Below are 43,783 nucleotides of genomic sequence, written 5' to 3'. Positions count from 1 at the left end.
TTACCAGTTCCTTTAAATTCTTCAAAGATCACCTCATCCATTTTTGAACCAGTCTCAATCAGTGCAGTGGCTATGATAGATAGCGAGCCACCATTTTCTACATTTCTGGCTGCTCCGAAGAAACGCTTAGGCTTGTGCAATGCGTTGGCATCTACACCACCGGAAAGAATTTTTCCTGAAGAAGGCACCACAGTATTGTAAGCACGAGCCAGGCGGGTAATGGAGTCGAGTAGAATAACTACATCATGTCCACACTCTACCATACGCTTAGCCTTTTCCAGTACTATGTTCGACACCTTCACGTGTCTCTCGGCCTGCTCATCGAAAGTAGAAGATATTACCTCTGCTTTCACGCTTCTGGCCATATCTGTTACTTCTTCCGGACGCTCATCAATAAGCAAAATAATGAGGTAGCACTCCGGGTGATTTTCTGCTATAGCATTGGCTATCTCCTTCAGCAATACGGTTTTACCCGTTTTGGGCTGAGCCACAATCATTCCCCTTTGTCCTTTACCAATTGGAGCAAACATGTCCAAAATACGGGTAGACATAAGGCTTGGCTTGGTGCTCAACTTAAGCTGTTCCTCAGGGAAAAGTGGAGTCAGGTATTCAAACGGTACTCTGTCTCTGATTTCCTCTGTGGTTTTTCCGTTTACAGACTCAACACGCAGTAAGGCAAAATACTTTTCACCTTCTTTTGGTGGTCTAATCTGTCCTTTCACCGTATCACCGGTTTTCAGGCCAAACAGCTTAATTTGGGAAGGAGAAACATAAATATCATCCGGGCTGGCCAGGTAGTTATAATCTGAAGACCTGAGGAAACCGTAGCCATCCTGCATCATTTCGAGTACACCTTCATTTTCAATCAGGCCATCAAAATCTTTAATGTTTTGATTGTACTCTTGCTTTTTGCGCTTGTTTTCTTTTTTCTCCGAACGTTCCGTTTTTTCGTTCTGCTCGGTTTTCTCTGCTTTTTCAGGCTGGTTTTCAGCACTCTTCTCTTTCGAAGCCTCTTTCTTTTCCTCGGTAGGAGCTTCCTCTTTCGAGTTGCTGGCTGCGGCAGTATCCGTCACATTTTCTCTGCGTGGCCTTCTGCCAGACTTGTTGTCCGACTTGGGTCGCCTTTCGCGCGGCTCTGGTTTAGATTCCTTTTCTTGTGTGGTTTTCTCATCTTTAGGGGAGTCGGCTCCGGTGTCGGAGTCTGCCTTCTTGGGCAGTTTTTCGTCTGGTGTAATCGCCTGCTGATCGAGGATAGCGTAGATGAGATCTTGCTTGTTCAGCTTTTTGAAGTTCTTTACACCAAGATTTTCAGCAATTTCTTTCAGCTCTGAAAGAAGTCTGAGCTTCAGTTCTTCGATGTTATACATAAATGAATTTATTGGGAACCCTCGAATCTGAGGATTTTAAAAATGATTTCGGTTAAATGATTTGTAGTTAGAGATGATTGTTGGAAAGCATCCGATCATCTAAGGACAACGCAATATTAGACCAAACATTTAAACTCTCAAAATTTAGCCATTGTTTTTATTCGTTTTGCAGCTTTTATGGCCGTTTTTGGGCTTTTTATTCAGGCGAAATAGATAATTTAGCGCCCAAATTCAAAAAACTAATGCTTCAGGTAAATAACATTCTTGCTGAAAAAGAGAAATATGTGGTCGGCCTTAAGAAAAGGAACATCAATAACGCCACAGCCTTGTTGAACGAAGTGATTCAGTTAGACGAATCGCGCAAAAAGACACAGCAGGAATTAGACTCCAATTTGGCCGAAGCCAATACCATAGCCAAACAAATTGGGGCGCTTATGAAGCAAGGCAGAAGAGAAGAAGCAGAACAAATAAAAACACGTACTGCAGAACTCAAGCAACTGAACAAGGAACTTGCCGATCGGCTGAATGAAATTCAGTCGGAACTCACTCATAAGTTGTACAACATTCCAAACGTACCGCACGAATCGGTTCCTGCCGGTACTTCGGCCGATGACAATGAGGAGATTAAAAAGGCAGGCGAAATTCCGCAATTGAACGGACAGGCAGTTCCCCATTGGGATCTCATTAAAAAATACGACATCATAGACTTTGACCTGGGGGTAAAAATTGCCGGTGCGGGTTTTCCTGTATACAAGGGCAAGGGTGCCCGTTTACAAAGAGCCCTGGTCAATTATTTTCTCGATGAAGCTGTAAAAGCAGGCTATGCCGAAGTGCAACCACCCATAGTGGTAAATGAAGCCAGCGGATACGGCACCGGCCAGTTGCCCGACAAAGAAGGACAGATGTATCATGTACAGGCCGAAAACCTATATCTGATTCCAACGGCAGAAGTGCCCATTACCAACCTTTACCGCGATGTGATTTTAAACGAAAGCGAATTACCGGTGAAGAACGTTGGTTTTACACCCTGCTTTAGGCGAGAAGCCGGTAGCTGGGGGGCACATGTAAGGGGCTTGAACCGGCTACACCAGTTCGACAAGGTAGAAATTGTTCAGATTAGAAAACCTGAGGAGTCTTATCAGGCGCTGAACGAAATGTGTGCACATGTAGAGCACCTACTGAATAGCCTCAACCTGCCATACCGAATTCTGAAACTTTGTGGAGGCGACATGGGCTTTACCTCTGCTCTAACATATGACTTTGAGGTATACTCAGCCGCTCAGGAAAAATGGTTGGAAGTTAGCTCTGTATCTAACTTTGAAACTTATCAGGCCAACCGTCTTAAACTGCGCTACAAAGACGAAAACAAAAAGTCGATTCTTTTGCACACCTTAAATGGTAGTGCCATGGCTCTGCCGAGAATTATGGCAGCCATTTTGGAAAATAACCAAGATGAAAATGGCATCGCCATTCCGGAGGTTCTGCATATGTACACCGGTTTCGAACGAATTTAATGACACCATAAAAACTCATGAAAAGCAGGTCTTTATATATAAGGACCTGCTTTTTTATAACCTCCCACTTGCAAAGCCTCGCCAACCCTAAAGAGTCGTTTGGCTAGGAGGCCTCAAACTCATGGCTTAACTTGCCTCTATGAAAATTCGAAAAGGTGTAAAATCAGACCTGCCGTCTGTACTTGAGCTCATAAAAGAACTAGCCGTTTATGAAAAGGCGCTTCATGAAGTAGAAATAACCCTTGAACAACTGGAAGAAGACGGTTTTGGAGAAGAGCCGGTTTTCCAATTTTTAGTGGCAACGGAAAATGAAGAAATTGTGGGCCTGGCACTTTACTACTTTCGTTATTCTACCTGGAAGGGCAAAGCTATATACCTGGAAGATCTGGTGGTTAAAGAATCGCACCGTGGAAGGGGCTATGGTCAAAAGCTTCTCGATGCCATTGTGGAAGAAGCTCGACAAACCGGATCGAAGCAAGTCAGGTGGCAAGTGCTGGACTGGAACGAACCAGCCATTAACTTCTACAAAAAGCTAGGCGCTCACTTAGACGATGAGTGGATTAACTGCACGCTCACTGCCAAACAAATAGCCAACTATTAAACCGTTTCGAGCAAGGTTCTAAAGGCCGCAAACTGATTAGGGAACTGTAAGTGATGCTTCTGCTGAAGTTCAGGGGCAAACATTGACAGATACATCTGTACGTTGTTCATATGCTCAGCAAAGTATTGAATACTGTAAGAAGAAGATTCCGGATCGTCCGTATTGAGCACCTTAAAGAACTTATGATCTAAAAACTGGTTGGTAGCCAGCACTTCCGGTATGTGAATGTCTTTCATCCATTTTACCCACTCCTTCTCCACTTTTTTATCGATCGCTACTGTAACGTTATATAGAATCATTTTTTGTCCTTTGGCCTCAAAATTAACCTTTATTTTTGAGCTAACATTTTTTAAGCCAACCGAGTTTCTCTCCCTATGCTTGCCAAGATAGACCAACTTCCTTTTGTCAATCAAAAAAATGCCTTGTGGCTTTTGGTGGCCATGCACCTGGCCGGTGCAGTCGGACTATACTTTCAAGGCACACAATCGCTTTTCCAGAGCCTTACCCCTTTCAATCTGCTGGCTACGGCTGCCATTGTGCTCCACTTCGAGGAACAAAAGAAAAGGGGCTACTTCCTGTTCATAATTCTCACCTTTGGAATTGGCTTTTTTGCCGAGGTTGTGGGCGTAAAAACGGGCCTATTATTCGGCCACTACACATACGGAAACACTCTGGGCTGGAAATTGCTGGACGTTCCCCTTGCCATTGGATTAAACTGGGTGGTGCTGGTATACTGTGCAGGCATGCTGGCCAAAAAGCTCACCAAGTCGCTGCATGTGGCGGCACTGCTCGGAGCCCTTATAATGACTCTGATAGACCTACTCATAGAACCTGTGGCCATTACCTACGACTTCTGGCAATGGAAAGGCAGCGAAATTCCAATGACCAACTACATGGGCTGGTTTGTGCTGAGCCTTGGGCTTCAATACCTCTTTAATTTTCTTGCTCCCCGGTCAAACAATCCTCTGGCTATTAAGCTTTTATTTATACTAGCCGGTTTCTTTGCTGTGCTCAATTTAATTTGAAGGGTTTAAAACAATTGATAATACATAGAGTTTGAAAAGCAAATGTGGAACGCAGTTCTATGGACATTAATGGGTTTTTGTTTGATGGAAGCCTTTTCATGGGTAATTCATAAATATTTGATGCACGGTGTACTTTGGAATATTCACAAAACTCACCACACCCATGGCAAAGGATTCTTTGAACTCAACGATGTGTTTACTTGCATCTTCGGAGGTACGGCCATTACGCTCATTCTTCTGGGAGTAGAACAGCTAGACTATCGTTTTTGGATTGGCTGCGGTATTAGTCTTTATGGAATGTCGTACTTTTTGCTTCACGATGTACTTATACATCGGAGGTTAAAATGGTTCGACAAACCCAAAAACAAATACCTCAAAGCTATAGCAGAAGCCCATAAGGCCCATCATCAAACACAGAAAGAAAATGCTGTGTCTTTCGGCTTATTTGTCGTGCCGAGAAGGTTTTTGAAGGAAGAAGGAAATAAAGAGTAGGGGATTGGCAAATTATTCGATTAAAGATTTAGAACACCTTTCGGGAATTAAAGCGCATACGCTCAGAATTTGGGAGCAACGATATGGGCTCATCAACCCGAAAAGAACAGATACAAATATCAGATTTTACGATCAGGACGATCTGAAATTGATATTGAACGTGTCTTTGTTGAAAGATAACGGATTCAAAATTTCCAAAATCGCTCAAATGAGCAAAGAGGAGATGCATGAAACCGTCTTGGAAATTGCCGACAAGGCCACCAGCTTTGCCGATCAGATTTATGGCCTCACTCTGGCCATGATAGACCTTGACGAACAACGGTTCGAAAAAATAATTTCATCCAATACACTTAAAATTGGTTTTGAGCGCACCATGCTCAATATAATCTATCCATTCCTCACCAAAATAGGAATCATGTGGATCACCGATTCCATCAACCCGGCTCAAGAGCACTTTATTTCTAATCTCATTCGGCAAAAAGTAATCGTAGCCATAGACGGCCAATACGAAACCTATGATGAAGAAGCCAAGAAGTATATGCTCTTTCTCCCGGAAGGCGAACTGCATGAACTAAGTCTTTTGTTTGCCAACTACCTTATTCGTGCTCGAGGCAATCGCGTGGTCTACCTGGGTCAAAATATGCCTTTCCAAGATTTACAAGTGGCCTTCAACGCCTATAAACCTGACTACCTTCTCACCATTATGACCACCAAAGACCGAAACATTTCTACGGAAGAATACCTGGCCAATCTGGCCGATAATTTTTCGGATACCCCCATATTGGTGGCCGGCAGCCAGGTAATTGGACAAGATTTGGAATTGAAAGAAAATATTGTTCAGATAGCCAACCCCAATCATTTGCTCGAATTCATAGAAGAGCAGCAGGGACACTCAGTTAGCCGATAGTTTCTCCAATATTTTTAGAGGGTTACCTAGTTAAATCGTATAACATACGTTTAGACATTATTTGTGTCTTCACAAACGGCTCTTATAAGACGCTCTTAAGTCAAAGCTTGTAACTCATGTTGTTGGTTTACTTCTATGAGATAGATACCACCCCTTTGGTAAAAGTTTTGAGTTACCTCAATCTTTAACATTTCCCTACACCGTATATAAACTGTGGCACTCAGGATGTAAAGTGCGGCTTACGGCATTCTAAAAATATTTATATGTACATACCCTTAAACACAAAGTGTTTAATGATTCATGGCAATACTGAACCAAATTTTAATCAAAACGAGTGTAACGTATTTTTTTGTTTAACGTTTGAAATAAATATTTCCACAAAATATACTTGACTTTTGTTTAACGTTTTACAATATTTGTTCAACATTAAAGCAAACACTATGACTGCTCTGGAATATAGTTACACCATTACGCAAATGACCAAGTCCTTAAAACCATTTGCACTAAAGCTCACAAAGGATTCTGAAGATGCGAACGACTTGCTTCAGGAAACACTCATGAAGGCCTACAAGAACAGGGAGAAATTTTCTGAAGGCACCAATCTGAAGGCATGGTTATATACCATCATGAAAAACACCTTTATTACCAATTACCAACGAATGGTAAGAAGAGGCACCTTTATAGACACTACCGACAATCTTCATTTTATTAACTCCAGCAATACTAAAATTGAAAATGGAGCCTACGGAAATTTTGCACTGAAAGACATTAACCATGCGATAGATTCGCTGGACGATGTGTATAAAACTCCTTTTATGATGTATTTCAGAGGGTTTAAGTATCATGAGATTGCCGATAGACTCGAAATTCCTATTGGTACGGTAAAGAATAGAATTCATATTGCCAGAAAGCAATTGAAAGAAAAACTTAGAACATATAGAGGCTAGTGCTAGTTTAGCCTAAATGAATCGGAAAAAGGCACTGGTTATAGGTTCTGGTTTTGCCGGACTGTCTGCCGCCATTAATCTGGCCGACAAAGGTTTTAATGTTACTATTCTAGAAAAAAATAACTCCATTGGAGGAAGAGCCCGACAATTTACCGAGTCGGGCTTTACTTTTGATATGGGCCCCAGTTGGTACTGGATGCCCGATGTGTTCGAGTCCTTCTTCAATCGGTTTGGCAAGTCAGTTTCCGATTATTACGAGCTGATAAGACTCGACCCTTCCTACCAGGTAATTTACGAAGGTGGTCAAGCCATGCCTATACCTGCAAAAATGGACACGCTTAAAAAATTGTTCGACTCTCTGGAAGAAGGTGCGGGAGGTCGGCTGGAAGCATTTCTGAGGCAGGCGGCCTATAAGTACGAAGTGGGAATTAACCAACTGGTATACAAACCGGGCCGATCGTTGAAAGAATTTGCCAGCTTGAAACTACTTTTTGATGTGGTAAGAATGGATGTGTTCCAGTCCATGGCCAGGCATGTCAGAAAATACTTTAAGCATCCAAAGTTGGTTCAGCTTATGGAGTTTCCGGTACTCTTCTTAGGTGCTTTACCGCAAAATACTCCAGCGCTCTACAGCCTGATGAACTATGCCGACATGGCCTTAGGCACATGGTACCCAAAAGGTGGTATGTATAAGATTGTGGAAGCCCTGGGCAGCTTAGCCTCCGAACTTGGTGTTGAAATAAAAACCGATCATGAGGTGACCTCCATTGTTAGTCACGGACAAAAAATAACTCATGTAGAAACCAACAAAGGTAATTTTCAGGCAGACGTGGTTGTTGCCGGGGCAGACTATCACCATGTAGATACTCAACTGCTCAACGATTCCACAAGAAATTACTCCGATAGGTACTGGGACAAGCGTGTTCTCGCTCCATCCTCTTTACTCTACTATGTTGGGCTCGACAAAAAGCTCGAAGGGCTTTTGCACCACAACCTTTTTTTCGATACGGATTTCGCTCCCCACGCCCATCACATATACACCAACCCACAGTGGCCAGAAAAACCACTGTTCTATGCTTCGGTTACTTCTAAAACCGATGAAACTGTTGCCCCGGAAGGCTGTGAAAACTTGTTTCTTCTTATTCCCGTAGCCCCCGGGCTGCAAGACACCGACACCATAAGGGAGCACTATTTTGAACTAATCCTGAAACGAATGGAAGACTACTGTGGCCAAACCTTAGCCGAGCACATCGTTTATAAGAGGAGCTTTGCCCATACCGACTTTGTAAACGACTACCACTCCTTCAAAGGCAATGCTTATGGACTGGCCAATACGTTGCGGCAGACGGCCATATTAAAACCGGCACTCAAAAATAAACACCTCAAGAATCTTTACTACACCGGTCAGCTAACAGTACCCGGTCCCGGAGTACCTCCCAGCCTGATTTCAGGAATTGTAGTAGCCAATGAGGTGGCCAAAGATTTTTCATAAACCTCTTACCTCATATTTAGTTATCTTTAATTATGGAGCTATTTGATCAAACCACACTGGAGTGCAGCAAGCTGATTACTCAGCGCTACAGCACTTCGTTTACCCTGGGCATTAGAACCCTGCACAAAAAGCTCCACTTTCCTATTTATGCCATTTATGGCTTTGTGAGGTATGCCGATGAAATAGTGGATACTTTTCACTCTAAAGATAAACTGGCCCTACTAGATAAATTCGAGCATGATACCTTTGAGGCCATTTCTGAAAAGATAAGTCTAAACCCTGTGTTACATGCCTTTCAGCTGGTTGTGAACCAATACCAAATAGACCATCAGCTCATTAAAGCCTTTTTGCATTCTATGCGCCTGGATCTTAGCGAAACAAGTTACAATCAGGAAGGCTACGAAGAATACATTTATGGTTCTGCCGAAGTAGTTGGACTCATGTGTCTGAAAGTATTTTGCAATGGCAACAATCACCTGTATGAGGAGTTGGTACCCCCCGCCAAAAAATTGGGAGCAGCATTTCAGAAGGTTAATTTTATTCGCGACATCAAAAGCGACTATGAAGAACGTGGTCGCGTTTACTTTCCGGGAGTCAACTTTAACGACTTTAGCCTATCGGCCAAAGAAGCCATAGAAGCAGACATTCAACATGATTTTGACGAAGCGCTGGCGGGAATCAGAAAGCTACCCGCAGAAGCAAGGCTTGGGGTTTACCTGGCCTATAGATATTACCTTAAACTCTTCAAGAAAATAAAAGCCTGTCCTCCGCAGCGCATTAAGGAAGAGCGAATTCGCATACCTGACACCCGCAAGCTTACCATGCTACTGGGCATATATTTCAGGCACCGCATTCACGCCATCTAGGCCCTACAAAAAAATCTTTCTTAAGCACCCCACATTTTCAAACATAAGAACCCCTTCTAAGTTTATGTATTATGTTCAACCTCAGCGTGGATATAGACATTAATTCCGGCTTCTGCTTTGGGGTAGTGTATGCCATAGAAATGGCCGAAGAAATTCTGGATGAAGAAGGTCAACTCTACTGTCTGGGCGACATTGTTCATAACGATGAAGAAGTAAAACGATTAGAGCAAAAGGGGCTTCAGATTATAAACCATACGCAGCTATTATCGTTGCGAAATGCCAAAGTACTTATCCGCGCTCACGGAGAACCCCCAAGCACTTACCAACTGGCCATGCAAAACAATCTTGAGCTCATCGATGCATCGTGCCCGGTAGTACTCAAACTTCAAAACCGAATTAAAACCAGCTACGACAAGGAGGAAAAAATTTATATCTACGGTAAGCATGGTCATGCTGAAGTAGTAGGGCTTCTAGGCCAGACCAACAACGAGGCAGTGGTTTTTCAAGACCTGGAAGAACTAGACTTAGCAGCACTCCCGAAGGAGATTACCCTCTATTCTCAGACCACTAAAAGTACCCATAAGTTTTACGAGATAAATCAGGTGCTTGAAACCAATGGTATAGCCGTGAAATCCAACGACACCATTTGCCGGCAGGTTTCTAACCGCGACAAAGAGCTACGGGAGTTTGCCAAAAAATTCGATGTAATTGTATTTGTGAGTGGCACCAAATCTTCCAACGGAAAGGTTTTGTATAAGATATGTGCCGAGCAAAACCAGCGTACCCACTTTGTATCGTCAATAAGCGATGTAAAAACCGAGTGGTTTGCTCAAAACGAGACTGTAGGAATTTGCGGAGCCACCTCTACCCCCATGTGGCTTATGGAAGAGGTTAAAAACCACTTAGAAAAGCTATAATTACTAACTTTAGGTTATGGTCACACCCAAAAGCAATAGGGGCATATACGTTGCGCTAATCATTATAGCGCTTTGGTTTGGTGTGCTGACCTGGGCTTTGCAACAACCGGTAAATTCACGTGCACTCATCACCTATTTGCTGATAGCCATTCTCACACATCTCTATACCGGCCTTTTTATTACAGCCCATGATGCCATGCACGGAACAGTGGCCAAAAACAGTAGAATAAATCACTTTATTGGTCACCTTAGCGCATTACTGTTTAGCTATAATTTCTACAACAGACTGTTTCCAAAACACCACTTACACCACCGACATGTAGCTACAGACCAAGACCCTGATTACCACAGGGGAGGTTTTCTTGCCTGGTACTTCAGCTTTTTGAGGCAGTACATTTCATGGCAACAGATTGTACTCATGGCTATTTCGTTCAATGTACTAAAGCTATGGATTCCTGCCGATAGGCTGATAGTATACTGGATGCTCCCGGCTGTGCTTTCCACCTTACAGCTTTTCTACTTTGGCACCTACCTGCCCCACCGGGGTGAACACGCTCCCGAAAACCCTCACAAATCGGGAAGTCAGCGACTAAACCATGTGTGGGCGTTTATTAGCTGTTATTTTTTTGGCTATCATTATGAGCACCATGCTTCACCCGGCACACCTTGGTGGATGCTCTGGAAGGTTAAAGAAAACTATGCGGCCAGGCAAAAATAAAAGGCTGTCTCAAAGCCTGCCTATGCTATATCTCTATGAGCCTTTGCATATAACAGCCTTTAAAACAGCCCCTTGAATTTAAGAAAAGCCTTTTAGTGTCTATCGTCTTTATCGATAGCTCCATCGACCAAATTGATGGTACGCTTGCCATAGGCGGCATTCTCTTTGGAGTGGGTCACCTGAACAATAGTCATTCCCTCCTGATTGAGCTTTTGAAAAAGCTTCATGATTTCTTCTGCCTGATCGGAATGTAAGTTTCCGGTGGGCTCATCGGCCAAAAGCAATTTAGGTTGCCCAATGAGGGCTCTTGCCACCCCTACCAACTGCTGCTGACCACCGGAAAGCTGCTCCGGAAAGAGGTCTTTCTTGGCAACCATTTGAAAGCGATCGAGCATTTCGGCCACCAAGCTTTTACGCTCCTTGCTCTTTACTCCTTTGTATAAGAGCGGGGTTTCAATGTTTTCGTAAACAGTGAGTTCGTCAATAAGGTGATAGGCCTGAAAGACAAATCCAATATGATGCTTATGTAAATCGCTACGCTTGCGCTCCTTCATGCGGTGAATAGGTTCATCGAAGAAGTAATACTCTCCCTGTGATGGCTCATCCAACATTCCAATAATGTTCATAAGAGTGGACTTACCCGCCCCAGAAGGGCCCATTATGGTTACAAATTCACCCTGTTCTATATCTAAATCTATGCCTTTAAGTATGAAGGTTCTCTGGTATTTTGAATCAACGAACTTGTCGATGTCGCGAAGTTTTATCATCTGATTAGTTTAAGTTTTGACCTAATGGGTTTAACAATTGATATGCCAATAGCGAATATATTGATTTTAGCCATTTGGCAGCTTCATCAGCTCTACAAAGTGTACAATATCGGCCACATTTGTTCATTATTGACACGCTATTCTGACCGAAGGGCCCGAACAGGATTTGAGCGCGCGGCCTGATAGGTTTTATAACTTACGGTGAGCAGAGCAATACACATAGCCACCAGACCTGCCAACAAAAAAGTAATTATCGAAGGCGTTATAGCAAAAGCGAAATTCTGCAACCACCAACCGGTTAGGTAGTATGCCGCAGGCGCAGCAATAACAAAAGCCACAACAATGAGCAATGCAAAATCGCGCGATAGCAGGTACAACACCTGTCCAACAGAGGCCCCTAACACTTTTCGTACACCAATCTCTTTTATGCGTTGTTCGGTGCTGTAGGAGGCCAAGCCAAACAACCCCAGGCAAGCTATTCCAATGGCTAGGGCGGCAAAGAAAATCACCAATTGCCCCAGCTCTTTCTCATTTTCATAGTACGTATTCAGGTCATCGGCCAGAAACGAATATTCGAAAGGTTGGGAAGGAGCCATGGATGACCAAACCGACCGAACGTGTTCGATTACCTGACCAGAGGCCTCTGGCCTGAGTTTTACAAAAACGTACTGAAAATTGGGAAAGAAATAAGCGTAAAAGCAAGACTCCGTACCTCTTTGCAAGGGTTCAAAATTAATATCATCGATTACTCCAATGATCTGTTTACGCTGCCACTGACCACCAAAATTTTGTACATCGATAAACCTTCCCACAGCATCATTCTCCATATTGAGCTCTCGCGAAGCTCTTTTGTTGATAATAATAGCCTCTGTTGAATCGGTTGGAATGGACGGGTCGAAATTGCGGCCTTCCAGAAGCTCTATCTCCATTACTTCAAGGTAGTTAAGGTCAATATTGATACCGGCCAGATTGAGTCCATCAACTTCTTCCGAAACCGTTTCTGATTTCACAAAAACTATAGGCCGAAGGCCACCGGGCTTAGAAAAAGTGGCCGTAACGGCCTCCACATCGGGACTTTTAATTAGTTCATTCTTAAATGCCTCAAGCTTTGGGGTAATAGCCTGGTTGGTATTGGAAACCATTAGCACATGTTCTTTCTGAAAACCCAAAGGTTTACTTGTAAGGAAGTTGAGTTGTTTGTAAACGATGGCCGTACCAATAATCATGACAATGGAAATAACAAACTGAAATACGACCAGTGCTTTTCTAAAAAAGCCGGAGCTGCCCATGCCCGGAACAAGCTTACCCTTGAGTACTACTACGGGCTTAAAAGCTGAGAGAAAAAGGGCCGGATAGCTCCCTGAACCCAGACCAATAATGAGCACTATGGCCACTAAAATTAACACTACCTCCGGTTGATAGAGCATATCCGTACTAACCGGCCTGTTAACCAAATTGGCAAACCAGCCCAGCAACAGCCCTACAATGAGCAGAGACAAGAGCGCGGAGATCACTGAAAGAACAAGCGACTCGCCCAAAAACTGAGCGATAAGCTGTTTTTTATAGGCTCCTAAAACTTTTCTTATACCCACCTCCTGAGCTCTTCGGGCCGACCGGGCCGTTGCCAGATTCATATAGTTGATTCCGGCAATGATGAGCACAAACAAGCCTACGGCCGAAAATATATAGACAAAATCCATGCTGCCATTCACAGCAATCTCATTGCGCAAGTTGGAGCTGAGATGAATATCTTCCAGAGCCGTAAAATCAGGGTTAAACATGTGCTGCCTGGCCTCCTCCACATTGGCTATCTTCAGCTCTTCTAGTTTATTAGAAACGATTGTTACGTCTTCTGGCCTGGCAAGTCTTATGTAAGAATAGAACCCATCATTGCCCCAACTATTGAGTATGTTGCCATTGTTCATTTGGCGAAGGGTAAGATTGGAAAACACCATATCCAACTGAATATGAGTATTGCCCGGAAGATTCTTTAGTATACCCGATACTTCATATTCTGTCTCATTTTGGCCTTTTACTTTCAGAGTTCTCCCTACAGCCTGAGTAGTGCCGAAATACTTTATGGCGGCCGCCTCCGTGAGTACCACTCGGTTGGGAGCATTGAGTACATCGGCCGGTCTTCCCTGTTGCAGCTCAAAATTGAAAAACTCCAGAAAGTTCGGGTCGGCAAAGAAGGAATCATCTTCCTTAAAAAGCTCAGTTCCTACTTCAATAACTAATTGCTGACCTCCTCCACTTAAACGTGTAAAATCCAACACTTCCGGCAACTGACTGGTAAGGGCAGGTGCTACGGCCGAAGGGCATGTAGGATACTTGTAGTTACCACTGCTTAGCCTTAATTCATTGTTTATTCGGTAAATGCTGTCGGAATGACTATGGAATTTATCAAAGCTAAGCTCAAACCGAACAATTAGGAGAATGAATAAGAAGGAGGAAATACCGAGAGTAAGTCCAAAAATATTGACCCCGGCATAACCCGGGTGCTTGCGTATGGTACGCAAGGCCACCAGAAAATAACTCTTTAACATGAACCTATTTAGCCAGTAAGTTCAAGAAAATCAAGCTAAAAGGTATAGAAGCCGGTTTGTTCTTGTGGAGGAAAGAGAAGCATGGCACATACAAAGGCTATGATTGAAATAACAAAGCCAATCATAAAAAAGGTATAGCATGCTCGTAGCAATTTGTACTTCTTACCCAGCACCACACCCAAAAAATAAATGTCTTTGATAAGGCTACCATAGAGGTAATCTCCATCCTTCATCATTTCGCGCATACCCCACTCGTATCGATCCAGATCCATCTTATGAAAGTTACCAAAGAAAAGAAGGTTAGTACGCTTGCTCAAAACCTCTGCATCGGTAAAAACACCGGAAGATACATTTGGCCGTGTAGCCAAAATAGCCAATACTATGGTGGTAAGACAAACCACAATAAGCACAATGGTAGGAATTACCAGGTTCGGATATTCATATAGTTTTCTGATGAGTACTGAAACCACCACCGACAGAATAATGGTATTGACTGAAATCATGATATTGGCCTTATTATCGGCCATAGCACTCAACTCCAAATGGTTTTTAGAGGTAGTCCTAAACATCGTTTCAATACCCCTATCCGGCTTTTGCTCGGCCTTCTTCTCCAGTTTAGCCAGCTTTTTTTCGAGCTTCTTCACATACTTACTGTCAGACTCTCCCTTTTTGGCTTTCTTTATCTGTTGCAGGTTTTCTTCTTTTATGGGTTGCAGGTGTTTTTTGGCAAATTCAGTAAAATACTCATGGTCTTTGAAGAAGTTGTAATTCATCTCGTTCCACAAAGAAGGGTCAATCTCTTTGCCTTTTACATGTTCAATCTCCCGGTGCATACGCTCCGACATCATTTCATAGTCAGTACAAGCCAAATGGTGCAAATCGGCATCACAAAGCACTTCTTCCATCAGGTTTTTAGGAGATTGAGGAATGCGTGTAGCCATTATACAGCCCTCAATAGCCTCTATTCTTGCAGCCTCTACCTTCTCTTTTTCCAAAAATGAACGAGCCAACTTGGCACTGGTGGCTTCGTGGTAATCGCAGCCATGCGTATACCCCACATCATGAAACCAGGCAGCAATGGTTACCGTCTCCAGCTCCTTCTCATTCAGCCCTGACTCACGCCCAATCATTCGGGCGGCATCTACCACTCGTTCGGTATGATTGTAGTTATGATAAACAAACTTTTCAGGAAGCTCTCTTTCGAGCAACTCCTTACAATACGATTGAACTTTAGCTATGAGCGATTCTGCCACTTTTTCGGATTATGAACTAAATATATGTGCTATGTCTGAATTTACCTGAAAATCAACACTTATTAGGAATGATCAAAAGCTTATTTTTGTTCCATCGTCATGCCAACTAAACTCTGCTTTGTCATTCTCCTTTTCCTAAGTTTGGGAACCTCCATTTGGGCTCAAAAACATCAAAAACCACCCTATTCCTTAGATTCTCCAACAGCCGTATACAGGCTCCCAGACTATTTGGAAGAGGTTTCCGGACTCACCTACTATGCCCCGGGTCAACTTGCTATGCACAACGATGAGAATGGCAGAATGTATGTGTTTGACCTGGAAAAAAGAAAAGTTGTACAACGTGTGCGTTTTGGGGGTGATGGCGATTTTGAAGGAATTGAGCGCATAGGAGATCACATTTATGTGATTAAAAGCAATGGCAAACTATACCGTTTTCATGTAGGCTTAGAAGGGGTTGTGGAAGAAATAAGCACTCCTTTTCATGTAGGCAATAATGTAGAAGGCTTGGGCTACGATGCCCAAAAACATTTGCTGCTCATTGCCTTAAAAGACGATGGCGATGTGGATAAAGTAAAAGTGAAAGGGAAGGCTATTTACGGCTTCGATCTAAAGGAGGAGAAGTTCATCAAGCTCCCTATTTATTCGGTGAGTCATAAGCAACTAGAACAGGTGGCAAAGACTTTAAGTTTCATCCTTCGGGCATAGCCATTCACCCACTCACCGGAGAGGCTTATGTACTCTCTGCACACAAAAGGGCTCTAATGGTCTTTGGCACAGATGGAAAACCCAAGAATCTAACGGAACTGAAAAGAAGTCTTTTCCCTCAACCGGAAGGAATTGCCTTTGCCCCCAATGGCGACTTGTTCATTTCCAATGAAGTTGAGGGCGATGGAGGCACGTTGCTTTGGTTTAAACTGAATAACGGCAATTAATGCAGGGCCTCTTTTGGCTGTAAAAGTTAATAAGACCTGTTTATCTTTAAATTAGCGCAGCCAATAGAACCTTTAGATGTACATTTCTGTTGCCACCAAAACAAAATTCATGTCGAGGCCACTGCTCATTCTATTTTTTTTGCTCGCTGGTTTTACCGCCAGTGCTTTTCAAAGTCAACCTCCACGATATTCCCTATTTCTAATTGGCGATGCCGGAGAACCATATGAAAACCCGGTACTCACCTTGCTCAGGCAAGAGCTAACGGCAGCAGGAGAAAATGCCGGAGTAGTTTTTCTGGGCGATAACATATACCCAAAGGGCATGCCTCCGGCCGACCATCCGCTTCGTGCCGAAGCGGAGAAGGCCATTGATGGACAAATTAACGCTGTAAAGGACTTTGCAGGCACAACCATCTTTATTCCCGGCAACCACGATTGGGCTCAGGGAAAAGATTACGGGCTGGAATGGCTTAAAATTCAGCAGCGCTATGTAGAAAAAGCGCTTAACAACACCAACATCTGGCTGCCTCCCAATGGTTGCCCCGGCCCTGTAGAGATTAATCTCTCCGAGGGCATTACACTTGTAGCCATAGACACTCAGTGGTTTCTTCATAAGGGCAAAAAGCCCGAAAACAGCAACGACTGTGGCGTATCGTCTTTGGCCGAGGCCGGAGAACAACTTCAGGATATTATTAGGAGAAATACTCACAAGAAGCTGGTGGTGGTCTCTCATCACCCTATGTATACCTATGGTATTCATGGAGGAGTGTTCAGCCTTAAAGACCACCTATTTCCGCTCACTGCCTCCAAACGACTCAAGAATTTTTACCTCCCCTTACCGGGGCTGGGCTCAATTTATCCGCTCTATCGCAAAGTGTTTGGCAATATTCAAGACAATACCCACCCCATTTACAAGCAGTTTCGCGATGGGCTGGTGCAACTCATGCAACAACACCCCGATGTTATACATGCGGCAGGCCATGAACACGCCCTTGAACACATTGCAAAAGAAGGAATGCACTTTGTAGTAAGCGGTTCAGGTGCCAAAAACAATGCTCATGTAAAACAGAAAGGCGATGCCTTGTTTGCCCAAAACACCATGGGGTTTGCACGAATAGACTACCTGCACAACGGCAAAGTCGTACTCCGGTTCATTACCCCTGAAAACGGTGAAGCAAAAACATTATATGAGGCCACTCTCTCCGAACGAGAATGGCAGCCCTCGCCCAAAGACTTATTGGCCGAGTTCGATACCGATCAATTCAAGGATAAAGACACTGTATTTGCCGCTAGCTTAAAATACCACAACCGTAGTGCTCTGCACGAAGCACTCTTTGGAGAAAACTACCGGCAGGAATGGGCCACACCAATTGAGTTGCCGGTTTTTGATATTGGCAGTGTGAAAGGAGGATTGAGAATATTAAAAAAGGGAGGCGGACACCAAACCACCTCTCTGAGACTGGAGGCTCAAGACGGCAAACAGTATGTCTTACGATCTATGGACAAAAACCCTGCTTTGACCTTGCCTCCCGAACTAAGGCGCACCTTCATAAAAAGTATTGTTCAAGATGGTATCTCCTCTTCTCACCCCTATGCACCATTTGTAATTCCGCCCCTGGCCGAAGCTGCAGGAATATTCCACGCCAATCCTAAGGTTTATTTTATACCGGACGATCCCCGTTTTGGCATATACCGCGAAGACTTTGCCAACACTATGGCCATTTTTGAAGAACGCGCCAATAAAGAACACATTGAAGAATCCTTTTTTGGAGCCGGAGACGATGTAGAGTCGAGCATAGACCTGTACGAAAAACTCAGAGACGACAATGATGAAAAGGTCGATCAGGTATTTGTGGTGCGAAACAGGCTCTTCGACATGTGGCTAGGCGATTGGGACAGGCACGATGACCAATGGAGATGGGTTGAATATGACCTGAAAGACGATAAGAAGCTGTATAAACCAATACCCCGCGATCGCGATGTGGTATTCTTTGCCGGTGAGGGTGTCTTTAAGAAACTGGCCGCTTCCAAATGGGCTCAGCCTGCACTAAGGGGTTTTCATGATGAAATAGACTATACCCCTGCCTACGGCTTTTATAGAATTCGGTGGTTCGACAGGTACTTTATGACGGAACCTTCTGAAGAAGACTGGGTGAATCAGGCCAAAGAACTACAAGCAGCCCTCACAGATGAAGTGATTGAACAGGCATTCAAAGTTTGGCCAAAGCAAATCTTCGACCTGCATGGCGAGGAGATTATACGAAAGCTCAAAAACCGCAGAGACCGGCTTCATGAATATGCCGCTGACTACTACAAATTTTTGTCGAAAACGGTGAACGTACTGGGCAGCGACAAGAGAGAGTGGTTTATAGTAAAACGCCTTAGCGATGAAGAAACCCAGGTAGAAGTGTATAAAATATCTGATAAGGGCAACCGGGATCAGTTGCTCTATCAACGTACATTTAAGACTTCAGAAACTGAAGAAATACGACTTTTTGGTTTCGACCAGGAAGATGAGTTTGAACTGTCGGGCAATGTAAACAAAAGTATAGTTGTACGAATCATTGGCGGAGATGGAGAAGATATGGTAGTAGACAAAAGCCGGGTTAAAGGACTAAAAAAACACACTGTGGTTTACGACAAGTCCCTCAATACAATCCTGGACCCCAGCAAAGAAACCAAAGACCTGACCAGCGATAAGGATCCGCTCATAAACCACTACAATATGGAGGAGTTCGACTTTGACGTGCTAATGCCACTTGTTGGATTCAACTATAACCCGGACGATGGTGTTTTTCTTGGAGGTGGGTTTATGTATAAGAGTGATGGTTTTCGCAAGGAGCCTTTTGCTGCAAAGCACACTTTGCTGGCCAGCTATGCGCTGGCCACCAGCTCATATAGCCTGGACTACAGCGGTGAATGGGTTGATGCTCTGGGCAAAGCCAACCTGTTGCTCGATATGGAAATAAAGGCCCCTAACTTTGTGAACAACTTCTTTGGTTTGGGCAATGAGTCGGCCTACGACAAAGACCAACCCCTAACCTACTACCGCACCCGCTACGAATCCTATTTTGTCAACCCGGTCCTAAGCTTTCAGGTAGGGTCAAAGGCTCATTTTAAGGTAGGCCTTAGGTTTTGGGACGTGGAGATTGAAAAGAATGACAACCGTTTTATCTCCAACTTTGCAGAAAATGGGCTTGATCCAAGTCTACTGGAAAATCACAGAACTTATTTAGGGGCTAACCTGGGCTTTTATCTGGATACCCGAGACGATGCCGTTTTTGCCAAGCGGGGCATCACTTTTAACACCGAACTGCTGTATGACAACGGGCTAAACGAACTATCTGCAAACAGTGCGCGCTGGCGCTCCGACCTTACATTTCGTTGGATTATGGATGGCTTCGGGCGCACCTCAATGGCTACCCGTGTAGGCTACCACAAATCTTTTGGCGATTTTGAGTTTTTCCAGGCCAGTTATCTCGATGGCTTCAATACCCTGAGAGGGTATAGAAGATACCGCTTTGCAGGTGAAAGCAGCTTCTACCATCAGCTAGACCTAAGAATAGATTTACTAGAGTGGAGGAATTACTTTCTGCCGGCCAGAGTTGGTCTTCTGTTTTTCAACGATTTGGGCAGGGTATGGGTAAGCGGAGAAAACTCCAACCAATGGCATCATGGCTATGGTGGAGGGGTATACCTTACTCCATTCGGCCGTTTTGCTGTAAACATTCTACTGGCGAAATCTGAAGAAACTCTTTTGCCTCTCTTCAGGCTCGGTTTTTACTTTTAACTAAACATTGGGAATGGCAATGGTAAAGGTAGTTCCTTTGTGTACTTCCGACTGAAAGGAAATGGTACCACCATGCATCTCAATAAATTGTTTGACTATTACCAGCCCCAAACCGGTGCCGTCAATATCGCCCACGTTGGAGGCTCTTGAGAACGACTCGAACAAGCTGGCCTGATCTTTCTTAGGAATTCCTATTCCGTAGTCTTTGACCTTTAGCTGTACCGAATCAGGTTCGTAAATGATAATAACTTCCGGATCTTTTCTATTCCCCGAATATTTAAGGGCGTTGTTAATGAGGTTGGATATGGCATGAGAAATGAGTTGGCTATCTAGTAATAGCTGTCTTTCCTGCCCCTCAATTTTCAATTGCACCTTGCGGTCTTTAAACTGCACCTGACACTCCAGTATTACCTGGCGAACAATTCCCGTTAGCGAAGTAATGTCTTTTTTCAGTTGGGTTTTTCCAACATCCAGCCTACCCAGGGTAAACACGTCCTTCAAGAGGGCGTTGAGGCGATCCAGTTCTGTACGAATTCGACTCACGTGTTTCACCAGACGGTTATCGTTTATTTCTGCCTTGTTTTCCAGATACATGCTTATGAGCTCGTTGCTGGACTGAATGGTGGTGAGGGGTGTTCTAAACTCGTGAGATGCCATGGAAATAAAGCTCGACTTAAGCTTGTTGAGCTGTCGCTCCTTTTCTATTACGTTCACAATTTCCGTAATGTCTCTTGTAGAGGTAAGTACAAATTGTGTTTCCTGATCGCTATTCAGGACCGCACTCATTGAAACTCCTGCCCAGAAATACTCTCCATTCTTTTTCTTGTAACGATACTGCGTAATGGTATTCTTGCGCTTGTTTTTTGCGGTTTCTTCGAACACCTCAATGGCTCGCTTATAATCATCAGGGTGAATAAGGTCTGCCAGGGTAAGCTCCATTTTTTCTTCTACGGAATAGCCCAACAGCCTTGAACAAGAGGGCGATACAAAAGTAAAAGTAGCATCGAGCTTATGTAAGCAAATAACATCGGCAGAATTTTCAGACACTAGCTTATACTGCTCTTCTTTCGCCTTTAGGCGCTCTTCTGTAAGCTTCTTGTCTGTGATGTCAATTTTATTGGCTCTAAAGTAGATGGGGTTCTGATGCTCATCCAGAATAATTCCGCCTGTGGCTTTCATCCATCGCCAGCTGCCATTCTTGTGCTTGTATCGGAAGATCATCGTTCTTTCCTTGATCTTCTTCTCAAGGGTTTCTAAAAAGCCTTTTTCAATATCGGGCAGGTCTTCCGGATGCACAAAGTTGCGTGTATTCTGACCAATTACCTCATCTACCTCCCAGCCCATTGCTTCCTTAATAGAAGGAGTAATAAACACGTAGTTACCTTCAACATCCATGAGCGTCACAATGTCGTTGGAGTTTTCGGTAATAAGCTTGTAGCGCTCCTCGCTTTCCTTTAGCTGTCGTTGAGCTTCTACCCTGTCCGTTACATTTCTTGTGCTTGTTTGTAAAAACATAGGCTCGCCCTGGTCGTCCAGAATAGCTCCTCCAACAGTTTCCAGCCATTCGAGGCTGCCATTTTTGTGCCTTGCCTGAAAAGTTATGGAAACGGTTTTTAGCTTACCTTGAATTACGCCCAGCATGGTGTCTGACACCTTATGTAAATATTCTTCGGTAATAATATCTCTTAGCCTCATACTAGCTAGTTCGCCCGGAGTGTAACCCAGGACGTCTTTCGATGAAGGCGACACAAAAACAAAGCGCCCATTGAGCTCCTGAAGGCATATACAGTCGCTCGAATTTTCTGAAATAAGCTTATACTTCGCTTCGCTTTCTCTCAGTTTGGTTTGAGCCTCCTTGAGGGAGGTAATGTTGGAAAGAGAACCCACAGCTCTAAGGGGAACTCCCTTGTCGCTGTAAATAATGCCAGCCTTAAAAAGGGCCCAGATTATTTTGTTTTCGGCTCCTGAAAGCCTGAACTCCAGGGTGAGTTTTTCCTTCTTCTCTTCCAGGTGCTGGTTGAGCACCACAATGAATTCCTTTCGGTCTACTTCGTGAAGGTATTTGGCTATCAGCTGATCATCCAGTGGGTTTTCTTCCGGAGGCAGCCCCATACCTTCCCAAAACTGAGGAGAAAGGTAAGACTTCTTGGTGTGGAAGTCATATTCCCAAATAGCATCATTGGTTCCTTCAACCGCCAACTGATATCGCTCATTACTCTCCTGAAGCTGTTTTTCAAGATTTTTACGATCGGTAATGTCTTGTAGAATGGTAATAAAGCACTCCTGATTCTGAAAATCGAGTGGCATGGTGGAAGCACTTACCCAAAACGATTCGCCCTTTTTGTTGCGCAACACAAGTTCATGCCCCTGAATATGGCCTTCGTTCTGTAATCGTTCTATATAAGACTTCCGACCCTCAAAGTTCTGGTAAAACTGAATTACCTTTTTGCCCAGAAAATCTATGGGAGACATCTCATAGACCTTAAAAAGCACTTCATTGGCAAAAATGACCTGACCATCTTCTTTTGTAGAAATAAAAACCGGGTCGGGCAGTGCATCTACAATTGCTTTTAATCGCTGCTGACTAAGCTCCAGATTGAGCCTGGAACGCCTTATATGGTCTATGTCTATGGTTATTCCATCAAGCCGAACAGGTTTCTCATTTTCATAAAGCACACTGATCCGGTCGCGGAAATAACGAAACTGATCCTTTTTACGAAGGGCCCTATAGGAGTAGCTCGCATTGCCTGAACTAAGCGCATTGACCACCTCTTCCAGCACTCGTTCCCGATCATCGGGATGTATACATTGCTGCCATTCTTCCATGGTTCGGGGTGGCGGATCCAGTTCATCAGGGTTACCAAATCGTTCGATTGGATTATTGTGATAGATGATTTCATAAGGCTCAGAAGTGAGGTCTATTGACCAAATTGCCTCAGTCAAATTATTGATAACAGACTGAAGCTCAACCGATCTGCTTTTTACATCTATTAATTCGTTCGTAACATCTTTTAAAATGTTTTCCATCACTTGAGCGCTTAAGAAGGGCGTATTTTGGATAATTTTAAGTTACTATTTTAGTAGTTTTCGACCAATTAACCTCGATATTTAAGATATTCACCTAACCAAATAACTGACATCATGGACAGCGATTACCAGAACAGTCCCAAAATATTGATCGTTGAGGACGAGCCATTCATTGCTGAAAATCTTCAAGAGATGCTAGGCATCTTTGGCTATGAGAATACAGAAATAGCCAATTCGGCCAATCAGGCCATTAAAGCGATTAAAAGTTCCCGACCTGATTTGATCTTGCTCGATGTTAAAATTAAGGGTGACCAAGATGGTATTGAACTAGGCGGTATTATTAAAGAGCAGTATAAAGTTCCTTTTGTTTATATCACTTCTTATTCTGACAAAGAAACCGTTAGTCGTGCAAAACAGACTCAGCCTTTAGGCTTCATTGTAAAACCTTTTACAAAAGACGATGTTTATGCCGCCATAGAAGTGGCCTTGTTCAACAAAAATCGCCTGGCGAGTATTCAGGGTGAGCGACTACCCGAAAACAACCCAACTACTTATAACAACGACTCCATCTTTATTAAGAAGAAAAGCTTGTTGGAGAAGGTGAAATATGAGGATTTGGAATGGATTGAAGCCGATGGAAACCACATTACGATTCATGCCAAAGACGGCAGAGATTTTACCATACGCAAGTCGCTAAAGGAAATTACCGACAGACTGCCAAAAGACCGGTTTTTGCGTGTACACAAATCGTTTGTGGTATTGGTAGACTCGGTTACGGCCATCGATACCAGCTATGTGTATCTGGGCAATAAGAAAATTCCAATTGGCAGGTCGTATTACAATGCCTTTACCGCAACACTGAACACCATTAGCGCCAGCTAGAGCAGCTCAATTTCTGTTATAACGAAACAAAACTACGGGTGAGGAACCGTTGGCTTCGCTAATGGTATAATAAGCATTGTGGCTGGAGTCCCAGGCAATAGCTTCTCCCTGGGGCTCTCTGGTATAGTTTAACCTAAGAGGGGTTTTGCTTAACATCTCCTGTATACTTTCTGTTGCTGATCGCTTCCAATAGTATACGTTTTCATAATTTTTGAGCAAGAGCTCAGTTCCATCGGCCGAAAGATCGGCTGCCGTAACAAAAGTGAAAGGAATGACCGCAACACGTTCAGCAACATTTTCTGAGCTAAGGCTTTGAGGGTAAGGCAGGCGATAGACAATTACACTGGGTTCTCGTTTGGTGACAATGTAAATATCTCGTGTGGCCGGATCCACAAACAAAGCTTCTGCGTCTCTGGCACCATCGGCATACCGATAGGTTATGGTTTCGTAATCTGTTGCATTTACTGTATAGGTAGCGGGTATATCGGCCACCGTAAGGTCCGGCTCAGGCACTCTGTAAATAACGCAATTGGCCCGAACCGCACGGTTATCGCCAATATCAGCGGCATATAAATAATTTACCTGATCTACAGGACCCGGGCCAATGGCCATATCTTCCCAATCAACATTTTGAGCCCCGTTAAGAATAAGCCGACTGGAATCGGCTCCTGTCTGAGTAAACAGAAAAAACTGAGGGTCTCCTCCGCTATCGTTGTGAGACCAAAAGTAAAACGGATTGGATCGGCTATTGACCAGCCCAGAAGCTTCGTCTAACTGAGGAATCTGAATCTGGGCTTGTTCCTGAGCCCGGCCAAAGGCATTGGACACTTCCTGATCGCTGAATTGCGGATTGGTATCATTTTCCGGACTTTTACATCCGTGAGCACAAAACAGCAATACAAACAAAAAAGCAGTCATACTTCTCATCCACTGATTCATTAAGCAAAAATGCACTACAGGTTTCAAAGTGTTAACTGCTTTCTCGACCGATTATTTTTCGGATACTTGCTTATTTGAGACTTGCTCTTACTTTGGCTACCTGCTCTTTAGTCACCATCTTCTCGGCTTTATTGCCCCACGAGTTCATCACGTAGTTCAATACATTGGCTATATCCTCATCGTCTAGGCCAGAGGCAGGCATTACCTGATTGTACTTTTTACCGTTTACGGTTATTTCTCCGCTCAAGCCCTGAATAAGGTTTTTAATGTTGCGGTCTACATCTTTCATCAGGTAGTCAGACTTGGCCAAAGGAGGAAAAACATTAGGAATTCCCTGGCCTTTGTCCATATGGCAGGCCAAACATACGGCATCGTATGTAGTCTTTCCGGCTGCCATACTTTTTTTCAGTGCATCGCTCTGGTCGACTGACTTAAATGAGAAAGAGGCTAACAAAAACCCTCCAAACAGGGCTAGTAAAGTCATTTTCTTAGTGTTCATAAGCGCGTTTCTTCTTGAATTTTCTAAACTAATGAAGTTTCGCAATTTTCACGTTGCAAAACGGGTAATTAATTGGCTTAGCAAGTCGAAAAACCGACTTCTGAAGCCCTGAAATTAGATATCTATCTCTACCTGATTTCGCAGAATATCATCGAAGGTTTCTCTTTGCCTAATCAGGTGGGCCTTGCCGTTATACACCAATACTTCGGCCGGTCTCAGGCGTGAATTATAGTTAGAAGCCATGCTAAAGCCATAGGCTCCGGCATTCTTAAAGGCCAGAATATCTCCTTCTTTTACTTCACTCAATTTTCTGTCCAAACCAAAAGTATCGGTCTCGCAAATGTAGCCAACCACAGTGTATACACGTTTTGTGCCAGAGGTGTTCGAAATGTTTACAATCTCATGGTAGGCATCGTACATCATGGGGCGGATGAGGTGGTTTAATCCTGAATCTACGCCCGCAAAAACTGTGGCAGGGGTTGTTTTAACCACATTGGTCCGCACCAGAAAAACACCGGCCTCGCTTACCAGAAATTTACCGGGTTCAAACCACATTTCGAGTTTTTTACCATAGGTCTCGCAAAACTGCACAAAAGCCGAAGACAGCTTTGCCCCCACTTCCTCTATGTCGGTTGTAATATCTCCTTCTTTGTAGGCTACTTTAAAACCGCTACCAAAGTCTATAAACCGAAGGGCATCGAAGTTTTTGGCCGCATCGAAAAGAATTTCGGCTCCTCTTAGAAACACCTCCGCGTCTAAAATATCGGAACCTGTATGCATGTGGAGCCCTACCACATCGATGTTGTAGGTAGAAACCACCTTGAGAATATGAGCTATTTGGTAGATAGATATACCGAATTTGGAATCGGCATGTCCCGTACTGATTTTCTTGTTGCCTCCGGCCATTATATGAGGATTGAGGCGAATGCAAACGGGAACCGTATTATGGTACTTGTTTCCGAATTGCTCAAGAAGCGAGATATTGTCGAGGTTTATCATCACCCCCAGTTCTACCGCTTGCTGGATCTCTTCAAACGAAACACAGTTTGGGGTATATAATATTTGCTCAGGGCTAAAACCTGCCTTTAAACCCAATTTTACTTCTTGAACCGATACACAGTCTAACTCAGAACCATAGCTCTTCAATAGCTTAAGTATGGAAATATTAGTAAGCGATTTACAGGCATATTTAATTCGGAGGTCTACCTGAGGAAAAGCTTCGGAAAGACGATCGAACTGCGATTTTATCTTGGCCGCATCATACACATATACGGGTGTGCCAAACTCTTCAGCAAGAGACTCTAAGTCAATCCCTTGAATATTGTATCGGCCATTCACTAATTCCATAATTTTCTAATTGAGCGCCAAATATAGAGCCATAAAATAAAAAGAGGAAGCTTGACCGGCTTCCTCTTCGAAATACTCAACTAAAACTAAAATTTACTCGATTACCACTCGCTTGGTAAGCGCTTTGTCGTTTTGAATCAATTTCATAACGTAAATGCCTTTGCCTTCGTGCGTTAGGTCTACGTTGAATTTATATTCTCCGGCCTGCGGACGGCCGACTCTGTTAAAGACTTCATTGCCATTGTCGTCTACAATTATCACCTGAATGGGGGAATCGGCTTTCGTTTTTAGTTCAACATCGAAGCGGCCATCGCTTGGATTGGGGTAGAAACTAATGTCCCTCAACTCCAGTGCTTCCATGTTTTCGGTTCCTACCACTTTTTTATCTTCTTCACTAGCCGACTTCACCATTACTTTGGCTCGTGTAATTACTCTTACGTCATCATCGTCATGGCTAAAGCCCCAAGCTCCAAAAGAATCATCTTCCCAATCGCCAAAATCGAAATCGAAATGAAAGTTTTTAAACTTGTCTTTCATAACCTCTTTTAGCGAGTCCATATCGGTAATTTCCTTCCCGTTGAAGAAAAACCGGCCATTGTCATTTTTAAAACTAAAGCGCTGCACCAATGAGTCCATATTCATGAAGTCATCATCATCGAACCCAAAAGCAAAACCTCTGTGGCCGAACTGCTCCATCATTTCTCTCATTCGCTCTTCCATTTCTCTAAAAGGAGCCATGGAGAAATCATCATCGTTCCAAAAACCCTGAGCCGGCCCATTGTGGAAAAAGAATTGAGGTTTGCCCATGCTTCCGGTAAAGCCTAATGCATTTTTATTAATGCCGTATTTTTCCAAATCGGGGTCGTTGTGCATGGCCTCATAAGAATCGTATGTCTTTTCAAAAGTAGTTTCATCATCGCCCCTCTTTTGCACTACTTTCAGCTTGATTTTTCCCTCTTCGGTAGTAGATATTGAAACAGACTGGCTCTCTTTTATCTGTTCATTCTGAGCCTGCACTGCCTGATTGCAGCCCACAACCAGCAACAGGGCAAACATACCCAGCAGTAACTTTAAATGGTGGAAAATTGACCTTTTCATAGTTTCTTGTTTTGACTATGCTAAATTACTGGGCAGAGCTGCAAAACGTTGTTAAAGGCCGGTTAAACGATGTTAATAATTGTTAAGCAGCACTTTAGGCCTGTTATTTAGCCGTAATTTAGTCGCGTGACTCAGAGAAAGATTCGTTGGTTGATTGGTTTGTTGAGTGTAGCACTGCTAGGGCTCATAGGGTTCCAGTTTTACTGGATCAATGAGGTAAGCGCAGTGAATAAGGAGCGTTTTACCAAAGCGGTTAACGATGCGCTCAACGAAGTGACCTACAAACTGGCCATACAAAACGACTATAATTTTCTGCAGCGCGATGCCAATCGCATAATGCCTATTCAGCAAAACCGATTGGAAGCTCTGAGAGACACCCTTAACAGATTTGCCAACAACAACGCCTATGAGCGGGCTGGCAATGCCCAGGTTCAAAACATAGAAGAGGTGTTTAACAGCATGTTACAGGTTGAGGTAAACGAACAAGCGGGGGAAATTCTTTTTTCTTTCAATTTTAATGCTTTTGTAAACCAACCTCCCATGGGCTATGGCCCCATGCCTCCTACTGATAATGGCCAGCGTTTGCTCATGGAACGCCAAATGAACCAGCGCATGGACATGCTCAAACAGAGTTGGCTGGAACATCTAATGGGAAGCAACAATCTTTTTGAGCGTGTAAACCCTGCCGACCTGGACACTCTGCTGCGCAGGGAACTAACCAACCGTGGTATTGACCTGGAGTATAACTATGGCATTATAGACCGCGCCAAAGACGAGCTTAAGCTCTTGAATGCCAATGTTAAAGAAGATGCCGAAAGCATAAAATCTTCTCCTTTAAAGGCCAATCTGTTCCCCATGGATCTGGAGGTGAAAGACTATTTTCTGGCCATTGATTTTCCTAACGAACGCAACTACCTTTTAAAACAGGCCCTCTTGCCGCTTTCGGCCTCAGGCCTACTCATGTTTATTGTGGTAGGCTGTTTTGCCTATGCCATTATGGTAATACTGCGGCAAAAGAAGCTTTCGGATATCAAGAACGACTTCATTAATAATATGACCCATGAGTTTAAAACTCCTATTGCAACAGTGTCTTTGGCCACAGAGGCTTTGCAAGATGATGATATTAAAAGCAACAAGGCCATTATTGACCGTTATGTACAGGTAATCCGAGATGAGAATAAGCGCCTGGGAATGCAGGTTGAAAAGGTACTTCAAATTGCCAGCCTGGATAAAAAAGACTTTAGGCTCAAATTTGAGCTTTCAGATGTTCACGACATTATAGAAAAGGCCTTGGTAAACATTACCATATTGGTAGAAAAAAGGGGAGGTACCATAACCAGCCAATTACTCGCTTCCAATTCAGTGATTGAAGCGGACAGGGTGCACCTCACCAACATAATTTATAACCTGTTGGACAACGCCAATAAGTACTCGCCCGATGCTCCGGAAATTCACATTCGCACAGAAAGTATTTCTACAGGAGTGATCATTAAAATATCTGACAAAGGAATTGGCATGTCTAAGGAGGCCACTCAGAAAATATTCGACAAGTTTTATCGTGTATCTACAGGAAACGTTCACGATGTAAAGGGCTTTGGGTTAGGCCTTTCGTATGTCAAAAACATTGTAGATATGCACCAGGGTTCAGTAAGTGTAAAGAGTGAACCCGGAAAAGGAAGCACATTCAAAGTATTTTTACCGTTTGCTCATGGCTAGTTTTAAAATTTTGCTGGTTGAAGACGACCCCAATCTGGGGCAGATTCTCAACGAATATCTTACCCTAAAAGGGTACGAAACCAAACTTTGCAGAGATGGAGAAGAAGGTCTCTCAACGTTTAAAAAAGAGGCCTTCGATTTGTGCCTTTTCGATATTATGCTGCCCAAAAAAGATGGCTTTTCTATGGCTAAGGAAATACGGAAAAATGATTCGGTAACCCCTATTATTTTTCTCACGGCCAAATCAATGAAAGAAGATACAATCGAAGGGTTCAAAATTGGGGCCGATGATTACATTACCAAGCCTTTCAGCATGGAAGAATTGCTATTGCGAATTCAGGCAATTTTGAGAAGAACAGCAGAAAAGAACCCTCAAATTTCTGATCAGAAGGAGTTTCACTTTGGCTCATTCCACTTCGACTATGATAAGCAGCTGCTCATGCATGGAAATGACCAAACCAAACTTACCTCTAAAGAATCGGAGCTTCTAAGACTACTTTGCCTTCACTTAAACCAGCCGTTGGACCGAAGTACGGCACTAAAAATAATATGGCGAGACGACTCCTACTTTAATGCCCGAAGCATGGACGTATATATTGCCAAATTGCGAAAGCACCTAAAGGCAGACCCTTCTGTACAGATCATGACACTGCACGGCTCTGGATTCAAACTCATTACCAATGCCCAATTAACCAACTGATTCATAGCATAAAGCTTGCAGGAAGCTGTATTTTTTACTAGTTTATTCAACCGGCTTTTAATAAATAATTAAAGTTGGGCTTCATTTTTCTGGTTAAAAAATTACTAGTTTTAGCCGCTTTTAAAGTGCTTAATAACCATGATTCAGATTATACCATCAATATCTATAATAAACGGAAAGCTTACCCGATTAAAGCAGGGCGATTATTCAAGAGAAACTGTGTATCAGGATAGCCCTGTAGATATTGCAAAACAATTTGAAGATTATGGCATCCAGAAAATTCATATTGTAGACCTTGATGGCGCACGCCAGGGCTCTCCTATTAACTACCACATACTGCAAATGATTGCGGGCTATACCGACCTGAAGGTAGATTTTAGTGGGGGTATAAGAACTGACGGTGACATTTCGAAAGCCTACGAACACGGAGCTACCTCAGTAACCGCCTCTTCAGTTGCTATAAACAAGCGAGAGTTGTTTTCTTCATGGCTTATGTCTTATGGCCGCGAGAAAATTACACTTGGAGCCGATGCCAAAGATGGTAAAATAACCATCAGGGGCTGGCAAACAGCAACCAATACCGATGTAGAAGAGCATATAGACTACTTCTACATGAGGGGTATTAAATACGTGAAGTGTTCTGACGTGAACAAAGACGGTATTGAAGAGGGGCCTAACTTTGACCTTTACAAACATCTGGTTAAAACCTTCCCTAACGTACACCTCTTAGCCAGTGGTGGGGTTCGCTCTGTAGATGACATCAAGAAACTGGAAGATATTGGAGTGAAAGGCGTTATTTTCGGAAGGGCATACTACGAGGGCAACCTGACGCTCAAAGACATTGAAAGCCTGCTGAAGTAGGCTTTTTCTTTTTGGTTCTAACTCAAAACTCGTAATTCAACCGCAGGGTAATGTTGCGCCCCATCTCAGCCGAATAGTACCTGAACCGGTTCAAATAATCTCTATATTCCACATTAAAAAGGTTGGTAACCGCCAGGTTGACGCGAAGCGCTGAATTTCTAAGCCTTTTCTCCAAACCTGCCTCCAGGTTTACAAGGGTATACGCTCCGGGTACATCCAGAATATCGAAAACCGATTGATCTGACGCAAACAAGTCCGAATCGCTTTCATTAGCCTCCAAAATTTCAGCAATTGAAACCACTCGGGGTGCATTTCTCTGTCTATCTGTAAAGGCCAGTTCAAAGCCTATATGAGAAGACTCAAAGCCCTTTAAATTAAGAGCGTACTCCAAAGCAGTTGATACGGAATTGGCCGGAATATTTATAAGTGGCGATCGCAGGCGCTGGTCTTGAGCATAAATAACGGAGAGTTTGCTTTTGTTCTCCAGCCGGTCACTAATTTTATAGCTAACATCTGCATCTATTCCGGTAAGAAGCGCATCGGTTTGCCTGTATCGAAACACAGGGAAAGCACCACGTATGGTCAGAGCCACATCTTCTGGCCTTAGATAAATATAGTCTGTAATCAGGTTGATATATCCTGAAAAATTAAAAGCGAGCTTCTCCGTATTCTTTTCCAGACTGGTTATCCATTTTACTGATTTTTCACTCTCAAGTTCCGGATTCCCTTCTTCTACAGCCGCGGCACCATGATGAAGCCCCTCGCTATATAGTTCGTTGACATGAGGTGCTCTCCAGGCTGTGCCAATGTTGGTTCTTAGCTGAAGATTATTGGAAAGGAAAAACAGTGCTCCCACCGAGCCTGTGAGGTTGCTAAAATCGAACTCCGGCTTTAACAGATTGTTGTTTCGATCGAACCGTTTGATGAGGTAATGTCTAAAGTCATACCTTGCCCCGGCTTCTAATTCGTAGTTGGTTTGAATGAACCGCGAGATTACATGTGCTCCGGCAGTCCAGTTTTCAAAATCCGGAATAAGTGGTCTAATCCCCGTTTCAGGATCATTTTCATTGTTCTGATACATAAAACTTGCTCCCACATCCCATTTCCAGCTTCCCTGAGGCAACATATCAAAGTCCAGGTCGATGGTATGCGTATATAAATCGAGTGCAAGGGCAGGAATTGTAGAACGCCCTGCCCTACGAATATCGAACTCCTCTCTTCTATTAATCTGTAACCCATATTGAGCTGATAGCTCACCAATATTCTCGAGGGTCATATGCCCATTGGCCTTAAGCAACTGATGATTTACTGCCTGATAAGGATTATTTATCGTATAACTGAAATCCTCCACAAAAAGAGGCCTATCTCGTCCTATGGCCCGCTCAAGATCGGTGAGATTGCCAATGTGGGCGCTCCTCAAAATGCCAATTTCAGCATCGAAACTGCTATAGAATAGCTCTGCCCCCAAAGCATCGGTATGATACCCTGCACCAAGCGAAAAATTTCTTTCAAGGGTTCCCGTATTAGTAAGTCTGTATTGAGGTGCGCTGGCATCGCCAGCCCGTTTGTAAGTGCCCTGAAAACGCCACCCAAAACCTCTGAGCCCTTTCAGCCCTCCTTCAACAAGCATAGAGCCAGCATACATTCCGTTATTGCTCGCACCAACCATACTTGCCTTTCCTGACAATCCTTCGCTTCGGGGCAGCTCGGCCGGATTAACAAGAATAACTCCTCCAATGGCATCGGAACCATATTTAACAGCCGCTGCTCCTTTTATCAACCTCAGGTTATTTGCCACAAACGGGTCGATTTCAGGAGCGTGTTCCTGCCCCCACTGCTGTCCCTCCTGGCGGATACCGTTGTTAAGAATTAGTATTCGGTTGCTGTGCAACCCATGAATTACCGGCTTGGCAATGGTGGGACCGAATTGCAACATATTCACTCCTGATAGGCCTGAAAGGCTTTTACCCAACGACTCTCCTCCTAATTTCTCAAGAGCCTTCGCGTTTACTTCCGCCCGGGCAATTGTAGCTACCTCTTCAACCCCCTCTTCTATCACCAGTACCTCTTCTAGTTCATGTACATTCTCCTGAAGCAATACTTCAATGGTATTACCTCCCGAACTTAGGGTCAATGTATCGGAGTAAGTCTGGAAACCAACGAATCGTACAGTAAGAATAACCTCTGAAGAACACAGGCCTGAAAAATTAAAGCTACCGTTGCTTGTAGATACTTGTGAGAGTTCTGTGTTGCCTTTGAGTATGACCGTAGCAAACGGTATAGTTTCATCGGTTATAGCGGCCTTTACTTTCCCCTTGAGTGAATAGGAGCAATTCTCCTGAGCCATAAGGGCCAATGCAGATAAAAAGAAGATCAGACTATAAAGCGACCGCTGAATCATGCGGCAAAGGTATACAGCATTGCAACACTATTGCAAAAACAAAGAAAGTAATTACTTGAATGGTTGGTAAAAGAAAAGAAGTCTAGTTATCGACCTGTTTGAACTTATAGATCAGGTAGTAGATGATGTTAAAGGAAACCTCTTGTTTATTTTCCTTTGGTTTTACCTGTCCCTCAGGGGTTGTTTTATCGCCAGTATTCACTTTATTCACGGGCTGGGGTTTCGTCTTTCTCAATTCGTTGGAAGGAATATTGAAAGGTGTAGTGACTGGCTCAGATACAGATTCTTGTTCTCCCCGTTCCATAGTGCTTAAAGAATCTACGGGAGACACTTGTACATTTTCGGTTTTATCTACTGAACCTCCCTCTTCCTGAGCCAAAGCAGTCTGGTTGAGGAAAGCAATTCCTAGTAAACAGAGAGTAAAAACTGATATCTTTTGAGCCATACTTTAAATACTGGACGCCTAAATTAATCAAAAATTGTAACTAGCTTAACGTTAGGCAAATAATTTTGTTTATCTAATTACACCAATTGTCAAACCTTTTTTGTTTGTAAGTCATATGAACCTTATTGAATGGCACGATTTTGAGAAAGTGGAAATACGTGTAGGTACTGTTATTTCGGCCGAAATAAACGATTCGGCTCGTAAAAAGGCCTATAAGCTGGTCGTAGATTTTGGAGAAGAAATCGGTCATAAAAAGACGAGCGCACAGATTACGGAACGATATACTCCAGAAGAATTAATTGGTCGACAAGTGCTGGCGGTGGTTAACTTTCCTCCCAAGCAAATTGGAAAAATGATCTCTGAAGTTTTAGTTACCGGCTTTCCTGACTCGGATGGAAATGTAGTACTTTGTGCTCCTGACGTACCTGTTCCGAACGGGGCAAAACTCTTTTAAACCTGTAGCCATTGGAAATAGATCAACTGGTAGCAATCACTGGTGGCAAGTTGTTGTCTAAAACCACAACCCCCACTTTCGAAACCATTTGTTTTGACAGTCGGCAGGCCACTTTTAGAGAGACCGAGCTATTTGCAGCCTTAAGAGGGCAGCATACCAACGGACATCAGTTTATTTCGAGTCTGGCAGCACAAGGCACCCGGCACTTTCTGGTCGATGAAGAAGTGGAACTGCCAGATCATGCCAATGTGGTACGGGTTGAATCTTGTCTCCGAGCCCTTCAACAACTCGCCATTTACCAAAGAAGTGCCTTTAAGCAAACGGTAATTGGTATAACAGGCAGCAACGGCAAAACCATTGTCAAAGAATGGCTTACCGCCATATTGGCACCAACCCAATATACACTGTCCAATCCTAAAAGTTATAACTCTCAGTTGGGCGTAGCACTCTCCGTGTGGCCACTCTCCAATCGGTTTGACCTGGGCATTTTTGAAGCAGGTATTTCTAAACCCGGAGAAATGGATAGCCTGGAACTCATGATAGCTCCTACCCTCGGTATTTTCACCAACATTGGGCCTGCTCATGAGGAGAATTTCAATTCTTTAGAAGAAAAAATTCGTGAAAAGCTCAAACTCTTTAAAAGGAGTAATGTATTGATCTATGAGGCTGATCAGCAAGAACTTGCTGCAGTAATCGACAAAGTGTTTGCCGGGCATAAACTGGCGTGGTCCAGAAAAGGTCGGGCCGAGATTGAAGTAAGTCATAGTCCGGGTCAATTGTCAGTTCAATGGAATGGACAGCGGCTAACCTTTAGCACGTCCATTACAGATGAAGCCTCAATGCAAAACCTTACACACTGTATAATTGCCGCGCTCTATTGCCAAACCCCCTTGCGTAAAATTCAGGAAGGGCTTGACAAGATAAAGCCCGTGAAAATGCGTCTGGAACTAAAACGCGGTGTAAGGGGCAATCAGATTATTGACGACACCTATAACAACGATCTGGCAGGCTTGGGTAAAGCCTTAAGCTTTATGGAGCAGCAACACATGTTCCACAAAAAGGCACTAATTCTTTCAGACTTCATACAGTCCAACATTGGGAAGGCCGACCTGGAAAGTCTCAATGAGCTTCTAATGGCCAAGGGAATTGAAAAACTGTTTGCCGTTGGCCCTCAGCTAAAGGAGGCACATAGAGCCTTTCATATGGAAGCAAGGTTTTACAACAACACTGAAGCACTTCTGGAGTCGGACGACCTGGAAGACCTGAAAGATCATCTCATCTTGATCAAGGGGGCTCGTCAGTTTGCATTAGAAAGAGTATCTCGAGTGCTCACAGAGAAAGTGCACCACACAGTTCTCGAAATTAATCTGGATGCCATTCGGCACAATCTTAACTTTTACCGTTCGCTACTAAAGCCTCGCACCAAAATCATGGCGGTAATTAAGGCATTTGCCTATGGGTCGGGCAGCAGTGAAGTGGCGCGTCTTCTGGAATACAATAAGGTAGACTACCTGGCGGTGGCTTATGCCGATGAGGGTATAGCTTTGCGCAAAGACGGCATCAAAAGTCCTATAATGGTAATGAATCCCAATGTGGACGATGCCTTCAATATGATAAGGTATAGGCTGGAACCTGAAATATATTCATTGTCCCTGCTTCGTGAGTTTCATGAGGCCTACAATGCTTTTCAAAAAGAACTAGAGGTTCACCTCATTCTAAACACCGGAATGAATCGCCTGGGCTTTAACCAAACCGACCTGGAAAGTCTGAAAGAATATCTGCGCTATAATCCGGGCATTCGGGTAAACAGCATATTCTCTCATTTGGCCGCCTCCGATGAAGATGAGCACAACCATTTTACCCTGACACAGATTGAAAGTTTCAAGCAAATGGCCTCTGAGCTGTCAGCGCTTTTGAACTACAAACCGCTTTGGCATATTCTCAACTCAGGGGGTATTACACGTTTTCCTGAGCATCAGCTCGATATGGTTCGACTTGGCATTGGATTACATGGGGTGGAGGTTAATCATAAATACCAAAACCACCTGCAACGCCCTGCAGTATTAAAAACTATAATCTCACAAATAAGAAAGGTGAAAGCCGGTGAAACCATAGGCTATAGCAGGCAAGGCAAAGCTGAAAAAGACATGGTTGTTGCAGTAATTGCCATAGGTTATGCTGATGGCTATTTGAGAGCCTTTAGCCAGGGCAAGGCTTTTGTTTGCATTAAGGGACAACCAGCCCCCACTATAGGCAATGTATGCATGGACATGACCATGATTGACGTGACGGCCATAGAAGCTAAAGAAGGAGACGAGGTGATTGTGTTTGGAAACGAACCTACCGTGAGCCAACTAGCCGAATGGGCACACACCATCCCTTACGAAATACTGACCAACGTGAGTAGCCGTGTAAAGCGTGTGTTCTATTCGGAATAACTAGCCCCCGCAGCCTATATTCTTTTTCAGATCCCTATCCTTAGGCAACCCACCAAAATCCAGAGAGTCATCATCGGCAGTATAGTGCTTTACCTTACTTTCCTTCTCTTTTTCTTTTAGCTTTTTGCTCAAAGCCTTCATTTTACTTTTAGCCATACCACTTTAACCTTAACTTGACTTCAATAATTCAACTTAGCATTGAACTGGCTAAAATCACAATTTGAACCTGTAGATAATTCACCGCTCATTCTATTCAGAATTTGTTTTGGAGCACTGGTCTTTTTGGAGTGCTTTGGAGCTACACTTACCGGATGGGTAAAGAGAGCCCTCATAGAGCCTGAATTTAATTTTACATTAATAGGCATGGAATGGCTGCAACCTCCTGACGGACCGTGGATGTACGTTTATTTTTATGCCATGTCCGTTTGTGGCCTGATGATTATGTTTGGCTACTACTATCGAATGGGGGTAGGACTCTTTACGATTCTTTGGACTTTGGTGTATTGGATGCAAAAATCGCATTACAACAACCACTATTACCTCCTTATACTCCTGAGCCTGTTCATGCTTATAGTGCCGGCTCATGCCTATGCTTCAAGAGATGCAAAACGGTGGAATTCGGTAGTATCTACCACATGCCCCAGGTGGTGCATTACCATTTTTGTTGTTCAATTGTGGATAGTCTTCACTTTTGCAGCTGCTCATAAGCTGTATCCTGGTTGGCTCAACGGAGACTTCATAGCCATGAATTTTCTTGGCAAAAGAAACCGCTGGTTAATTGGCCCCTGGCTTCAAAAAGACTGGCTTCAGCAATTGGTAATTTATGGTGGTATTTTGTTCGATGCCTGTATTGTTTACTTGTTGCTCTGGAAAAAGACCCGAAAAGCAGCATTTGTACTAGCCATCGTTTTTAACTTATTCAACTCCTTAGTGTTCCACATTGGCATTTTTCCCTACCTCATGATCGCCCTCATGGTCTTCTTCTTTGAGCCGGAAACCATAAGACGCATCTTCTTTAAAAAGAAGCCTATTATCACCACAGAGAAAAGCCTTCCATCGCTCACTCCCAGTTGCATTGGCCTGGTGGCCCTTTTTGTAGTCTACTTTGCGCATCAACTTTACCTACCTGTTAGACACCATCTGTACAAAGGCGATGTGTTCTACACTGAAGAAGGGCATCGGCTTGCCTGGCGCATGATGCTCCGTTATAAATCAGGCTATACCAACTATACTGTGTACTCTCCTCAGGCCGACTCGAGTTGGATAGTTAACCCTAAACAACACCTTACCACCCAGCAGTCGGCCTCTTTGCCCGGTCATCCGGACATGATATGGCAGTTTGCACGCTACTTGCATAAAAAATACGAGAAGGAGGGTTTTGGCGATGTTGAAATAAGAGCCGAAGCTTTTGTGAGCCTGAACAAAGAACCGCTCGTTCGGCTTATTGATCCTGAGGTAGATCTGGCCAAAATGCCCTGGCAACCACTTAAACATTCCGAATGGATTTTAAGCCCTGACAAATAGTATTAAAGGTTTTGTTAAACCGTTTTTCGCAGCTAACTTGCCGCTCTTTATAATTAATCTAAATAAAGTCTTGAGAAACGTTACCCATTTAAAACTTCATGAAAAAGCCGTTATCAAAGGTTTTACTGATGAGGTACTATCGGTAAAGCTGATGGAAATGGGCTGTTTGCCGGGCACTGAAATCTCGTTGGAACTAACTGCCCCCTGGGGTGGTCCAATAGCTATTGGTGTGGCCGGGTATCAACTTTCACTAAGACGAACAGAGGCCTCAAGTATATTGATTGAAGGCTAGCAAACATGGCAGCTAAGAAAGACCTGAAAATAGCGCTTGTTGGAAATCCAAACTCTGGAAAAACTACCCTTTTCAATTTGCTGACTGGTCTCAAGCAAAAAACAGGAAACTTCCCGGGCGTTACAGTAGACAAAAAATCGGGCATTCTCAAACTGCCTGATGGCAGAATTGCCGAACTCACCGACCTTCCCGGCACTTACAGTATTTACCCGAAAACACTTGATGAACAGATTGTTCAGGAGGTTCTACTCGATCAGGATCATCCACAGCATCCGGATGTCATCATTGTTGTGGCCGATGCCTCTAACTTAAAAAGGAACCTACTGCTCTTTACCCAAATCAGGGATCTGAATATTCCGTGTGTGCTGGTGTTAAACATGATGGACCTTGCCGAAAGACGCAAGCTCAAGTTTGACCTCCGCTCATTGGCCATTGATTTAGGGGTGAAAATAGTGCCTACCAATTCAAGATCGGGAGTGGGCATAGAAACACTCAAGAACGTACTCGTTCAAGAACTAAAAACACCCAAAAAACCCTTTTATCCCGTTAAAGACCTAGCCGAGCAAACCATTGAGGAAATTAAAAGTGTTTTTAATCTCAATGAAGACTACAGAGCCTACCAGTATGCTCAGCAAAATGTACGACTGAGCTTTCTTACCGAGGCACAACGCGAAGAAATTGAGGAAATTAAGCGCAATAATGGCTTTTATGACGTACCCACACAGTCGCAAGAGGTTCTTGGTCGTTATGCCCTCATATCAGAAATTGTAGATAGAAATATTAAAACTGAGCAGGCCAATGAACTTAGCCTAACTCAGCGTATCGATAAGATAGTTACACACAAGGTATTCGGTTACGCAATTTTCGCTGCCATTCTACTGCTCATTTTTCAGGCCATTTTTGCCTGGGCAGAGTGGCCTATGGCTCTTATTGAAACCTCCATGGCCGACTTGTCTACATGGGTAAAAGAAGCCCTGCCGGCCGGAGTTATTAACGACCTCATTACGGATGGAATTATTGCCGGGCTTGCCGGAGTAGTTGTGTTCATCCCTCAAATAGCCCTGTTGTTCGGGTTTATTTCGCTCTTAGAAGAGTCGGGCTATATGTCTCGGGCTGTATTTCTAATGGATCGGATAATGAGAAGCTTTGGCCTTAACGGAAAAAGTGTTGTTCCGTTGGTCTCCGGCATGGCCTGTGCTATTCCGGCCATTATGGCCACACGAAACATTGAAAGCTGGAAAGATCGGCTCATTACCATCTTTGTTACGCCCTTTATGAGTTGTTCGGCCAGACTGCCGGTATACACATTACTCATAGCCCTTGTAGTACCGCAAAAAGATGTTCTCGGGTTCATAAATTTGCAAGGACTTGTGCTCACCTCTCTGTACCTGCTTGGCTTGCTAGCCGCCATACTTTCGGCATGGGTTATGAAATTCATTCTGAAATCTAGAGAGCGCAGTTACTTTATTATGGAACTGCCGGGCTATAAGCTCCCTAAATGGAAAAACGTAGGCCTTACGATTTATGAAAAATCTACCACCTTTGTTTTTGAGGCCGGAAAGGTAATTGTGGCCATCTCAATCATTCTGTGGGTATTAGCATCGTACGGGCCAGGAGAACGATTTAATAATGCAGAAGAGTTTGTGCTTCGTGAACTTCCTGAATCGGCTACGGAAGAGGAGTTCGAAAACGCCCTGAGTGCCTATAAGCTTGAGCACTCTTATGCCGGAAGGTTCGGAAAACTGATAGAGCCTGCCATAAAACCTCTTGGCTATGACTGGAAGATTGGCATAGCGCTTATCACTTCTTTTGCCGCCAGAGAAGTCTTTGTAGGTACCATTTCAACTATTTACAGTATTGGAGCCGATGAGGAAGACGAGCTCACTATAAAAGAAAAACTCGCCAAAGAGATTAATCCCAGAACCGGTGAAAAAATGTACACTCCGGCACTTGGCTTTAGCCTAATGGTATTTTATGCCTTCGCCATGCAGTGCATGAGTACGCTGGCCGTGGTGTATAGAGAAACGAAAGGGTGGAAATGGCCACTTATTCAAACCATATACATGAGTGCGGTGGCCTACCTGGCTGCACTGGCCACTTACAATATATTCAGCTAGTTGATATTTAGGCTCTGCAAAGTACCTCATTAATAAATCAATGCGTTGGCTATAATTAGTCAGGCATCAATTAATTAGTAGGCATTCGCCATTAATTGGGGCGGTAGTTGAGCGGAAGCCAGTCAGAAAATGCTCCCCATCGCCACCAACCACCAAAAGTAACATCCCTTGGCCTCAAAAACTGACCGGGAAAGCCAATTGGAGTTTCATGATTATTGAAAAAGATAATGGACTTTTGAAAAAGCTCTACATCTTCCAGATCCATTCCAAATACCTGGTAACTGGTTAGGCTTTGTCCGTTCGAAAACTCAATAGAGGTGCGGGCTTTTTTGTCTGTGTACTTGTAGTTTCCGCTTTTACTGGAACTACGGTAGAGTTTTTTATACTCATCGTCTTCATATTCTCCGGTATAAGTCACTTCAATATCTTGCCGGGCCTTTAATGTGTATAGGTATTCTTTGTCTGTTTTTTCTACCTGAATAATCTCACTCACCGGAGCCGGATTAAGGGGGGTGGTATACTCTGAAGTGACAGAGTCGTAGTTTATGACATTGATCTTAAAACCTTCCTGGTCCAGCTTTCCCGTAATTAGGGCATTGAGGAAATGCTGCACAGAACCCTTATAGGCTTTCTCCCGGGCTTCTTCCCAGTTGCGATATTGCCTGCGCGACTTAGGCTCCAGCTCCTTAAACTGAGCTTTGCCAATGTTCATCTTCAAACCATTTTCAAACCTGAACTCTTCGAGCAAATAACTAACCCTAAACCCAAGGGCCCTATTTTCGACAAAAAGCATGTCTTCGGCAGTCACTCGGTAGTTATCCAAACTGTCGAGTATTTCAAACTCCAAAACTTCGGGATTAACAATCACACAACTTTTGGCGTTTTCAGACTTTCCCAAAAACTCTTCTTCGAATCGTTTGAAGAGTCTGCGCGCCTCACGGGTCTTTCGCCTTCGCGCTTTGCCTATTACCTGTATACTTTCCAGAGCAATTGGGTCTATCTTCATTTCAATAATGAACCTACGATCTTCAACCTCCTGCTTGTAATTAAAAGGAATAGATTTTGACTCATAGCCCACATAAGACACCACAAGGTTAAACCCGATATCAGGTATATTCTCAATCACAAAATTGCCATCTAAATCAGTAGCCACCCCTAGGGTACTGTTATCGATAAACACATTGGCAAAGGGCAATGGCTCCTGAGTTTCAACATCAACCACCTTTCCCTGAATTTTTCGTTCGCTATAAATGCGTTTGAGAATAATTATTGTGCCTTGTACTTCGCGGTAATACAAGTTCCCCTTTGAAAGCAAATCGTCTAACAAGAGCCTCAAAGAAACGTTCTCATACCTTTCTGTAATGCGGGTATCTCGCGGAATAATATTGCTGTTATAGGAAAAGCTGAGGCTTACCTCCCGGTTGAGTTGCCGTAGGGCATTGGGAAGTGACACATCATCGAACTCAATAGAAAGCTTGTGGTCAAGAACAGAATTCTGATTGTCTTGAGCAGTAATTTTAATAGCAACGAATAAAAGTAGGGAAACAATGATGTTTCGATGCATGTACCAATTTAATGAGTACAGCCAACACCATCTAATTTTATACGATTTTCTTTAACTCTGGAAATAGTCATAGAGGGGAAGGTGGCTTCTAGTATTTCAAGCGCTTCATCCAACGACTTATCTTTTACATTTTGAGAAATCCGGCAATCGCGAATATCTTCTGCCACTTCTATTTTCACCCAATAGGTTTTTTCAAGGTCTCTGGCCACTTCGCTCATGCGTGCGTTTTCAAAAATAAGCTCTCTTGTCCACCAGGCCGCGTAGTTTTTATTCCGCACCTTGTCCCGAACCATTTTTGTTCCATCGGCCGAAAGCACGGCTTTTTCTCCGGCTTCTAATACCTGCTCTTCTCCTTTGGCTTTCTTAGATCTAAAGCCCACTTTTCCGGAAGATACATTGACCTCTACCGCTTCTGCCTCATAGGCTCTAACTTCAAAGCTGGTACCCAAAACTTCTACCTCACTGTTTTCGGTAGAAATAACAAAAGGCAACGATTCATTCCTCACCACATCAAAATTAGCTGCACCGGTGAGAGAAATATTCCTGTTGGTTTTGCCAAAATCTTCATCGTATGTTACAGTAGAAAAAGCATTGAGCTTCACCGAGGTGCCATCGGGCAAGGTAAGCTCTTTAATTTCGCCCGATGAAGCCACTGTAGCCAATTGTTCGGCAGTGGTTTTTTGGGCAATGTTCTGCCAGCCTATATAGCCAAGAGCGGCAATAAACACTATGCTTGCGGCAATTTTTAAGAAAGAGAATCGGCCCTTTTCTGCAACCAACGATCGCTGCTTAGTGGTTTGCTGAGCCACTTTCTCCCAGGCCTGTCGGGTGTTTAAATTCAAGGAAGGTTGATTGGTACGACCAGAAATCTCCCAGGCAGCAATGGTTTTTTGCACCTCATTGCTGAGTTGTTCATCAAGAAGCAATTGCTCTTCAAATTTGCTTCTTTCTTCGGCTCCCATCTCATCAGCCAAGTATTTGGCTATCAACTCTTCCATTGTATTTTGTATCTACAATAATCTGACAATTTTAGGCACGCTTACCCCTACATTAAAGTTATAATTGGTAAAAAAAACATCAGGTAGTCACTTAAACTATCCCTCAGTATCCTTAGTGCCTTACCCATGTGCACTTCAACCGTTTTTTTCGAAATCCCTAATTCTTCTGCAATTTCGTGATATTTAAGCCCTTCTTCCCTGCTCATACGGAAAACCCGCTGACACTGTGGAGGAAGACTTTCCAGCGCATCGTCAATTCGCTTTTGCAATTCAAAATCGGGTTGATGGCTCACAAAGTTTCTTCTCACCTCCTCAATACGTTCTTGCTTACTGGCTACGTGCCGAGC

General features: G+C 43.6%; 38 protein-coding genes. 22 read left to right on the top strand and 16 right to left on the bottom strand.

The genetic code is table 11. The annotated features are described in order from the left end of the window. A partial coding sequence (gene rho / locus B3763_RS00535; RefSeq protein WP_286742494.1) for a transcription termination factor Rho occupies nucleotides 1-1,367 on the bottom strand: 1,367 nt, incomplete at its 3' end. 242 nt (nucleotides 1,368-1,609) lie between these two features. Between rho and serS the strand changes: the two genes are divergently transcribed. Both serS and B3763_RS00525 read left to right on the top strand, forming a co-directional pair. Then, nucleotides 1,610-2,881, top strand: a complete 1,272-nt coding sequence (gene serS, locus B3763_RS00530; RefSeq protein WP_286742491.1) for a serine--tRNA ligase — start codon at nucleotides 1,610-1,612, stop codon at nucleotides 2,879-2,881. 139 nt (nucleotides 2,882-3,020) lie between these two features. Then, on the top strand, nucleotides 3,021-3,482 hold the full coding sequence (locus tag B3763_RS00525; RefSeq protein WP_286742488.1) for a GNAT family N-acetyltransferase: 462 nt from the start codon (nucleotides 3,021-3,023) through the stop codon (nucleotides 3,480-3,482). On the opposite strand, the gene B3763_RS00520 is transcribed toward B3763_RS00525, so the two are convergent. Then, entirely contained in the window at nucleotides 3,479-3,781 is a 303-nt protein-coding gene (locus B3763_RS00520) for a DUF4286 family protein (RefSeq protein WP_189629215.1), read from the bottom strand. The two genes, B3763_RS00525 and B3763_RS00520, sit on opposite strands and share 4 nt — an antisense overlap. A 75-nt stretch (nucleotides 3,782-3,856) precedes the next feature. Here B3763_RS00520 and B3763_RS00515 point away from each other — a divergent pair, with 75 nt between their 5' ends. From B3763_RS00515 to B3763_RS00480, 8 genes are all read left to right on the top strand, one after another. Beyond that, nucleotides 3,857-4,507 carry a carotenoid biosynthesis protein gene (locus tag B3763_RS00515; RefSeq protein WP_286742484.1) on the top strand — a complete coding sequence of 217 codons (651 nt, stop codon included), beginning with the start codon at nucleotides 3,857-3,859 and terminating at the stop codon, nucleotides 4,505-4,507. Between the two features lie 42 nt (nucleotides 4,508-4,549). Beyond that, a complete protein-coding gene (locus B3763_RS00510) occupies nucleotides 4,550-4,999 on the top strand; it encodes a sterol desaturase family protein (RefSeq protein ID WP_286742482.1) in 450 nt (149 codons plus the stop codon). Between the two features lie 4 nt (nucleotides 5,000-5,003). Then, nucleotides 5,004-5,906, top strand: a complete 903-nt coding sequence (locus B3763_RS00505) for a MerR family transcriptional regulator (protein WP_189629212.1) — start codon at nucleotides 5,004-5,006, stop codon at nucleotides 5,904-5,906. Between the two features lie 440 nt (nucleotides 5,907-6,346). Continuing rightward, nucleotides 6,347-6,853, top strand: a complete 507-nt coding sequence (locus B3763_RS00500) for an RNA polymerase sigma factor (protein ID WP_189629211.1) — start codon at nucleotides 6,347-6,349, stop codon at nucleotides 6,851-6,853. A 16-nt stretch (nucleotides 6,854-6,869) separates the two neighbouring features. Beyond that, entirely contained in the window at nucleotides 6,870-8,345 is a 1,476-nt protein-coding gene (locus B3763_RS00495) for a phytoene desaturase family protein (RefSeq protein WP_286742478.1), read from the top strand. 32 nt (nucleotides 8,346-8,377) lie between these two features. Continuing rightward, the gene (locus B3763_RS00490) at nucleotides 8,378-9,211 is read left to right on the top strand and encodes a phytoene/squalene synthase family protein (RefSeq protein WP_189629209.1); all 834 of its coding nucleotides are present in this window, start codon (nucleotides 8,378-8,380) and stop codon (nucleotides 9,209-9,211) included. Nucleotides 9,212-9,282: 71 nt separating this feature from the next. After that, nucleotides 9,283-10,128 (top strand): 4-hydroxy-3-methylbut-2-enyl diphosphate reductase, encoded by an 846-nt coding sequence (locus tag B3763_RS00485; protein WP_286742476.1) that lies wholly within the window; start codon nucleotides 9,283-9,285, stop codon nucleotides 10,126-10,128. Nucleotides 10,129-10,144: 16 nt separating this feature from the next. Beyond that, nucleotides 10,145-10,846, top strand: coding sequence for a fatty acid desaturase (locus tag B3763_RS00480; RefSeq protein ID WP_189629207.1), 702 nt, complete (start codon nucleotides 10,145-10,147; stop codon nucleotides 10,844-10,846). A gap of 92 nt (nucleotides 10,847-10,938) precedes the next feature. Here the strand turns inward: B3763_RS00480 and B3763_RS00475 are convergent, their stop codons facing one another. From B3763_RS00475 to B3763_RS00465, 3 genes are all read right to left on the bottom strand, one after another. Further along, on the bottom strand, nucleotides 10,939-11,613 hold the full coding sequence (locus B3763_RS00475) for an ABC transporter ATP-binding protein (protein WP_189629206.1): 675 nt from the start codon (nucleotides 11,611-11,613) through the stop codon (nucleotides 10,939-10,941). 137 nt (nucleotides 11,614-11,750) lie between these two features. Then, nucleotides 11,751-14,159: an ABC transporter permease gene (locus tag B3763_RS00470; protein ID WP_286742471.1), complete on the bottom strand. Its 2,409-nt coding sequence runs from the start codon at nucleotides 14,157-14,159 to the stop codon at nucleotides 11,751-11,753. Between the two features lie 35 nt (nucleotides 14,160-14,194). Continuing rightward, a complete protein-coding gene (locus B3763_RS00465) occupies nucleotides 14,195-15,412 on the bottom strand; it encodes a Pycsar system effector family protein (RefSeq protein WP_189629204.1) in 1,218 nt (405 codons plus the stop codon). A 99-nt stretch (nucleotides 15,413-15,511) separates the two neighbouring features. Between B3763_RS00465 and B3763_RS00460 the strand changes: the two genes are divergently transcribed. The 3 genes from B3763_RS00460 to B3763_RS00450 all read left to right on the top strand — a co-directional run bounded on the left by B3763_RS00460 (nucleotide 15,512) and on the right by B3763_RS00450 (nucleotide 20,134). Next, nucleotides 15,512-16,117: a hypothetical protein gene (locus B3763_RS00460; RefSeq protein WP_286742467.1), complete on the top strand. Its 606-nt coding sequence runs from the start codon at nucleotides 15,512-15,514 to the stop codon at nucleotides 16,115-16,117. Beyond that, nucleotides 16,114-16,344: an SdiA-regulated domain-containing protein gene (locus tag B3763_RS00455; RefSeq protein ID WP_349676547.1), complete on the top strand. Its 231-nt coding sequence runs from the start codon at nucleotides 16,114-16,116 to the stop codon at nucleotides 16,342-16,344. Before B3763_RS00460 ends, B3763_RS00455 begins: the two co-directional genes overlap by 4 nt. A 109-nt stretch (nucleotides 16,345-16,453) precedes the next feature. Then, complete coding sequence (locus tag B3763_RS00450) at nucleotides 16,454-20,134, top strand: BamA/TamA family outer membrane protein (RefSeq protein ID WP_286742464.1); 3,681 nt, start codon at nucleotides 16,454-16,456, stop codon at nucleotides 20,132-20,134. Here B3763_RS00450 and B3763_RS00445 read toward each other — a convergent pair whose 3' ends face one another. Continuing rightward, a complete protein-coding gene (locus B3763_RS00445; protein WP_286742461.1) occupies nucleotides 20,135-23,161 on the bottom strand; it encodes a PAS domain-containing protein in 3,027 nt (1,008 codons plus the stop codon). It abuts the gene before it with no gap. 114 nt (nucleotides 23,162-23,275) lie between these two features. On the opposite strand from B3763_RS00445, the gene B3763_RS00440 reads away from it, so the two are divergent. Then, on the top strand, nucleotides 23,276-24,043 hold the full coding sequence (locus tag B3763_RS00440; RefSeq protein WP_189629199.1) for a response regulator: 768 nt from the start codon (nucleotides 23,276-23,278) through the stop codon (nucleotides 24,041-24,043). A 6-nt stretch (nucleotides 24,044-24,049) separates the two neighbouring features. On the opposite strand, the gene B3763_RS00435 is transcribed toward B3763_RS00440, so the two are convergent. From B3763_RS00435 to B3763_RS00420, 4 genes are all read right to left on the bottom strand, one after another. Further along, the gene (locus B3763_RS00435) at nucleotides 24,050-24,970 is read right to left on the bottom strand and encodes a hypothetical protein (RefSeq protein ID WP_286742457.1); all 921 of its coding nucleotides are present in this window, start codon (nucleotides 24,968-24,970) and stop codon (nucleotides 24,050-24,052) included. A gap of 82 nt (nucleotides 24,971-25,052) precedes the next feature. Then, nucleotides 25,053-25,481, bottom strand: a complete 429-nt coding sequence (locus B3763_RS00430; protein ID WP_229838537.1) for a c-type cytochrome — start codon at nucleotides 25,479-25,481, stop codon at nucleotides 25,053-25,055. A 114-nt stretch (nucleotides 25,482-25,595) separates the two neighbouring features. Beyond that, the gene (gene lysA / locus B3763_RS00425; RefSeq protein ID WP_286742454.1) at nucleotides 25,596-26,828 is read right to left on the bottom strand and encodes a diaminopimelate decarboxylase; all 1,233 of its coding nucleotides are present in this window, start codon (nucleotides 26,826-26,828) and stop codon (nucleotides 25,596-25,598) included. A 93-nt stretch (nucleotides 26,829-26,921) separates the two neighbouring features. Beyond that, nucleotides 26,922-27,926, bottom strand: a complete 1,005-nt coding sequence (locus B3763_RS00420; protein WP_286742451.1) for a T9SS type A sorting domain-containing protein — start codon at nucleotides 27,924-27,926, stop codon at nucleotides 26,922-26,924. A 126-nt stretch (nucleotides 27,927-28,052) separates the two neighbouring features. Between B3763_RS00420 and B3763_RS00415 the strand changes: the two genes are divergently transcribed. From B3763_RS00415 to B3763_RS00405, 3 genes are all read left to right on the top strand, one after another. Continuing rightward, nucleotides 28,053-29,642: a sensor histidine kinase gene (locus B3763_RS00415; protein ID WP_189629195.1), complete on the top strand. Its 1,590-nt coding sequence runs from the start codon at nucleotides 28,053-28,055 to the stop codon at nucleotides 29,640-29,642. Beyond that, nucleotides 29,635-30,342, top strand: coding sequence for a response regulator transcription factor (locus B3763_RS00410; protein WP_189629194.1), 708 nt, complete (start codon nucleotides 29,635-29,637; stop codon nucleotides 30,340-30,342). Before B3763_RS00415 ends, B3763_RS00410 begins: the two co-directional genes overlap by 8 nt. A 138-nt stretch (nucleotides 30,343-30,480) precedes the next feature. Then, nucleotides 30,481-31,203 carry a HisA/HisF-related TIM barrel protein gene (locus tag B3763_RS00405; protein ID WP_189629193.1) on the top strand — a complete coding sequence of 241 codons (723 nt, stop codon included), beginning with the start codon at nucleotides 30,481-30,483 and terminating at the stop codon, nucleotides 31,201-31,203. Between the two features lie 22 nt (nucleotides 31,204-31,225). Here B3763_RS00405 and B3763_RS00400 read toward each other — a convergent pair whose 3' ends face one another. After that, the gene (locus B3763_RS00400; RefSeq protein WP_286742445.1) at nucleotides 31,226-33,604 is read right to left on the bottom strand and encodes a TonB-dependent receptor; all 2,379 of its coding nucleotides are present in this window, start codon (nucleotides 33,602-33,604) and stop codon (nucleotides 31,226-31,228) included. 82 nt (nucleotides 33,605-33,686) lie between these two features. Then, nucleotides 33,687-34,049 carry a hypothetical protein gene (locus tag B3763_RS00395; protein ID WP_286742443.1) on the bottom strand — a complete coding sequence of 121 codons (363 nt, stop codon included), beginning with the start codon at nucleotides 34,047-34,049 and terminating at the stop codon, nucleotides 33,687-33,689. A gap of 115 nt (nucleotides 34,050-34,164) precedes the next feature. Here B3763_RS00395 and B3763_RS00390 point away from each other — a divergent pair, with 115 nt between their 5' ends. Both B3763_RS00390 and B3763_RS00385 read left to right on the top strand, forming a co-directional pair. Beyond that, nucleotides 34,165-34,503, top strand: coding sequence for a tRNA-binding protein (locus B3763_RS00390; protein ID WP_189629190.1), 339 nt, complete (start codon nucleotides 34,165-34,167; stop codon nucleotides 34,501-34,503). A gap of 11 nt (nucleotides 34,504-34,514) precedes the next feature. Then, nucleotides 34,515-36,941, top strand: coding sequence for a bifunctional UDP-N-acetylmuramoyl-tripeptide:D-alanyl-D-alanine ligase/alanine racemase (locus B3763_RS00385; RefSeq protein WP_286742439.1), 2,427 nt, complete (start codon nucleotides 34,515-34,517; stop codon nucleotides 36,939-36,941). On the opposite strand, the gene B3763_RS00380 is transcribed toward B3763_RS00385, so the two are convergent. Then, on the bottom strand, nucleotides 36,942-37,097 hold the full coding sequence (locus B3763_RS00380; protein WP_286742437.1) for a hypothetical protein: 156 nt from the start codon (nucleotides 37,095-37,097) through the stop codon (nucleotides 36,942-36,944). A gap of 42 nt (nucleotides 37,098-37,139) precedes the next feature. Here B3763_RS00380 and B3763_RS00375 point away from each other — a divergent pair, with 42 nt between their 5' ends. The 3 genes from B3763_RS00375 to feoB all read left to right on the top strand — a co-directional run bounded on the left by B3763_RS00375 (nucleotide 37,140) and on the right by feoB (nucleotide 40,874). Beyond that, on the top strand, nucleotides 37,140-38,465 hold the full coding sequence (locus B3763_RS00375) for an HTTM domain-containing protein (protein WP_286742435.1): 1,326 nt from the start codon (nucleotides 37,140-37,142) through the stop codon (nucleotides 38,463-38,465). A gap of 70 nt (nucleotides 38,466-38,535) precedes the next feature. Further along, nucleotides 38,536-38,757 (top strand): FeoA family protein, encoded by a 222-nt coding sequence (locus B3763_RS00370; protein WP_229838535.1) that lies wholly within the window; start codon nucleotides 38,536-38,538, stop codon nucleotides 38,755-38,757. A 5-nt stretch (nucleotides 38,758-38,762) separates the two neighbouring features. Further along, on the top strand, nucleotides 38,763-40,874 hold the full coding sequence (gene feoB / locus B3763_RS00365; RefSeq protein ID WP_286742432.1) for a ferrous iron transport protein B: 2,112 nt from the start codon (nucleotides 38,763-38,765) through the stop codon (nucleotides 40,872-40,874). Nucleotides 40,875-40,965: 91 nt separating this feature from the next. On the opposite strand, the gene B3763_RS00360 is transcribed toward feoB, so the two are convergent. The 3 genes from B3763_RS00360 to B3763_RS00350 form a co-directional block, all read right to left on the bottom strand. Beyond that, nucleotides 40,966-42,438 carry a carboxypeptidase-like regulatory domain-containing protein gene (locus tag B3763_RS00360; protein ID WP_189629186.1) on the bottom strand — a complete coding sequence of 491 codons (1,473 nt, stop codon included), beginning with the start codon at nucleotides 42,436-42,438 and terminating at the stop codon, nucleotides 40,966-40,968. 8 nt (nucleotides 42,439-42,446) lie between these two features. Then, on the bottom strand, nucleotides 42,447-43,436 hold the full coding sequence (locus B3763_RS00355) for a FecR family protein (RefSeq protein ID WP_286742429.1): 990 nt from the start codon (nucleotides 43,434-43,436) through the stop codon (nucleotides 42,447-42,449). Between the two features lie 47 nt (nucleotides 43,437-43,483). Then, nucleotides 43,484-43,783: sigma-70 family RNA polymerase sigma factor (locus B3763_RS00350; protein WP_286742427.1), on the bottom strand; the 300-nt coding region annotated here is incomplete at its 5' end.

The organism is Roseivirga sp. UBA1976 (assembly GCF_002336325.1).
GTDB classification, from domain to species: Bacteria; Bacteroidota; Bacteroidia; order Cytophagales; family Cyclobacteriaceae; genus Roseivirga; species Roseivirga thermotolerans.
This window is presented reverse-complemented; position numbering and strand designations above follow the sequence as displayed.

Excerpts from the sequence above, each read along its gene's own strand:
- serS (WP_286742491.1), top strand. The coding sequence starts at position 1,610 with ATGCTTCAGGTAAATAACATTCTTGCTGAAAAAGAGAAATATGTGGTC.
- B3763_RS00525 (WP_286742488.1), top strand. The coding sequence starts at position 3,021 with ATGAAAATTCGAAAAGGTGTAAAATCAGACCTGCCGTCTGTACTTGAG.
- B3763_RS00520 (WP_189629215.1), bottom strand. The coding sequence starts at position 3,781 with ATGATTCTATATAACGTTACAGTAGCGATCGATAAAAAAGTGGAGAAG.
- B3763_RS00515 (WP_286742484.1), top strand. The coding sequence starts at position 3,857 with ATGCTTGCCAAGATAGACCAACTTCCTTTTGTCAATCAAAAAAATGCC.
- B3763_RS00510 (WP_286742482.1), top strand. The coding sequence starts at position 4,550 with ATGTGGAACGCAGTTCTATGGACATTAATGGGTTTTTGTTTGATGGAA.
- B3763_RS00500 (WP_189629211.1), top strand. The coding sequence starts at position 6,347 with ATGACTGCTCTGGAATATAGTTACACCATTACGCAAATGACCAAGTCC.
- B3763_RS00495 (WP_286742478.1), top strand. The coding sequence starts at position 6,870 with ATGAATCGGAAAAAGGCACTGGTTATAGGTTCTGGTTTTGCCGGACTG.
- B3763_RS00490 (WP_189629209.1), top strand. The coding sequence starts at position 8,378 with ATGGAGCTATTTGATCAAACCACACTGGAGTGCAGCAAGCTGATTACT.
- B3763_RS00485 (WP_286742476.1), top strand. The coding sequence starts at position 9,283 with ATGTTCAACCTCAGCGTGGATATAGACATTAATTCCGGCTTCTGCTTT.
- B3763_RS00480 (WP_189629207.1), top strand. The coding sequence starts at position 10,145 with ATGGTCACACCCAAAAGCAATAGGGGCATATACGTTGCGCTAATCATT.
- B3763_RS00475 (WP_189629206.1), bottom strand. The coding sequence starts at position 11,613 with ATGATAAAACTTCGCGACATCGACAAGTTCGTTGATTCAAAATACCAG.
- B3763_RS00470 (WP_286742471.1), bottom strand. The coding sequence starts at position 14,159 with ATGTTAAAGAGTTATTTTCTGGTGGCCTTGCGTACCATACGCAAGCAC.
- B3763_RS00460 (WP_286742467.1), top strand. The coding sequence starts at position 15,512 with ATGCCAACTAAACTCTGCTTTGTCATTCTCCTTTTCCTAAGTTTGGGA.
- B3763_RS00450 (WP_286742464.1), top strand. The coding sequence starts at position 16,454 with ATGTCGAGGCCACTGCTCATTCTATTTTTTTTGCTCGCTGGTTTTACC.
- B3763_RS00445 (WP_286742461.1), bottom strand. The coding sequence starts at position 23,161 with ATGGAAAACATTTTAAAAGATGTTACGAACGAATTAATAGATGTAAAA.
- B3763_RS00440 (WP_189629199.1), top strand. The coding sequence starts at position 23,276 with ATGGACAGCGATTACCAGAACAGTCCCAAAATATTGATCGTTGAGGAC.
- B3763_RS00435 (WP_286742457.1), bottom strand. The coding sequence starts at position 24,970 with ATGAGAAGTATGACTGCTTTTTTGTTTGTATTGCTGTTTTGTGCTCAC.
- B3763_RS00430 (WP_229838537.1), bottom strand. The coding sequence starts at position 25,481 with ATGAACACTAAGAAAATGACTTTACTAGCCCTGTTTGGAGGGTTTTTG.
- lysA (WP_286742454.1), bottom strand. The coding sequence starts at position 26,828 with ATGGAATTAGTGAATGGCCGATACAATATTCAAGGGATTGACTTAGAG.
- B3763_RS00420 (WP_286742451.1), bottom strand. The coding sequence starts at position 27,926 with ATGAAAAGGTCAATTTTCCACCATTTAAAGTTACTGCTGGGTATGTTT.
- B3763_RS00410 (WP_189629194.1), top strand. The coding sequence starts at position 29,635 with ATGGCTAGTTTTAAAATTTTGCTGGTTGAAGACGACCCCAATCTGGGG.
- B3763_RS00405 (WP_189629193.1), top strand. The coding sequence starts at position 30,481 with ATGATTCAGATTATACCATCAATATCTATAATAAACGGAAAGCTTACC.
- B3763_RS00400 (WP_286742445.1), bottom strand. The coding sequence starts at position 33,604 with ATGATTCAGCGGTCGCTTTATAGTCTGATCTTCTTTTTATCTGCATTG.
- B3763_RS00395 (WP_286742443.1), bottom strand. The coding sequence starts at position 34,049 with ATGGCTCAAAAGATATCAGTTTTTACTCTCTGTTTACTAGGAATTGCT.
- B3763_RS00390 (WP_189629190.1), top strand. The coding sequence starts at position 34,165 with ATGAACCTTATTGAATGGCACGATTTTGAGAAAGTGGAAATACGTGTA.
- B3763_RS00380 (WP_286742437.1), bottom strand. The coding sequence starts at position 37,097 with ATGGCTAAAAGTAAAATGAAGGCTTTGAGCAAAAAGCTAAAAGAAAAA.
- feoB (WP_286742432.1), top strand. The coding sequence starts at position 38,763 with ATGGCAGCTAAGAAAGACCTGAAAATAGCGCTTGTTGGAAATCCAAAC.
- B3763_RS00360 (WP_189629186.1), bottom strand. The coding sequence starts at position 42,438 with ATGCATCGAAACATCATTGTTTCCCTACTTTTATTCGTTGCTATTAAA.
- B3763_RS00355 (WP_286742429.1), bottom strand. The coding sequence starts at position 43,436 with ATGGAAGAGTTGATAGCCAAATACTTGGCTGATGAGATGGGAGCCGAA.